This is a genomic window from Streptomyces sp. NPDC126497, assembly GCF_040302425.1.
In the GTDB taxonomy this organism is placed as follows: Bacteria; Actinomycetota; Actinomycetes; order Streptomycetales; family Streptomycetaceae; genus Streptomyces.
In genome coordinates this window covers 1-49,312 of record NZ_JBEORT010000045.1, presented here as the reverse complement: position 1 = coordinate 49,312, position 49,312 = coordinate 1, and the positions used below count along the sequence as shown (strand labels likewise).

Genomic DNA, 49,312 nt, shown 5'->3' with positions numbered 1-49,312 from the left:
GCCGACGGCCGGAGCGGCGACGGCCCCTGGGGCGCCGGCACCGGCGGCCCGGGCGGCGAGCCCCCGGGTGCCCGCCCCGTTGGTCCGGCTCACCAGGCGGTCCACGGCCGCCGTACCCGAGCTGTAACCGGTCCACGCGGCCTGCTCGGGCACGGCGGCCCCTCTCCGGGGCGTCCCGTAGAGCACCTGCTCCAGGCCGGAGACCAGGCGGCGCACGTCCACCTGGGGACGTACCACGAGACGCAGGAAGCGGCTGGAGGAGCCGATCTTGTTGCCGCACTCGCGGACCAGGATCCGGTGCTCGGTGAGCATCCGGTCCCGGACCACGGTGCCCTCGGCGCCCACGGGGAGGCGCACGAAGAGAAAGTTGCCCTGGGACGGGTAGACCGTCAGTCCGGGCAGCGAGGAGAGCCGGCCGGACATGTCCATCCGGTCGCGGCGCACCTGGTGCAGGCTGCGGGCGTACTCGGCGCCGTGCTCCTTCAGCATGAACACCACGTGCTCGGCGAAGGAGTTGAGGTTCCACTTGGGGAGCATCGCGCGCACCTTCCCCGCGAGCGCGGGGTTGGCGACCAGGTAGCCGAAGCGGACACCGTGCAGGCCGAAGTTCTTGCCGAGGCTGCGCAGCACGATGACGTTGGGGCGCAGCATCGCCTCCTGCGCCACGCTCGGCTCGTTCTCCGCGTCGGCGAACTCCAGGAAGGACTCGTCGATCACCACCAGGTCCAGGTCGGCCATGGCGTCCATGAACTGCACGACCGCGTGCTTGTGCAGGAAGCCGCCGTCGGGGTTGTTGGGGTTGCAGACCACCGCCACCCGGGTGCCCCTGGCCCGGACGAACTCCGCGTACTGCGCCAGGTCGAGGGCGAAGCCGCCGGCCTCCTGGAGGGGGAACATGTCGACCCGTTTGCCGGTCTCCATGGGCTGGTCGGTCCAGCGGCCGAAGGTGGGGACGGGGACGGCGAGGGACTCACGGACCAGGAGGTGGTCGATCCAGGTGATCAGCTCCGTGGAGCCGTTGCCCATCGCCACGCACTGCGGCGGCAGTCGGAGCAGACCGCACAGTTCGGCGGTGATGGTGTCGGCGCTGCTCGGGTAGTACGTGATGATGTCGCGCAGCCGGCCCGCCAGCTCCTCGAACATGGCGGGGGTGGGGAAGTACGGGTTGCAGGGGATGCAGAAGTCCACCGGGCCGGCCCCGTCGCCCTCCCGCGTCAGCGCCGCCATCGACGGGCTGTGCGCCGCGGTGCTGCGGAACAACGAGGTGACGTTGTCGGCCATGGGTCCTCCGTGTGCGACGGACCCGTCGGGGAGGGGGCCGGGCCCGTCATGCCTGGGTGGCCCGCGCGGGGGAGCACGGGCCACCCGGGAGTACGGAGCGGGGCGCGCCGCCGTTCAGCCGATGTGAGGAAGATGTGACGGCGGCGCTTCCCCGGGACTCATGCCCCGAACGAGTGGACCGTCGTCGTCCGGTACGTCTGCCCCGGCCGCAGCACGGTCGACGGGAACGACGGCTGGTTCGGCGCGTCCGGGAAGTGCTGGGTCTCCAGGCACAGCCCGTCGCCCTGCCGGTAGACCCGGCCGCCGGAGCCGACCAGGGTGCCGTCGAGGAAGTTGCCGGAGTAGAACTGCAGGCCCGGCTCGTTCGTCGCGATCCGCAGGGTGCGGCCGGAGGACGGGTCGCGCAGGGTGGCGACGTGTTCGGGACGGCGGGTGATGCCCTTGTCGAGCACCCAGTTGTGGTCGAAGCCCTGCCCGTACAGCACCTGCTGGTGAGCGGTGCGGATGTCCCGGCCGATCGGCTTGGCCCGGCGGAAGTCGAAGGGGGTGGCCGCGACCCGGGCCAGTTCGCCCGTGGGGATCAGCCCCGAGTCGACCGGCGTGTAGCGGGAGGCGGCGATGGACAGCTCGTGGTCGTACACGGAGCCGCTGCCCTCGCCGGCGAGGTTCCAGTAGACGTGGCTGGTGAGGTTGACGACGGTGGCCTTGTCGGTGGTGGCCTCGTAGTCGATGCGCCAGTCGCCGTCGCGGGTGAGGGTGTACGTCACCTTCGCGCGCAGCGTGCCCGGGTAGCCCATCTCGCCGTCGACGCTCGTGTGGTACAGGTGCAGGCCGACGTCGGAGCCCCGGGTGAACGGCTCGACGTCCCAGACCCGCTTGTCGAAGCCCTGCGAGCCGCCGTGCAGGCTGTTCTCGCCGTCGTTGACGGAGAGCTGGTACTGCTGTCCGTCGAGGGTGAAGCGGCCCTGGTCGATGCGGTTGCCGTAGCGGCCGATCAGGGCGCCGAAGTAGGGGCTGGAGGCGACGTACTCCTCGACGGTGCCGAAGCCGAGGGAGACGTTGGCGTACCGGCCGCGGCGGTCGGGGATCTCCAGGGACTGGACGACGCCGCCGTAGGAGAGGACCTTCATCCGCGTGCCGCCGTTCTCCAGCGACCAGCTGTGGACCTTGGTGCCGTCCGCGAGCCTGCCGAAGAGCGACTTCACCGGCTTCCCCCTGCCCGGCGAGGCGTGCGCCGTCCCGCCCAGGGAGGTGGCGGCGACCCCGGTCGCCGCGGCTCCTGCGATGACCGTGCGTCTGTTCAGTTCCATCCGTGCGGCTCCCGAGAAGGAAGGGGCCCCGCCGTCCGACGGGGCCCGAGCTGACTTACGAACCGGACTTGCGCTTGTTCCACACGTCGAAGCCGACCGCCGCCAGCAGGACCAGGCCCTTGATGACCTGCTGCCAGTCGGTGCCGATGCCGACGAGGTTCATACCGTTGTTCAGCACGCCCAGGACCAGGCCGCCGATGATCGCGCCGAGGACCGTGCCGACGCCGCCGCTCATCGACGCGCCGCCGATGAACGAGGCGGCGATGGCCTCCAGCTCGAAGTTGAGGCCGGCCTTGGGAGAGGCCGCGTTGAAGCGGGCGGCGAAGACCAGACCCGCCAGGGCCGCGAGCATGCCCATGTTCAGGAAGACCAGGAAGGTGACCTTCTTGTCCCGCACGCCGGACAGCTTGGCCGCGGGCAGGTTGCCGCCGATGGCGTAGATGTGGCGGCCGATGACGGCGTTGCGCATCACGTAGCCGAAGCCGACGAGCAGCGCGCCGAGGATCAGCAGCACGATCGGGGCGCCCTTGTAGCTGGCCAGCAGCATCGTCACGACCAGGATGGCGGAGCCGAGCGCGACGAGCTTCAGCAGGAACAGCTTGGCGGGCAGGACGTCGAGGTCGAACTCCTTCTGGCGGCGGCGGTCGCGGACCTCCTGGAGGACCACGAGCGCGATCAGCGCGAAGCCGAGGAGCAGGGTGAGGTTGTGGTAGTTGGTCTCCGGGCCGACCTCCGGCATGAAGCCGTTGGCGACCGTCTGCAGACCCTTGGGGAACGGGCCGAGGGTCTGGCCCTCCAGGAAGATCTCGGTGAGACCGCGGAAGGTCAGCATGCCCGCGAGGGTCACGATGAACGACGGTATGCCGCCGTAGGCGATGAACCAGCCCTGTATCGCGCCGGCCAGCGCGCCCACGGCCAGACAGAGGATCACCGCGACCGGCCACGGCAGGTCGTTCTTCACCATGAAGACGGCGGCCATCGAGCCGACGAACGCCGTCAGCGAGCCGACCGACAGGTCGATGTGGCCCGCGATGATGACCAGCATCATGCCGATCGCGAGGATCAGGATGTAGCTGTTCTGCAGCACCAGGTTGGACACGTTGCGCGGCAGCAGCAGGTCGCCGTCGGTCCACACCGCGAAGAGCGCCACGATGAGGCCGAGGGCGATCAGCATGCCGTACTGGCGCATGTTGCGGCGCATGCCGTCCAGCATCAGCTGGAGCAGGCCGTCACCGCCGCCCGCCCCGTCCCTGCCCGGCGGCGCGGCCGCCGGGGTCTTGCCGGTGACTTCGGTGCTGCTCATCGGGATACCTCTTTGTCCTTCGTCATCTGACGCATCAGCGATTCCTGGGAGGCCTCGGCCCGCGAGAACTCACCGGTCAGCCTTCCTGCGGCCATCGTGTAGATGCGGTCGCACATGCCGAGCAGTTCGGGCAGCTCGGAGGAGATGAAGACGACCGCCTTGCCCTCGGCGGCCAGCTTGTCGATGACCGTGTAGATCTCGTACTTGGCGCCGACGTCGATGCCGCGCGTCGGCTCGTCGAGGATCAGCACATCGGGACCCGCGAAGATCCACTTGCTGAGCACGACCTTCTGCTGGTTGCCGCCGGACAGCTTGCCCACCGGCTCGAACACCGTCGGGGCCTTGATGTTCATCGACTTCCGGAAGCCCTCGGCGACCTGCCGCTCCTCGTGCTCGTCCACCACACCGCGCCGGGCGACCTTCTTCAGGGAGCTGAGCGAGATGTTGCGGTTGATGGTGTCGATGAGGTTCAGCCCGAAGTGCTTGCGGTCCTCGGTGACGTACGCGATGCCGTGCCCGACCGCCTCGGGGACGGTCCTCGTACGGATCTCCGTGCCGTCCTTGAGGACCGTGCCGGCGGCGTACCGGCCGTAGGTGCGGCCGAAGATGCTCATCGCGAGCTCGGTACGGCCCGCGCCCATCAGGCCGGCGATGCCGACGATCTCACCGCGCCGCACCTCGAGGGACACGTCGTCGACGACCTTGCGCTGCTGGTCGATCGGGTGGTGCACGGTCCAGTTGCGGATCTCCAGGGCCGGGGCGGCGCCCTCCTCCGGCTGGTGCGGGGAGCGCTCCGGGAAGCGGTGCTCCAGGTCGCGGCCGACCATGCCGGAGATGATCCGGTCCTCGCTGGTCTCCGCGGCCTTCACGTCGAGCGTCTCGATGGTCCGCCCGTCCCGCAGGATCGTCACCGAGTCGGCGACCTTGCGGATCTCGTTGAGCTTGTGGGAGATGATGATCGAGGTGATGCCCTGTTCCTTCAACTCCAGGATCAGATCGAGGAGCTTGTCGCTGTCCTCGTCGTTCAGGGCCGCGGTCGGCTCATCGAGGATGAGCAGCTTCACCTTCTTCGAGAGCGCCTTCGCGATCTCCACCAGCTGCTGCTTGCCCACGCCGATGTCGGCGACGCGGGTGTCCGGGTGGTCGGACAGACCGACCCGGCGCAGCAGTTCGGTGGCGTGCTTGAGGGTGGCGTTCCAGTTGATGAACCCGCGTGTGGCGTGCTCATTGCCGAGGAAGATGTTCTCGGCGAGGGAGAGGAACGGCGACAGCGCCAGTTCCTGGTGGATGATGACGATGCCGCGCTGCTCGCTGGCCCGGATGTCCTTGAACTCGCAGGGCTCCCCCTCGAAGAGGATGTCCCCCTCGTAGCTGCCGTGCGGGTGGACGCCGGAGAGGACCTTCATGAGGGTCGACTTGCCGGCGCCGTTCTCACCGCAGATGGCGTGGACCTCGCCCTTGCGGACGGTCAGTGTGACGTCCGACAGCGCCTTGACGCCGGGAAAGGTCTTGACGATCGAGCGCATTTCCAGGACGGGTCCCGCCATGGTCGTGCCTTCCAATCCTTGAAGGGGCCCGGTTACTTGAGCTGGTCCTCGGTGTAGTAGCCGCCGTCGACCAGGACCTGCTTGTAGTTGGACTTGTCGACGCTGACCGGCTGCAGCAGGTAGGCGGGGACGACCTTGGAGCCGTTGTCGTACGACTTGGTGTCGTTGACCTCGGGCTTCTTGTCGTCCAGGACCGCGTCGACCATGTTCGCGGCGACCTTGGCGAGCTCGCGCAGGTCCTTGAAGACGGTCTGGGTCTGCTGTCCCGAGATGATCGACTTCAGCGAGGCGACCTCGGCGTCCTGGCCGGTGACGACGGGCATGGCCTTGCTGCCGGAGCCGTAGCCGTCCGACTTCAGGGCGGACAGGATGCCGATGGAGATGCCGTCGTAGGGCGAGAGCACCGCGTCGACCCGGGCGTTGCGGTAGCTGGAGGTGAGCAGGTCGTCCATGCGCTTCTGCGCGGTGCCGCCGTCCCAGCGCAGCGTGGTGACCTGGTTGAGGTCGGTCTGCTTGGAGCGGACGACCAGCTGGCCCTTGTCCATGTACGGCTTCAGGACGTTCATCGCGCCCTGGAAGAAGTACCGGGTGTTGTTGTCGTCGTTGGAGCCGGCGAACAGCTCGATGTTGAAGGGGCCCTTCTTGCCGGCCTTCAGCCCCAGCTTGTCGACGATGTAGCCGCCCTGCAGCTCGCCGACCTTCTCGTTGTCGAAGGAGGCGTAGTAGTCGACGTTCTCCGTGCCGAGGATCAGCCGGTCGTAGGAGACGACCGGGATGTCGGCGTCCTTGGCCTGCTGCAGGACGTTGCCCAGGGACTTGTTGTCGATCGCCGCCACGATCAGGGCGTCCACACCCTGCGTGATCATGTTCTCGATCTGGGAGACCTGCTGGTCCGGGTCGTCCTCGCCGAAGACCAGCTTGGTCTTGAACCCCTTGGCCTTCAGCTCCTTCTCGACGTTGGCGCCGTCGGCGATCCAGCGCTCGGAGGACTTGGTCGGCATCGCGATGCCGACGGTGGCTCCCTGCGCGCCGCCCTTCTCCTCCTCGCTGCCGCCCTCGCTGTTCTGGCCGCAGGCGGTCAGGGTGAGGGCGAGGGTGGCGGCCGAGGCGACGGCGGCGAGTGCGGCTCTGCGGTTACGCATGGTCATCATCCTTGATGTGGGTGCGGGGTCGGTCCGGACGGGCGAGGCGCTTCCGGGAGGCGGAGTCGGGCGACCGGGAAAGAGGTGTGTGCGATTGTGCGCGGCTGTGTCTACTTCTGTGAAGCCGAGTTTCCGGAACGTTATGACGGAATTTCGAACCGGCTCAGATCGCCCGGAAGCCGCGAACCGAGCGGCGCCATGTCGCCGTCCGCGCCGTGCCGGGCCAGCAGGTCCAGGGCCAGCCGGCCGCGCCGCACGCGCTCCTTCGCGGTCGCCAGGGTCAGCTCCCGCATGTGGTGTCCGTACGGATAGATCCCGGGCGCCTTGGACAGGCCGAACTTCAGGTACAGCGGGGCGCCGCGCCGGATGAGTTCGGCGACCTCGTACATCCGCACGTAGCCGCCGAGGTCGTCGGGGGCCTCGATGTACATGTCCATCGGTGTGGCCGAAACCCGCCGTATCTCGGTGAGGTGGTCGAGCGTCAGGTCACTGGGCACGTTGATCGAGTCGGCGCCGAGGTGCTCGTAGACCGCGAAGGAGGCCGGGTTGACCGGTCCGACGAGCGCCGAGAGCTTCAGCGTGGTGTCGGCGGGCAGCAGCCCGGCCGCGCGCGCCCGGTGCAGCGTCCACAGCACGCCCTCGTCGGCCACGAGCAGGCACTTCACGCCCAGTTCCGTGGCGCGCACGGCGTCCTCGACACAGCCGGCCACCGCGTCGTGGCCCCGGGCGCGCAGCCCGCCGCCGCCCGAGTCGGTACGGGTGGAACCGCCGATGTCCCAGGTGCCGCGCGGACCGGTGAACAGGCAGAGCTCGATGTCGCGCTCCGCGGTGGCCTCGGCCATCTCGGTGATCTCGGCGTCGGTCAGCATCCAGACGCCGCTGCCCTGACTGATCCGGTGGATCGGCACATCGAGGCGCGAGGCCTCCTTCAGGACCACGGCCAGCGCCTCCGGACCCTCGCAGGAGGGGATCTCGGTGCGCCAGCGGCCGCCGCCGGGGAAGGCGTGCGGCGAGGCGTCGGCGGGGTCGAGGGCGGGTGCGCTCAGGCCGAGCGCGGCGAGGATCTGCTCACCGGGTCTGCGGGGAGCCGTGGCGGAAGCGTCGGTCACAGGGGGTCCTTTGGTTCGATATGTCGGACGAGGTTCGCGGCCCGGGGTGCGGGTCGGGCGGGAAGGGGGCCGGGCGTACGCCGGTACGGGGGCCGTCAGGTCGCCCCCGTACCGGCGTACCGTCTAGGGACGCAACAGGACCTTGCCCACCTTCGGATCGCCGGACCCCACCAGCTCGATGGCCCGCGGGAACTCGGCCAGCGGCAGCTCGTGGCTCACCAGCGGCAGCGGATCGAGCAGCCCCGCGGCGAACACCCGCACGGTGTGCGCCCAGGCGTCCGGCGGCGCGCCGAAGACGGTGTGCACCTCCAGCTGCCGCACGACCAGGTCCGTGGGGTCGAGCCCGTCGGCGCCCGGCGCCGGGATGCCGGTGAGGACCAGCCGCCCGCCGCGCCGCAGCAGCGAGGCCGCGATGCGGGCCGCGTCCGCGGACCCGGCGGTCTCGATCACCACGTCGAAGTCGTCCGGGAGCGCCCGGTCCTTGGTGCGGAAGTCGGTGGCCCCGTACTGCCGGGACAGCGCCTCGCGGTCGTCCCGGGAGCCCACCACCAGCAGCTCGGAGGGGGAGCCGGCGCGCAGGAACTGCACGGCGAACATCCCCAGGGTGCCGGTGCCGACCACCGCGACCCGCTCGCCGGGCACGGCGTTCGCCTTCAGCGCGGCGGCGGCGATGCAGGCGGCCGGCTCGAGCAGCGCGGCGGCGCTCAGGTCGGCGTCGTCCGGGAGGACGTGCAGCAGCCGGGCCGGGAGGGTCAGCGTGGCGGCCATGGCGCCCGGCCGGGTGAACCCGGTCTCCTCGTAACCCGCCGAGCACAGCGTCGTCTCGCCGGCGTGACAGCGGTCGCAGACCTGGCAGTTGCGGAAGCCCTCGCCGACCACCTTGCGGCCGACCAGTGATTCCGGCACCCCCGCGCCCACCCGCTCCACGGTCCCGGACCACTCGTGGCCCGGGGTGAGCGGGTACCGCACGTACCCCTCGGGCCGGTTGCCCTGGTACACCTCGCGGTCACTGCCGCAGATGCCCGAGGCGTGGACCCGGACCAGGGCCTCGCCCGCACCGGGTTCGCGCGGCTCGTGCGGGACCAGGCGGTGCTCGCCGGGACCCTCGATGACGACCTGGGTGCTCATCGCGTCCCTCCCGGGCGGTCCGCGGTCACTTGGTGCCCTTGGGCTTGCGCTGTTCCCAGCCCTCGGCCCACAGGTCGAACCGGGCCTGCTGCTGCGGGAACTCGGCCGCCGCGTCGACGTCCAGCTCCACGCCGAGGCCGGGGGCGTCGGACAGGTGGAAGCAGCCGTCCTCCGGGTTCACCTGGGGCGCGCCCTTGACGACCTTCTTGATCTCCGCGTCCGCGAAGTCGTTGAAGTGCTCGAGGATCTTGAAGTTCGGCGAGGTGAAGCCGACCTGGAGGGACGCGGCGGTCAGCACGGGGCCGCCGACGTTGTGCGGGGCGACCAGCATGTAGTGGGTCTCGGCGGTCGCGGCGAGCTTGCGGGTCTCCCAGATGCCGCCGATGTGGCCGACGTCCGGCTGGATGATGTCGACCGCCTGGCTCTCGAAGAGCTCGCGGAACTCGATGCGGTCGTGGATGCGTTCGCCGGTGGCGAGGGGCATGTCGACCTTCGCGGCGACCTTCTCCAGCGCCTTGAGGTTCTCCGGCGGGACCGGCTCCTCCAGCCAGGCCGGCTTGAACGGCGCCAGCTCGTGCGCGAGGCGCACGGCGGTGGCGGGGGAGAAGCGGCCGTGCATCTCCAGCATCAGCTCGGCGTCCGGGCCGATGGCGTCGCGGACCGCCTCGATCAGGGAGACCGCGTACAGCGTCTGCCGGTGGTCGAGTTCGAAGTGGCCGGTGCCGAAGGGGTCGATCTTGAGCGCCCGGTAACCGCGCTCCATCACCGCCCGCGCGGCCTTGTGGTACGCCTCCGGGGTGCGCTCGGTGGTGTACCAGCCGTTGGCGTAGGCCTTGACCTTGTCGGTGACCTTGCCGCCGAGCAGCTGCCAGACGGGCACGCCGAGGGCCTTGCCCTTGATGTCCCAGCAGGCCATCTCGACGACGGCGATGCCGGACATCACGATCTCGCCGGCGCGGCCGTAGTCGCCGTACTTCATCCGGCGGACCAGGTCCTCGACAGCGAACGGGTCGGAGCCGAGAATGTGGTTGACCTCGGCCTCCTTCAGGTAACCCAGGAGGGCGTCGGTGTGGCCCAGCATCCGGGTCTCGCCGACTCCGGTGATGCCCTCGTCGGTGTGCACCTGGACGTACGTCAGGTTGCGCCACGGCGTCCCGACCACGTGTGTGCTGATTCCGGTGATGCGCACGGCAGTTAGCCCCTCGCTGTGGTGGTGGACCTTGTCCTTCGGTGTGCAGAGTTCGACGCGTTCGATATTTCGGCACACGTTCGAAATGCTGGCGTGACAGTAAGGACGGGGTGGCGCGAGTGTCAATGGGTCGCGCGCACAACGGTTTCGACAGTTTCGAAACCATTGGGCAATGGTCCGCACCAAACCTTCACAGCAAGCCCTATGAAGCGGGCCCGGACGGAACCTAACCTTCCCGCGTCATGGACTTTTGCCACCCGTGCCGACGGCACCTCAACGGCGCCCTGGCCTGCCCCGGCTGCGGCACGCCCGCCGAGACGCTCCGCGCCGGGCGGCAGGGGCCCGCGGCGTCCCCGGGGCACGGGGACGAGGCGCACGGGACCGCGGAGGCCGCCCGGACCGCGGAGGACTCCGGGGAGCGCGACGACGGGGAGGCCCGGGACGACGGCCCGCGCGGACGCCGCGCGGACCGGCGCCGGGGGCGGTGGCCGGAACCGGGGCCCGAACCGGACGGGGCCCCCGCGGCGGGGGAGAGCCGCCGGGACCGCAAGGCGGCGGCACACCGCCGCCGGCGCAACCGCACGCTGCTGATCGCGGCCGGATTCGTCCTCGCGGCGGGCGGACTGAGCCTCGCGGAACTCGGCCTGGACGCGCCCGGCTCGAAGCCGGAGCCGGCGGCGGCCGGGGAGGAGTCGCCCGACGGCGGCTCGACGGAGGTGGTGTCCTCGGGCCCGGCGGGCGGCGGCGGCGCGGGCGCCGCGGCGCCCGGAACGTCGCCCGGTGCGAAGCCTTCCGGCTCCCCGTCCGCCTCCGGCTCCCCGGAGGCGGAGGAGTCGGAGAAACCGGAGAAGCCGGAGGGGGCGGAGGAGGAGAAGGCGGAGGAGGACGTGTCGTCCGCGCCCGCGACCCCGTCCACGGCCGACCCGACGACGGCTCCGCCGCCGGCGGCCTCGACGGAGCCGGAGACCCCGGAGCCGGACCCGGCCACGGAGGAGCCCGAGCCGGAACCCGAGCCCACGAAGACCTGCGACCGGTTCCTGTGGTGGTGCACCTGACCCGGCCGGACGCCCCCGTCCCTCAGTCCGCGTCCAGCATCCTCCGCAGCGCGTCCCGCAGCGCCACCCGCTCCGCCTCCGAGAGCCCCGCCAGCGGCTCGCGCGCGAACCGCAGCGACTCCCGCAGGCTCCGCGCCACCCGCCGGCCCTCGGCCGTCGCCGCCGCCAGCTTCACCCGCCGGTCCGCCGGATCGGGCCGCCGCTCCGCCAGCCCCCGCGCCTCCAGCCGGTCGACGATCCCGGTGACGTTCGACGGCTCGCACTTCAGCCGCTGCGCCAGCTTCCGCATCGGCAGCGGCTCCAGGGAGAGGAGACTGAGCAGCTTCGCCTGGGCACCCGTGAGGGCGTGACCGGCGGCGGCTTCCTCGTACTCCTCGTGGTAGCGGGCCACCACCGAGCCGATGAGTTCGACGACCTCCAGGGTGAGGGCGTCGGGACGGCGCGAGGCGGCATCGGGTGTGGCCATGCCCTCCAGGGTACCCGTTTGCTTGACATACTGAAATATTCAGCCGCATGGTTGTTTCAGGTAATGAACTATCCGAGGAAAGGTGCCCGGCCATGACCACCCCCACACTCCCCACCACCGGCCGCGAGTGGCATCTGCTCAGCCGCCCCGTCGGCTGGCCGAAGCCCGAGGACTTCGCCCTCGTCGAGGCGGAGGTCCCCGCCCCGGCCGGGGGACAGGTGCTCGTACGGAACAAGTACCTCTCCGTCGACCCGTACATGCGCGGCCGGATGAGTGCCGCGAAGTCCTACGTCGCCCCCTTCGAGCTGGGCAAGGTCATGCAGGGCGGCGCCGTCGGCGAGGTGGTCGCCTCGAACGCCGAGGGGATCGCCGTCGGCGACCACGTCCTGCACTTCCTCGGCTGGCGCGAGTACGCCGTCGTGGACGCGAAGAACGCCGTCACGGTGGACCCGCAGGCGGCGCCCCTGTCGGCGTACCTGGGCGTGCTGGGCATGACCGGCCTCACCGCCTACGCCGGCCTGCTGCGCACCGCCGCCTTCAAGGAGGGCGACTCCGTCTTCGTCTCCGGTGCCGCGGGCGCCGTCGGCAGCCAGGTCGGGCAGATCGCGAAGCTCAAGGGCGCCTCGCGGGTGATCGGCTCGGCCGGCTCCGACGAGAAGGTGAAGCTGCTCGTCGAGGAGTACGGCTTCGACGCCGCCTTCAACTACAAGAGCGGCCCCGTGAGCGAGCAGCTGCGCGCCGCCGCCCCGGACGGCGTCGACGTCTACTTCGACAACGTCGGCGGCGACCACCTGGAGGCCGCCATCGGCTCCCTCAACCGGGACGGCCGGATCGCCGTCTGCGGGATGATCTCGGTCTACAACAACACCGAGCCCGCCCCCGGCCCGCGCAACCTCGCCCGGCTGATCCAGACCCGCGGCCGCATCGAGGGCTTCCTCGTCGGTGACCACTACGACCTCCAGCCGCAGTTCGTCCGGGAGGTCGGCCCCTGGGTCCGCTCGGGCGAGCTGAAGTACCGCGAGACGGTCGTCGAGGGCATCGAGAACAACCTCGAGGCGTTCCTCGGCGTCCTGCGCGGCGACAACACCGGGAAGATGATCGTCAAGCTCTGACCCGGCCGTGACGCCGTCCGCCGGCGGTCGTTGCACACGACGGGGCCGCACCCTTGGACGTGGGGTGCGGCCCTCGCCCGTGCCGGGGGAGGGCGCCCCGATAAGGTCTTCCCATGCGCGATCTTGGGGTGGGTCTCCGGTATCTCCTGAAGGGCCAGCGGTGGGTGGCCCGGCACGGCAGGCAGTTCGGGTTCGGGCTGCTGCCGGGGCTGATCACCCTCGTCCTGTACGCCGCCGCCCTGGTCGCGCTCGCGCTCTGGGGAGAGGACTTCGTCACCTGGGCGACCCCGTTCGCCGACGACTGGTCCAGCCCCTGGGCCGGGCTGTTCCGCGGCTTCCTCACCGCCGTGCTGTTCGCGCTCGGCCTGCTGCTGTCCGTGCTCACCTTCACCGCGGTGACCCTGCTCATCGGGCAGCCGTTCTACGAGAACCTCTCCGAGAAGGTCGACCGGGACGTCTCGCCCGACGGCACCGCGCCCGAGTCGGGGCTGCCGCTGTGGCGGGAGCTGTGGGTCTCGGCCCGCGACAGCCTCCGCATCGTCGTACGGGCCCTGGTGTGGGGCGTGCTGCTGTTCGCGCTCGGGTTCGTCCCGGTGGTGGGGCAGACCGTCGTACCGGTGATCGGGTTCTTCGTCACCGGGTTCTTCCTCACCGAGGAGCTCACCGCCGTCGCGCTCCAGCGGCGCGGGGTGGAACTGCGGGAGCGGCTCGCCCTCCTGAGGTCCCGCAAGACCCTCGTCTGGGGCTTCGGCACACCCCTGGGCCTGGCGTTCCTGGTCCCGTTCGTCGCCGTCTTCCTGATGCCCGGCGCGGTCGCCGGCGCCACGCTGATGGCGCGCGACCTGCTCGGCGAGGAGACCTCCGGGGAGGACGCCGGGAAGCCCGGGAAGGAAGAGGACGTCCCCTCGTGACCGAGGTGCTCGCGGTCGCCGTCATCACCGTCCTGGCCGTGATCGCCCCGGGCGCCGACTTCGCCCTGGTGGTGCGCAACAGCTACCTCCACGGCCGCCGCACCGGCCTGCTCGGCGCACTCGGCGTCGCCGTCGGCGTCCTGGTGCACGTCACCTACACGATGCTCGGCGTCGGACTGCTGATCGCCTCCTCCGCCTTCCTGTTCACGGTCGTCAAACTGGTCGGCGCGGCCTACCTCGTGTACATCGGCGTCCGCACCTTCCGCACCCGCGGCGAGGTCACCGTCGACCTGGGGGACAGCACGGGACTGACCCCGTTCGCGGCGCTGCGCACCGGCTTCCTGACCAACGTCCTCAACCCGAAGACGACCCTGTTCGTCGTCTCGACCTTCGCGCAGGCCGTCGGCCCCGGCACCCCGGTCCTGACGCAGGCGGGCTACGGCCTGTTCATGTCGCTGGCCCACCTGCTGTGGTTCGGCGCCGTCGCGGTGTTCTTCTCCCACGACCGGATGCGCACCCTGATGCTGCGCGGCCAGAAGGTCCTCAACAAGGTCATCGGCTCCGTCCTGGCCGGCCTCGGCGTCGGCCTCGCGTTCGCCCCGTCGCACTGACCGCCGCGGTCACCGCCGGCCGCGCCCGCCCGACGGCGTCCGGCCGGTTCCGCCGGCCGCGGCGGGGTCCGGCCCGAAACAGATGTGAAAGGTTCGTACGGGATTGAAGCGGGCAGCCTGATGGAGGGGCCGCGGGATCACCACAGGGGTTACCGTCGGTCCGGTGGGCCCCCCATGAGCAGCCCCGGTCCGGGACCCTGACCCCGGACCGGGGCTTATGGGCGCGCGGCGACCGGCCCTACCGCACGCCGAAGCCGTACACCGTCGTGGAGCGGAACACCTCGCCCGGCCTCAGGACCGTGCTCGGGAACTCCGGGCGGTTCGGGGAGTCGGGGAAGTGCTGGGTCTCCAGCGCGATGCCGTCGCCGGGGGCGAAGGGCTCCCCGATGTGGTCCGCGGTGTACAGCTGCATCCCGGGCTCGGTGGTCGCCACCGTCAGCACCCGGCCCGACGTCGGGTCGTACAGCTCGGCGACCTCCTCGGGGGCCGCCGTCACCCCCTTGTCGAGGACGAAGTTGTCGTCGTAGCCGGTGCCGGCCTCGCGGGCCTCGCGGAAGTCGAAGCGGGTGCCGGCGACGTCGGCGAGCTCACCGCTCGGGATCAGGTCCGCGTCGGACGGGGTGTGGCGGGAGGCCGCCAGCCGCAGCTCGTGCCCGGCCGCGCTGCCCGAGCCGGACAGGTTCCAGTACGAGTGGTTCGTCAGGTTCACGTGCGTCGGCGCGTCCGTCACCGCCTCGTACGCGATCCCCAGCGCGCCCCGCTCGTCCAGCGTGTACGTCACCGAGACCTCAAGACGCCCCGGGAAGCCCTCCTCGCCGTCCTCGGCGACCAGGGACAGCCGCAGACCGTGCTCGACCGGGGCGACGTCCCACACGCGCTTGTCGAAGCCCCGCTCACCGCCGTGCAGCGAGTTCGGCCCGTCGTTCGCCGCCAGCGTGTGGTCGCGCCCGTCCAGGGAGAAGCGGGCGCCCGCGATCCGGTTGGCGTACCGGCCGATCAGGGCGCCCAGGAAGGGCTCCGGATGGCGGAGGTAGCCGTCCAGGTCGGGGAATCCCAGTACCACGCTCCCGGTCCGTCCGTCCCGGTCCGGCACCTCGACGTCCTGCACGATCCCGCCGTAGGACAGGATCCGTACCCGTACGCCCGCCCGTTCCAGGGTCCAGCGGTGCACCGGTGTGCCGTCGGGAAGTGTGCCGAAGAGTTCGTTCATGTGCGGAACAATAAGTCACGGCCGCTTCGCCGTGACCGTCCGGTAGGCGATCTCGGCGAGCTCGGCCTGCCCCTCGACGCTGGGATGGAACCAGTCCCAGCGGCTCAGCTCGGCGGTGCCGAAGCGGTACGCGTGCACCGCGCCGCCGTCGAAGCGGCAGCGGCGGTCCTTCGCGCAGACCTCCTCCAGCACCTCGTTGTAGTCCTCCACCCGCTCGCGCACCGTCTCGCGCCGCAGCGTCGCCGCGGCGTCCAGGGAATCCGCGTCACCCAGCATCGACGGGCAGATGCCCAGCTTCCACACCTGCCTGCCCAGCGGATTGGTCCGGCCCTGCGACCAGAGCCGCTTCAGGTCCGGCACGCTCGCCACGTACACCTGCGCCGTGGGCAGCGCCTCGCGCAGCGTGCGCATGGCCTCCTGGAAGTCGGCCCGGAAGTCCTCCACCGGCGTCATCGCCGCCGTGGTCTCCCGGCAGGCGTCGTTCGCCCCGGCCATCACCGCCACCAGCTCCGGGCCCCGTCGCACCGCCCGCGCCATCTGCCCCGGCAGGTCCGCCATCCGGGCCCCGGTCACCGCGTGGTTCCAGGCCCGCTCGGCCGCGCCCGCCCGCCCCAGCAGCCGGACGGCGAGACTGTCCACCTGCTCGTCGGCGCCCGTCGCCCACGACACCTCGGGACAGTCCGTCAGCACCGCGCACGCGTCGAAGCCGCGCGTGATGGAGTCCCCCACGGCGGCGACCGACTCCGGACTGGTGTCCCACACGGGCGTCGGCCTCGGGGACGGCCGCTCCTTCCGCGCCGCCGTGCCCGACGGGGCGGCGGAGTCACCGCCGACGGCGTCGCAGCCGGCCACGCCCAGCACCGCGGCCGTCACCGCGGCCAGCACGGCCCGTGCACGGCGTCCGCGCCCCCGCGTCGCCCGCTCCATCCCTCGCCTCCCCGCGCACCGTGATCCGTCCGTCCCCCACCCATGACAACGCACGGGAGTTCCCGCCCCCACCCGTACAGGCGTCCTGCCGGGTGAATGACGCACGTTTCCCGGCACCGGGACCGACGGTACGTCACACTCCTTGCCCCGTCGCACGGTAGCCTCGCCATCAACGTGGTCCGACCGGGCCGCGCCCGTTCCAAGACGACCCGCTCAGCCCGGAGGTTCCGGTGACGACCCGTGGAGTTCTGTACGTGCACTCCGCGCCGCGCGCGTTGTGCCCGCACGTCGAGTGGGCCGTCGCCGGGGTGCTCGGCACGCGCGTCAGCCTGGACTGGATCCGCCAGCCCGCCGCCCCCGGCACCTGGCGCTCCGAGTTCTCCTGGAAGGGCCGGGCGGGCACCGCCTCCCAACTCGCCTCCGCGCTGCGCGGCTGGCAGATGCTGCGCTTCGAGGTCACCGCCGAGCCCTGCCCCACCGCCGAGGGCGAGCGCTACAGCTGCACCCCCGACCTGGGCATCTTCCACGCCGTCACCGGCATCCACGGCGACATCCTCATCCCCGAGGACCGCCTCCGCGCCGCCCTGGTCCGCTCCCGGACCGAGGAGACCGACCTCGAGTCGGAGATCGCCAAACTCCTCGGCAAGCCCTGGGACGACGAACTCGAACCCTTCCGCTACGCGGGAGAGGGCGCCCCGGTCCGCTGGCTCCACCAGGTGGTCTGAGAAACACCCCGGGACGCGGCGCCCCTTGAAAGGGGCGCGGGGCTGTGCCGGTATGCGGCTTTGCCGCGCGGGCGCGCTCAACCCCCTCGAGGGGCGCGGGGGACTGCGCGACAAGCCACAACGATCCCGCACCCGACCGACCTCCCCCTCCCCCCGGGGCGGAGGGGCGGAGCCCCTCGAGGACGGGACGGGTAGGGGCGGCGGGGGCGAAAACCTCCCGGCACGCCCTCACGGCGCCGCACGGCAAAGGGCCCCCACCCCGCAGAGGGGTGAGGGCCCTTCAGACCACCGGCGCCCGTCACACGGACCGGAACGCCAGCACCACGTTGTGCCCACCGAACCCGAACGAGTCGTTCAACGCGGCGATCCGCCCGTCCACGGGCAGCTTCCGCGCCTCGCCGCGCACGACGTCCGCGGCCGCCTCGGCCTCCGGGTCCAGGTTCTCCACGTTGATCGTCGGCGGAGCCACCCGGTGGTACAGCGCCAGCACGGTGGCCACCGACTCCACCCCGCCCGCGCCGCCCAGCAGGTGCCCGGTCATCGACTTCGTCGCGGAGACCGCGAAGTGGTCCGCGTCGTCCCCGAACACCTTCCGCAGCGCCTTCAGTTCCGCGATGTCACCGGCCGGCGTGGACGTGGCGTGCGCGTTGACGTGCACGATCTCCGCCGGGTCCAGGTCCGTCCGCTCCAGCAGGTTCTGCAGGGCGTGCGAGATGCCGCGCCCCTCCGGCTCCGGCTGCACGATGTCGTGCGCGTCGGCCGAGATGCCCTGGCCGACCGCCTCCGCGTACACCCGGGCGCCCCGCGCGGCGGCGTGCTCGGCGGACTCCAGGACGACGACGCCCGCGCCCTCGCCCATGACGAAGCCGTCACGGGCCACGTCGTAGGGGCGCGAGGCGCCCTCGGGGTCGTCGTTGTTCTTGGACATCGCCATCATGTTGCCGAACGCGGCGATCGGCAGCGGGTGGATCGCCGCCTCCGTGCCGCCCGCGACGACGACGTCGGCACGGCCGGTGCGGATCATCTCGATGGCGTAGCCGATGGCCTCGGCGCCCGACGCGCACGCGGAGACCGGGGTGTGCACACCGGCGCGGGCGTTCACCGCGAGACCCACGTTCGCGGACGGGCTGTTCGGCATCAGCATGGGGACGGTGTGCGGGGAGACGCGGCGTACGCCCTTCTCCTTCAGCACGTCGTGCTGGTCCAGCAGGGTCGTCACACCGCCGATGCCGGACGCGATCACCGCGCCCAGCCGGTCGGGGTCGACGCTCGGGTCCTCGCCGGCCTTGGCTTCGAAGCCGGCGTCGGCCCACGCCTCCTTGGCGGCGATCAGCGCGAACTGCGCCGAACGGTCCAGGCGGCGGGCCTGCGGCCGGGGGATGACCTCGGTGGGCTCCACGGCCGCCCGGGCCGCGATGCGGACCGCCTGCTCGGCGGCCCACTCCTCCGTGAGGAGCTTGACGCCGGAACGTCCGGCGACCAGGCCCTCCCAGGTCGAGGCTGCGTCGCCACCCAGCGGTGTGGTTGCGCCGATACCGGTGACGACCACGGTGCGATTGGTCGGGCTCATCGGAATTCTCTCTCCAACGGATCTACGAGGATTCGTACGGCGCCACCGCCGGGTGGCGGGGCCGGGACCCCCGGCCCCCGGGCCTTCCGTCCGTACGGAAGGCCCGGCAGGGCTCAGGCCTGGTGCTTGAGGATGTAGTCGGTCGCGTCGCCGACCGTCTTGAGGTTCTTGACGTCGTCGTCCGGGATCTTGACGTCGAAGCGCTCCTCGGCGGCGACGACGACCTCGACCATGGACAGCGAGTCGACGTCCAGGTCGTCGGTGAAGGACTTGTCCAGCTGGACGTCCTCAACCGGGATGCCGGCGATCTCGTTGACGATCTCCGCGAGACCGGCGACGATCTCTTCCTGAGTGGCGGCCATGGTGGCGCTCCTTCGTTCTGGTTCCAGAGGGTGTGACGGTGGTTCCTCGCGTACCGGACACATGATCCGGCACGGAGTGCCTAGGGGAGGGTAACGACCGTAGCGGCGTAGACGAGACCCGCCCCGAAGCCGATGACGAGCGCGGTGTCGCCGCTCTTCGCCTCGCCGGTCGCCAGGAGCCGCTCCATCGCGAGCGGGATCGAGGCGGCCGAGGTGTTGCCGGTGGTGCGGATGTCACGGGCGACCATGACGTGCTCCGGCAGTTTCAGGGTCTTCACCATCGAGTCGATGATCCGCACGTTGGCCTGGTGCGGGATGAAGACGTCCAGGTCGTCCGCGGTGATCCCGGCCGCGTCCAGCGCCTGCTGGGCGACCTTCGCCATCTCGAACACGGCCCAGCGGAACACCGCCTGGCCCTCCTGCGTGATCGCGGGGAACTTCTCGACGGTCCCGTCGCGGTAGTCCGACCACGGCACGGTCTGCTTGATGGTCTCGGACTTGTCGCCCTCCGAGCCCCACACGGTCGGGCCGATCGCGGGCTCCCGGGAGGGGCCGACGACCACCGCGCCCGCGCCGTCGCCGAACAGGAAGGCCGTGGCCCGGTCCTCCAGGTCGGTCAGGTCGCTCAGCCGCTCCACGCCGATGACCAGGACGTACTCCGCCGAGCCCTCGACGACCATGCCCTTGGCCAGCGTCAGCCCGTAGCCGAAGCCGGCGCAGCCCGCGGAGATGTCGAAGGCGGCGGCCCTGTCCGTGCCCAGCTTGTCGGCGATCTCGGTGGCGACGGCCGGGGTCTGGCTGAAGTGCGAGACGGTCGACACGACGACGGCGCCGATCTGCGAGGCGTCGATCCCGGCGTCCGCGATCGCCTTCCCGGAGGCCTCGATCGACATCGCCGCGACGGTCTCCTCGGGGGACGCCCAGTGGCGGGTCTCGATGCCGGAGCGCGAGCGGATCCACTCGTCGGACGAATCGATCGTCTCGAGGATCACCTCGTTCGGCACGACCCGGGTGGGCCGGTACCCGCCCACGCCGAGGATGCGCGCGTACGGGGCGCCCTTGCTGGGCTTGATCTTCGCCATGCGGGTGGGCTCCTTAGGGCGGTCAGGCGGTGTGCTCGGCGACGAGCTCACGGGCCGCGTCGAGGTCGGCGGGGGTCTTCAGGGCCAGCGTCCTGACGCCGGGCAGGGCGCGCTTGGCGAGGCCGGTGAGGGTGCCGCCGGGGCAGACCTCCAGGAGCGCGGTGACGCCGAGCTCCTTGAAGGTCTCCATGCACAGGTCCCAGCGGACCGGGTTGGCGACCTGGCCGACCAGGCGCTTCAGCACTTCGGTGCCGGAGGCGACCGTCGCGCCGTCCCTGTTCGACACGTAGGTGAACCTCGGGTCGCCCGGGGTCAGCGCCTCGGCGGCCCTCGCCAGCGCGTCCACGGCGGGACCCATGTGGTGGGTGTGGAAGGCGCCGGCCACCTTGAGCGCGACGACCCGGCGCACGCCCTCGGGCTTGTCCGCCTCCAGCGCGGCGAGCTGCTCCGCGGTGCCGGCCGCGACGATCTGGCCCGCGCCGTTGATGTTCGCCGGGGTCAGGCCCAGCCTCTCCAGGTGCGCCACGGTCGTGTCGGGGTCGCCGCCGAGCAGCGCGGCCATGCCGGTCTCGGTGACCGCGGCGGCGTCGGCCATCGCCAGACCCCGCTTGCGGACCAGGGAGAGCGCGGCGGTGTCGTCGAGGACACCCGCGATGGCCGCGGCGGTGATCTCGCCGACGCTGTGCCCGGCGACGGCCCCCGGACGGCCCGCCGCGTCGGCGGCGGACGGGTCGACACCGAGTGCCGTGGCGGACAGCAGCCCGGCCGCGACCAGCAGCGGCTGGGCGACGGCCGTGTCGCGGATGGCGTCCGCGTCGGCCTTCGTGCCGTAGTGGGCGAGGTCGAGGCCGAGGGCGTCGGACCACGCGGCGACGCGGTCCGCGGCGCCGGGGAGTTCGAGCCATTCAGTCAGGAAGCCGGGCGTCTGGGAGCCCTGGCCGGGAGCGACGAGTACGAGCACTCTCACACTCTCTCTTGGGGACGGCCACGGCCGCCCGTGAGGACAAGGACGAAGAACAGCAGGGGCTTTTGTGGAGACCTGACAAAATGCTAGGGCTGAGGATCGCCGACGGCCAGACGTCCCAGGATCAGCGCGATCCGCAGCGTGAACGCAGAGCGTACATCGGAGGGTGACCATCCGGTGACGTCAGTCACACGTCGAAGCCGGTAACGCACGGTGTTGGGGTGAACGAACAGCATCCGCGCCGCGCCCTCGAGGCTGCTCGCCTGCTCCAGATAGACGCTGAGCGTCTCCAGCAGCGCGGCCCCCGCCTCCTCCAGCGGTCTGTAGATCTCCTCCACCAACTGCTCGCGGGCGGAGGGGTCTCCGGCGATCGCGCGCTCCGGCAGCAGATCGTCGGCCAGGACCGGGCGCGGGGCGTCCTGCCAGGCGGAACACGCCTTGAGGCCCGCCGCGGCGGCCTGTGCGGACCGGGTCGCGGCCAGCAGGTCGGGCACCACCGGGCCGGCGACGACCGGCCCCGCCGCGTACGGCCCGATCAGCGACCTGGCGACGCCCAGCGGATTGTCGCTGCCGCCCGCGATCACCACGAGCCGGTTCCCGAGCACCCCGGTCAGCACCTGGAGCTTGGCGTGCCGGGCGGCCCGCCGGATGGCCTCCACGGTCAGTTCGGAGTCCCCGTCGGGGGCGGTGCCCAGCACCACGCACACGTGGTCGGGCGAGTTCCAGCCCAGGGCGGCGGCCCGCGACACGGCGCCCTCGTCCGCCTCGCCGCTGAGCACCGCGTTCACCACGAGGGACTCCAGCCGGGCGTCCCAGGCACCCCGTGCCTCCGCGGCCTGGGCGTACACCTGGGCCGTGGCGAAGGCGATCTCCCGCGCGTACACCAGCAGCGCCTCGCGCAGCACGCTCTCGTCGCCGGGCGCCGCCACCTCGTCGATGGCGGACTCCATGACCTCGATGGTGGTGCGCACCATCTCCACGGTCTGCCGCAGCGTGATGGCCCGGGTCAGCTCGCGCGGCGCGGTGCCGAAGACGTCGGTGGAGATGGCCTGCGGGGCGTCCGGGCGCCGGAACCACTCGGTGAAGGCGGCGATGCCCGCCTGGGCGACCAGACCGATCCAGGAACGGTTCTCCGGGGGCATGGCCCGGTACCAGGACAGCGTCTCGTCCATCCGTGCGATCGCCTGCGCGGCGAGACTGCCGGACGACTTCTCCAGCCGCTTCAGCGTCGCGGTGTGCGGATGGGCGGGGCGCGCCGCGGCTCGGTGGGTACGGGTTTCGGGTTCGGGCACGGGGACAAGACTGCCTTATCGGTACGGCCGTGCGTGTCGCCGGGTCTACGGTGGACCGCGTGATGGACGTACGGCGCGCGCACGAGCGCTACCGGGGCGGCGATCGGGCGGCCGGGATCGAGACCCGCCACGCCTTCTCCTTCGGCCCCCACTACGACCCGGACAACCTCCGCTTCGGCGCGGTGGTCGCCTGCAACGAGGAGCGCCTCGCCCCCGGCGCCGGCTTCGACGAGCACCCGCACAGCCACACCGAGATCGTGACCTGGGTGGTGGAGGGCGAGCTGACCCACCGCGACTCCACGGGCCGGGAGACGGTGGTCCGCCCCGGCGACCTCCAGCGCCTGAGCGCCGCCTCCGGCGTCCGCCACGTGGAGCGCAACGCCGGCGACCGGCCGCTGACCTTCCTCCAGATGTGGCTGGCCCCGCTGGAGCCCGGCGGCGACCCCGCCTACGAGGTCGTCCGCGGCATGGCCGACTCCACCCCGTACGCCCTTCCCCAGGCGGGCGCGATGCTCCACGTACGCCGGCTCGCGGCGGGGGAGCGGACCGCCGTCCCCGACGCCGCGCACGTGTACGTCCACGTGGTGCGCGGCGGTGTCCGCCTGGACGGCGAGGACCTGGGCCCGGGCGACGCGGCCCGCCTCACGGACCCGGAGGGCGTCGAGGCGGTCGCCGCGACCGCGCCGGCGGAGCTGCTGCTGTGGGAGATGCGGGCCCGCTGAGCCGCCCGCGGCGGTCCGCGCTCCGGCGCCGGCGCGCGTTCACCGAATTTTTCGCGGGAGTTTCGAACGTACCGTTGTCGATCTGCGTCTTACCCCCCGCAGACCGCTCAGGGGGCCGGCGGTCGGCACGGCAAGGCAGGACAAGGCCCGCTCCGGATCCGTCCGTTGGGAGAGATGTATGAAGTCGTGGCGTTCTCGTATCGCCGCTGCCGCGATCGGCACCGCGCTGGTCGCCGTTCCGCTGACCGCGGCCCCGGCGTCCGCCGCCGGCACCAATCCCTGGGGCTACGTGGAGATCTCCGGCTGGAGGAACAAACTCGCGTGCGTGGATGACGGGCAGTACGCCCTCGCCCACGGGTACGTGAACTACTACTGCGACTGGGACGACCCGTACTGGGTCCTGTGGGCCCTCCCCGCGTAGGACCGGCCGCCGACGGGCGGGTGACCGGCACGGGGAGCCGGAGCCGGCCGGTGGCCGTGGGGCCGCCGGCCGGTGCGCGGGGCTCAGCCGCGCAGGTCCGCCAGCACCGCGTCGGTGAACGGCGGCCACGCCTCGACCGCCCAGGGGCCGAAGGCACGGTCCGTCAGGGCCACGCAGGCCGCGCCCGCGTCGGGGTCGATCCACAGGAACGTGCCCGACTGGCCGAAGTGGCCGAAGGCGCGCGGCGAGGACGAGGCGCCCGTCCAGTGCGGGGACTTGGAGTCACGGATCTCGAGGCCCAGGCCCCAGTCGTTGGGGTTCTGGTGGCCGTACCCCGGCAGGACGCCCTTGGTGCCGGGGTACTGGACCGTCATCGCCGCGGCGACCGTGCGCGGGTCGAGGAGGCGCGGCGCCTGCACCTCGGCGGCGAAGCGCAGCAGGTCGTCCACGGTGGAGACGGCGTCCTTCGCGGGGGAGCCCTCCAACGAGGTCCCGGTCATCCCCAGCGGCTCCAGCACCGCCTGCCGCAGGTACTCCGCGAACGGGATCTCCGTCGCCTTCTCGACGTGGTCGCCCAGCTGCTCGAACCCGGCGTTGGAGTACAGCCGCCGCTCGCCCGGCGCCGAGGTCGCCCTGTGCTCGTCGAAGGCCAGCCCCGAGGTGTGCGCGAGCAGGTGCCGGACCGTCGAGCCCTCCGGGCCGGCCGGCTCGTCCAGTTCGATCGCGCCCTCCTCGTACGCCACGAGCACCGCGTACGCCGCCAGCGGCTTGGTGACCGAGGCCAGCGGGAAGCGGTGCCCGGTGGGGCCGTGCGTGCCCAGGACGGTGCCGTCCGCCCGTACGACACCCGCCGCGGCGGTGGGAACCGGCCAGTTCTCGATCAGCGCGAGGCTCTTCAGCGACATGCCGTCGAGCCTAAGCGCTCAGAGCATCAGCTCCAGCAAGGGGTCCGGCTTGATCTTGAAGCCCAGGGAGACGTACAGCGGTTCGGCCTGCGAGGAGGCGGTGAGGCGGACCCGCCGGGCGCCGCGCTCGCGGAACCACTCCAGCAGCGCCTCCATGCAGGCGCGCGCGTACCCGCGGCGGCGCGTCTCCGGGTCGGTGGCGACGCTGAAGACGTAGCCGTCGGTGCCGCGCGGGTTGTGCGCGCCGCCGATGCGGTACTCCAGCGAGCCGGCCACCAGCGCCGCCAGCGCGCCCGGCCGCTCCGGGTGGTCCACGACGAACGCCGCGAAGGCGCCGTCCGGCTCGGACAGCCTGTCGCGCAGCACGGGCAGCGACTCGGCGTGCCAGGCCGTGGACGGGTCGGACCGGGCCATGGAGTCGATCATCACCTGGCGCAGGCGCAGCACTTCCCCCGCGTCCTCGGGCGTCGCCCGGCGTACAGAGGTCATGGCCGCACAATAATCGGCCACCCGCCGCCTCGTCCCGTCCTTTCCCGCGGCGTCGCTTGCCTGGAGCGCACTCCAGCGTTCTAGCGTGGGGGCCATGACGGTGACGGAGACGGAGACGACGGGGGCCGGCGCCGACGCCTGCGCCGGACCCCCGCAGGGGAACCGCCGGCCGGACGGCGAGGACCGGTACACGATCAGCGAGGTGGTCGCCCTCACCGGGCTGACGGCGCACACCCTGCGCTGGTACGAGCGCATCGGGCTGATGCCGCACATCGACCGCTCCCACACCGGGCAGCGGCGCTACAGCAACCGCGACCTCGACTGGCTCGCCCTCGTCGGCAAGCTCCGGCTGACCGGGATGCCGGTCGCGGACATGGTGCGGTACGCGGAACTGGTCCGCGCGGGCGATCACACCTACACCGAGCGCTTCGAACTGCTCCGGCGGACCCGCGAGGACGTACTGTCCCGGATCGCCGAACTCCAGGGCACGCTCGCCGTGCTCGACCGGAAGATCGGTTTCTACGCGGACGCCGGGCGCGCCCTGGCGTCGGAGAGGACACGATGACCGACATCGACAGGATCGGCACCGCCGCGCTGGGCGAGGGCGGCCCCCTGGTGGGCGTGCAGGGCCTCGGCTGCATGGGCATGAGCTTCGCCTACGGCCCCGCGGACGCGGACGCCTCGCGGGCCACCCTGGAGCGGGCCCTGGAACTCGGCGTCACGCTCTACGACACGGCGGACGCGTACGGCGCGGGCGACAACGAGCGGTTCCTCGCCCCGTTCTTCAAGGCCCACCGGGACGAGGTGGTCGTCGCCACCAAGTTCGCCCTGTCGATCCCGCCGGACGACCCGACCCGGCGGATCATCCGCAACGACGCGCCGTACATCCGCGAGGCCGTCGAGGCGAGCCTGAAGCGCCTGGACGTCGACGTGATCGACCTCTACTACATGCACCGGCGCGATGTGGACGTGCCGATCGAGGAGACCGTCGGCGTCATGGCCGAGCTGGTGCGCGAGGGCAAGGTCAAGCAGCTGGGCCTGAGCGAGGTCACGGCCGGCGAACTGCGCGCCGCGCACGGGGTGCACCCGATCGCCGCCGTGCAGTCGGAGTGGTCGTTGTTCAGCCGGGACATCGAGGCGAAGGTCGTACCGGCCGCGCGTGAACTGGGCGTGACCCTGGTCCCGTACTCCCCGCTCGGCCGCGGCTTCCTGACCGGCTCCTTCGCCGACGCCGACCAGGACCTGACGGCCGACGACTTCCGCCGTCAGATGCCCCGCTTCACGGGCGCCAACGCGGCGGCCAACGCGGCGCTGCTGGAACCGGTCCGCTCGGTGGCCGAGGCCCACGACGCCACCCCGGGGCAGATCGCCCTGGCCTGGGTCCACCAGCAGGCGGAGGTCCACCGCCTCCCGGTCGTCCCCATCCCGGGCACCCGCAGGCCGGCCCGGGTGGAGGAGAACACGGCGGCGACGCACATCACCCTGACGCGGGAGGAACTGGCCCTGCTGGAGCCCATCGCCGAGAAGGTGGCGGGCACCCGCTACAAGGACATGGCGTTCACCTCTGCCGGACGGGAGTGAAACGCGCCCCGAGGGGGCGCGGGGAACTGCGCGACCGGCCACAGCAGGCCCAAGGCCGAAACACAACCGCACCCGGCAGACGCTAGAGCTCCGCGAGCAACTCCGCCTTCTTCGAGGAGAACTCCTCGTCCGTCACCAGCCCCGCCTGATGCAACTCCCCGAGATGCCGGATCCGCTCGGCGATGTCCGCGGGGTCACGGCGCGCCCGCGCCGTGGACATCGCCGGCACCGGCTCGCAGTTGCGCACCGCCGCCAGCACCGCCGCCGCGAACGGCAGCGACTCGTGCACCGGGCCGTACCCCAGCCCGAACACCACCGCCGCCGGGTCCTGGTCGGCCTGCGCCGGCGGAGCCCCCGCGTCCCTGCGCAGCAACCGCAGGTGTCCCTCGAACACCTCCGGCGACCGCCACTCCACCCCGCTCAGCTCACCCAGCGGGAAACGCTGGTCGCCGGCCTTCCACTTCGCCGACGACGCACCCGTCCAGAACCACCGGAAGGACACCGCCGTGCCGTCGAAGGTCGCCTTCCCGTCGTACGCCTTGAACTGCAGCGGCGCCTCGGGGGCGGCCACCAGATGGCGTTCGGCGGGCCCGGACTCGGTGAGCCGGTCGCGCAGTTCGTCGGCGTAGTACTCGGCGAGCGTCTCGCGCTCGGCGGGCAGCACCAGCCGGTAGGGGTCGCTGCTCTCCTTCAGCTGCCCGGCGGCGGCCTCCATCAGCGGATCGGCTCCGGGCCGGGGTTCGAGACGCAGGACCACGGTCCCGCGCTTCCCGGGCGCGAGGGTCACCCCCTCGATCGCCTCCAGCGGAACACGCCGCTCCCCGAGGGCCTGGAACAGCTTGGGCGTGCGAATCCCCCGCTCGTACCGGATGAGCACGGATTCGGACTCGAACTCCCAGGCAGCATGAAATCCGGCCAGTACGTCACCCATGCGGCTCATCGTATGCGGCACGAGCTTCTCCGTCCCCTCCCCGCGCATACCGCAGTATCTCCGCCTCTACGCGCGTCCGGTAGTGGTCGTACCGGACAAACCTGTCCGGCAGAGGTCGTCCCCGCCCGCGCAGGACACCGAGTGGTATGCGCCAACACCGATCCCGGCGAAGTTCCGCAGGCTGTCCGTACCCGGTGCGAAGTACCCGGCGTGCCCCTTCGCCTCCCGCGCCGACAACACCCGGGCGCCGAACTCCGCCGCCACCGGGTCGGCCCCGTGCCCCAGACCGCCGAGCTCCAGGTACGGCACGTCCTGGATCCAGTCGTCGGCGTCCCGCATCGCCCACACCCGGGCGGTGGTGCGCAGCCGGGACGCGTCCTCGGCCCGCATGCCGGGGCTGCCGGCCACCGCGATGTCGGCCACCCGCTCCGGCAGCCGGTGCGCGGCGACGCCGCACACCACGGAGCCGTAGCTGTGGCAGAACAGCGAGACCGGGGCGATCCCGGGCAGTCCGCGCACCAGCGCGTCCAGCCGCAGCGCGCCGTCCTCGGCGCGCATCGCCGTGGCCGCGTCCATGCCGAGTCCACTGGGGGCGGTGTAGTCGGCCCAGGCGATCACGGCGGTACGGATCGAGGGGGCGGCGCGGCGCTCGGCCGCGTACAGGGACTTCGCCATGCCGACGGGGGCCGAGTGCGCGCGGTGCGCGCGCTGGAAGGTGAGCAGGTCGGTGTCGACGCCGGGGACGACGACCGAGATCCGCTCGGCCCCGCGCAGGTCGCCGAAGACCTCGGCGACCCGGCCGGGCCCCGACGGGTCGAAGGCGAGGATGCGCCGGCCGGGGCGCGTCAGCGCCTCGAAGCGGTCCATCCGGAGCGCCGCCTGCCGCTGGCCCGAGGGCGTGAGGCGCGCGTCGCGCACGCGCTCGCGTTCGACCTCGCGGGCCTGCCCCAGCGCGATGCGGTTGGCGCGGTAGCGCAGCTGGACCGGCGCCCCGTTCATGTTGCCGACCGCGAGCGGATAGCGGCGGACGAGAGTCGCGCGCTGCCCCTCGGTGAGGGAGGCGAAGAACCGGGCCAGCCGTGCGGGCGCCGACTGCGGGTCCGGCAGCCGGTGTCCGGCCATCCGGCCGTGCTCCCACGCGTTCAGCGACGCCTGGAGCGGGACGGGATGGCGCTGGTGGCGCAGCGCCGTCCAGCCCGTGGTCGCCAGCATCACGAAGACGACGGCGAGCGCGAGCAGCGCACGCCGGACGTCCGGTTGCGGGGAGGTGTCGAAGGAAGTCACTGGAAGGACACACTAGGAGAACGGGAGTGTCTCGCGTGAGCCAAGTGACCGGGATCACGTTTCGTTGTGCCGATCCGGGGATGGATCCGTACGCCAGTTCTCCGCGAGCGCCGGTCCCACCTGGTCCAGACAGGTCGTCATCAGGTCCCGCATGGCCGCCGCGCCGAGATCGTCCCCGGCGGACCAGCGCCGCTCCGCCACCCGGATCACCCCGCCGAACGCGGCCACCAGGACCCTCGGCCGGGGATCGGCCTCCACGTCGAGTCCCTCGCGTTCGGCGATGATGCGCGCCAGCTCCTCCTCCAGCTCCGTCGCGCGGCGCAGGTGGGCGGCGAGCAGGGCGGGCGTCGACTCGATCACCCGGTAGACGCGCATGTGCAGGTCCAGGGGGACGAACCGCTCGACGGCCTCGCTGATGCCGTCCCAGCTGTCCAGCAGGGCCCGGCGCAGCACCTCCAGCGGCGCCTCGCCCGGCGGGCGTCTGCGCGCGGCCTCGACGACGTGCGACTCCGCAAGCCGGGGGACGAAGAAGGCCACTTCCTCCTTGCTGGCGAAGTAGCGGAAGAAGGTGCGCTGCGAGACGTCGACGGCCGCGGCGATGTCGTCCACGGTCGTCCCCTCGTACCCGCGCGCGGCGAACAGCTCCAGCGCGGCCCGGACCAGCGCGTCCCGGGTGCGCCGCTTCTTGAGCTGCCGCAGGCCCGGCCGCGGCGGCGCGCCCGCGACGGTCCCGGCCGTCTCCATCGCTCCTCCTCGCACTGTCCCCCCGGTTCAGGCTATACGCGCATGTCGCGTCAGTGACCGAATGGTGAATTGGTTTGTCAATTGTCAGCGGCTGTCATTAGTGTCGAAGGTATGACTAGTCAGACCACCATCGACGCGACGGGGCCGGGGGACGGTACGCCGGGCGCCCCGTCGGGCAGGGCCCCGGACAAGGGACTGCGCGGACATCCCTGGTTCACCCTCATCACCGTCGCCGTGGGCGTCATGATGGTGGCCCTCGACGGCACCATCGTGGCCATCGCCAACCCGGCCATCGGCGACGATCTGGGCGCCTCGCTGTCGGAGCTCCAGTGGATCACCAACGCCTACTTCCTCGCCCTCGCGGTCTGCCTGATCACCGCGGGCAAGCTCGGTGACCGCTTCGGCCACCGCCAGACCTTCCTCATCGGCGTCGTCGGCTTCGCCGCCGCGTCGGGGGCCATCGGGCTGTCCGACAGCATCGCACTGGTCGTCACCTTCCGCGTGTTCCAGGGCCTGTTCGGCGCGCTGCTGATGCCGGCCGCGCTGGGCCTGCTGCGGGCCACGTTCCCGGCCGAGAAGCTCAACATGGCGATCGGCATCTGGGGCATGGTCATCGGCGCCTCCACCGCGGGCGGCCCGATCCTCGGAGGCGTCCTCGTCGAGCACGTCAACTGGCAGTCGGTGTTCTTCATCAACGTGCCGGTCGGCGTCCTCGCCCTGGTGCTCGGCGTGTGGATCCTGCTCGACCACCGCGCGCGGAACGCGCCGCGCTCGTTCGACCTGCTCGGCATAGCCCTGCTGTCGGCCGCGATGTTCTGCCTCGTCTGGGCCCTGATCAAGGCTCCGGAGTGGGGCTGGGGCGACGGCAGGACCTGGGGGTTCATCGCCGCCTCGGTGATCGGCTTCCTGCTGTTCGCGTTCTGGGAGACCAAGGTCCGGGAGCCGCTGGTCCCGCTGGCGCTGTTCCGCTCCGTCCCGCTGTCCGCGGGTGTCGTGCTGATGGTCCTGATGGCCATCGCCTTCATGGGCGGCCTGTTCTTCGTCACCTTCTACCTGCAGAACGTGCACGGCATGAGCCCGGTCGACGCCGGTCTGCACCTGCTGCCGCTCACCGGCATGATGATCGTCGGCTCGCCGCTGGCCGGAGCGATGATCACCAAGGTGGGCCCGCGCATCCCGCTCGCCGCCGGCATGGTGTTCACCGCGCTGGCCATGTACGGCATGTCGACGCTGGAGACGGACACCGGCAGCGCCGCGATGTCGCTCTGGTTCGCCCTGCTGGGCTTCGGCCTCGCCCCCGTCATGGTCGGCGCCACCGAGGTCATCGTCGGCAACGCGCCGCTCGAGCTCTCCGGTGTCGCCGGTGGCCTCCAGCAGGCCGCCATGCAGATCGGCGGCAGCCTCGGCACGGCCGTGCTCGGCGCCGTGATGGCCTCCAAGGTGGACAGCGACCTCGAGGGCAACTGGGCGGAGGCCGGGCTCCCGCCGCTCACCCCGGAACAGGCCGGCCAGGCCTCCGAGGCCGTGCAGGTGGGGGTGGCCCCGGTGGCGAAGGGCACCCCGCCGGAGATCGCCGCGAAGATCACCGACGTCGCCCACGACACCTTCATCTCCGGCATGAGCCTGGCGTCCCTGGTCGCCGCCGGAGTCGCCGCCGCGGCGGTGCTGGTCGCCCTCCTCACCAAGCGCGGTGAGAACGCGGAGGCGGGCGCGGGCGTCGGCCACATCTGACGGGCCGTCGGCCGGGCCCGCCCGGTGTGCGCGCCGCCGGAGGGGAGCGGCGCGCACGCGGAGCGGGCCCCACCGCGTCGGTACGGCGTGAATTCACCGCCGGGGCGGGGGTACCCGCCCTGTCAACCCACCCTCAGAGGGAGTTGACGATGGCGAGCTTCGGGCACGGTACGCGCAGGCACCCCCGCACACGTGGCCGGACGTGGTCACGGTCCGGGCCGGATCGCGCGACGCTCGGGATCATCGGAGCCATCTGCGCGGTCGCCGGTTTCTTCGTGCTGGGGATCGTCCTCGGCCCGGTGGCGATCGTCTGCGGCTGGCTCGCCCTGGGCCGCAGCTGGACGGGGTCCTCCCGCTCGGTGCCGGCCCTGATCGCCTTGGTCCTGGGCGCCATCGACACGCTCCTGGCCGTCGTCTGGCTGGCGGGAGCGACCACGTCGGGCTACTCGATGTTCTGACGTCACGTCACCTGGGCGGGCCCCCGGCGCGATGCCGGGGGCCCGCCCACGGGCGCGGGGCCCTACGCGTCGCCTCCCGCCGCCCCCGGGTCCGCCGCGGCCACGTCCAGCAACTGGTACCGGTCGATCGCCTGCTTCAGCACCGACCGGTCGAGGTGCCCCTCGCGCGCCAGTTCCGTCAGCACCGCCACCACGATCGACTGCGCGTCGATGTGGAAGAACCGCCGGGCCGCCCCGCGGGTGTCCGCGAACCCGAACCCGTCGGCGCCCAGCGACTGGTACGTCCCGGGCACCCAGCGCGCGATCTGGTCCGGCACCGACCGCATCCAGTCGGACACCGCCACCACCGGGCCCTGCGCCGCCGCGAGCTTCCGCGTCACGTACGGCGTCCGCTGCTCCTCCTCCGGGTGCAGCAGGTTGTGCCGCTCGCAGTCCACGGCCTCGCGCCGCAGCTCGTTCCAGGAGGTCGCCGACCAGACGTCCGCCCTGACGTTCCACTCCTCGGCGAGGATCCGCTGCGCCTCGATCGCCCACGGCACCGCGACCCCGGAGGCCAGGATCTGCGCCGGGAGCGAACCCGCCGTGCCCTCGCTGAAGCGGTAGAGGCCCTTGACGATGCCCTCCGCGTCGACGTTCCCGGGCTCGGCGGGGTGCTGGATCGGCTCGTTGTAGACGGTGAGGTAGTAGAAGACGTCCTCGCCGTGCGGGTGCCGCTCGTCGGAGCCGTACATCCGGCGCAGCCCGTCCCGCACGATGTGCGCGATCTCGTAGCCGAACGCCGGGTCGTAGGCGACGCACGCCGGGTTCGTCGACGCCAGCAGCTGCGAGTGGCCGTCCGCGTGCTGGAGACCCTCACCGGTCAGCGTCGTGCGCCCTGCGGTCGCGCCCAGGACGAAGCCGCGCGCCAGCTGGTCGGCCATCTGCCAGAACTGGTCGCCGGTGCGCTGGAAACCGAACATCGAGTAGAAGACGTAGACCGGGATGAGCGGCTCGCCGTGCGTGGCGTAGGCGGAGCCCGCGGCGATCAGCGAGGCCGTGCAGCCGGCCTCCGAGATGCCGTCGTGCAGCATCTGTCCGTCCGGCGCCTCCTTGTAGGCGAGCAGCAGCTCCCGGTCCACGGACTCGTACTGCTGCCCGAGCGGGTTGTAGATCTTCGCGCTCGGGAAGAACGAGTCCATGCCGAACGTGCGGTACTCGTCCGGCGCGATCAGCACGAACCGCTTGCCGATCTCCTTGTCCCGCATGAGGTCCTTGAGGAGCCGGACGAAGGCCATGGTCGTCGCGATGGACTGCTGACCGGAACCCTTCTTCACGGTCGCGTACGTCTTTTCCTCGGGCAGTCGCAGCGGCTTCGACCGCACCACCCGCGTCGGCACGTACCCGCCGAGCGACCTGCGGCGGTCGTGCATGTACTGCATCTCCTCGGTGTCCGGGCCCGGGTGGTAGTAGGGCGGCAGACCGGACTCGAGGTCCTTGTCCGGGATCGGCAGGTGCAGCCGGTCCCGGAAGTGCTTGAGGTCGGTGACCGTCAGCTTCTTCATCTGGTGCGTGGCGTTGCGGCCCTCGAAGTTCGGACCCAGCGTCCAGCCCTTGACCGTCTTCGCGAGGATCACCGTCGGCTGGCCCTTGTGCTCGACCGCCGCCTTGTAGGCCGCGTAGATCTTGCGGTGGTCGTGGCCGCCGCGCCCCAGGTGCAGGATCTGGTCGTCGGTCATGCCCTCGACCATCGCGCGCAGCCGGTGGTCGTCGCCGAAGAAGTGCTCGCGGATGTACGCGCCGGACTCGGTGGCGTACGTCTGGAACTGCCCGTCCGGCGTGGTGTTCATCTTGTTGACCAGCACGCCGTCGCGGTCCTGGGCGAGCAGCGGGTCCCAGGTGCGGTCCCAGACCAGCTTGATCACGTTCCAGCCGGCGCCCCGGAAGACCGACTCCAGCTCCTGGATGATCTTGCCGTTGCCGCGCACCGGTCCGTCGAGCCGCTGCAGGTTGCAGTTGACGACGAAGGTGAGGTTGTCGAGGCCCTCGCGCGCGGCGATGCTCAGCTGGCCCAGCGACTCCGGCTCGTCCATCTCGCCGTCGCCGAGGAACGCCCACACGTGCGAGCGCGAGGTGTCCGCGATGCCGCGCGCGTGCATGTAGCGGTTCATCCGCGCCTGGTAGATCGCGCCGATCGGGCCGAGCCCCATCGACACGGTCGGGAACTCCCAGAAGTCCGGCATCGACCTCGGGTGCGGGTACGACGACAGCGTGTAGGGGGCCTTCGACTTCTCCTGGCGGAAGCCGTCCAGGTGCCGCTCGCTCAGCCGGTCCAGCAGGTACGCGCGGGCGTAGATGCCCGGCGAGGCGTGCCCCTGGAAGAAGACCTGGTCGCCGCCGTCGCCCTGGTCCTTGCCGCGGAAGAAGTGGTTGAAGCCCACGTCGTACAGTGACGCGGAGGAGGCGAAGGTGGCGATGTGGCCGCCGACCCCGATGCCCGGACGCTGCGCCCGGGAGACCATCACCGCGGCGTTCCAGCGGGTCGCGTTGAGGATCCTGCGCTCGATCTCCTCGTTGCCCGGGAAGAACGGCTCGGCGCGGGTCGGGATCGTGTTGACGTAGTCCGTGCTGCGCATCTCGGGCACGGCCACGCGCCTGGCGCGGGCCCGTTCGATCAGCCGCAGCATCAGATAGCGGGCCCGCTCCCGGCCGCGCTCGTCGACCGCGGCGTCGAGGGAGTCGAGCCACTCCTGGGTTTCCTCGGGGTCGAAGTCAGGAACCTGACTCGGAAGGCCGCCAATGATGATCGGGTTGCGATCGGATGCGGAAGCCACGCTGTTCCTTACCTGTCGGAGGGCCGTGAGACGGGCCGCCGTGTCGCCGGGTACGGCCCGGATTGCGCCGATCCCCATGGTCCACCTCGGGGCCGTCGGCGTCATCTCCACCGGGAGGTAATCCGGGGGCGCGACCAGTACGGTGGGTGTGGGGCTCGTCCATGCGAGTCTTCGTACACGTAGACGGTTCCCAAAGGGCCAAACGGGGCACAAGGGTGTGGCGTACGTCACTTCGGGCCATGAGGGTGTGCCTGGAGTTGCGGTGAACCGGCCAGGATCGTCACCGTTTCGGCGGTCCGTACGGCCGGGTACTTGCGCGATCCGTCCCGCCCGTGTGGACTACGGCCAATGCTTCGCGCACGCGCGTGGCTGAGATATTTCCAAGACATGATCAGGAGGCAACCCGTGAGCGCGACCGCGGACCACGCGGAGGAGCGGACGAACCCTGCCGCCAGGCTGGGGTTCCAGCCCGGGCAGGTGGTCCAGGAGATCGGCTACGACGACGACGTCGACCAGGAGCTCCGCGAGGCCATTGAGGGCGTCATCGAGAGCGACCTCGTCGATGAGGACTACGACGACGTGGCTGACGCCGTTGTGCTGTGGTTCCGCGACGACGACGGCGACCTGACGGATGCGCTGGTGGATGCCACCACGTACATCGAGGAGGGCGGGGCGATCCTGCTCCTCACGCCGAAGACCGGCCGCTCGGGCTACGTGGAGCCGAGCGACATCTCGGAGGCCGCCACCACGGCGGGCCTGACGGCGGCCAAGAGCGTCAGCGTCGGCAAGGACTGGAGCGGCAGCCGGCTGGCGACCCCGAAGGCGGCCAAGTCCAAGCGGTGAACCACCCCGGACGGGCCGGCCGCCTCGTGCGTCGGCCCGTCCGCCGGCCTGTCCGCCCCCTGCGTAGGGTGGTCGGAGCGAACCGCTCCGAAGGGACGAACACGACGATGGCGATCCAGGTCGGCGACAAGGCCCCCGACTTCGAACTCAAGGACAACCACGGCGCCACCGTGAGGCTGTCCGACTTCCGCGGGCGGAAGAACGTGGTGGTGCTCTTCTACCCGTTCGCCTTCACCGGCGTGTGCACCGGCGAGCTGTGCGAGGTCCGCGACCGGCTGCCGCAGTTCTCCGAACGCGACACCCAGGTGCTCGCCGTCTCCAACGACTCCATCCACACCCTGCGCGTCTTCGCCGAGCAGGAGGGCCTGGAGTACCCCCTGCTGAGCGACTTCTGGCCGCACGGCGACGTCTCGCGGGCGTACGGCGTCTTCGACGAGGCCAAGGGGTGCGCCGTGCGCGGGACGTTCATCGTCGACAAGGAGGGCGTCGTGCGCTGGACCGTCGTCAACGCCCTGCCGGACGCGCGCGACCTGAACGAGTACGTCGAGGCGCTCGACACCCTGTGATTCTTCGGTCGTCTGGCCTGCGGCGGCCGGGAACCCGTCACTAGGATCGATTCGTTGATCCGACATCCGAGCACCACGGGGCACCCCGCCCCAGGACACCAATGGAGGACTCGTGGGAGTCAGCCTCAGCAAGGGCGGCAACGTATCGCTGACCAAGGAGGCGCCGGGCCTGACCGCGGTCATCGTCGGTCTGGGGTGGGACATCCGCACCACGACCGGGACCGACTTCGACCTCGACGCCAGCGCGCTGCTGCTGAACAGCAGCGGCAAGGTCGCCAGCGACGCGCACTTCATCTTCTTCAACAACCTGAAGAGCCCGGACGGCTCGGTGGAACACACCGGCGACAACCTCACCGGTGAGGGCGAGGGCGACGACGAGCAGATCAAGGTCGACCTCGCCGCGGTCCCCGCCGACATCGAGAAGATCGTCTTCCCGGTCTCCATCTACGACGCCGAGAACCGCCAGCAGTCCTTCGGCCAGGTGCGCAACGCGTTCATCCGCGTCGTCAACCAGGCCGGCGAGGCCGAGATCGCCCGTTACGACCTCAGCGAGGACGCGTCCACCGAGACCGCGATGGTCTTCGGCGAGCTGTACCGGCACGGTGCCGAGTGGAAGTTCCGCGCCATCGGCCAGGGCTACGCCTCCGGCCTGCGCGGCATCGCACAGGACTTCGGCGTGAACGTCTGAGGCGTTCACGCTCCGGGCGGCCACGCCCGAGCCCGGTCGCCCGCGCGGCGACATCGTCCGGCGCCGCACGGTTTACGTGCGGCGCCGGACGCGCAGGACCACCTTGAGAGACATCACCCGGAGGGGGACCAGCATCATGGGCGTCACGCTTGCCAAAGGGGGAAACGTCTCCCTGTCCAAGGCCGCACCGAACCTCACCCAGGTGATGGTCGGGCTCGGCTGGGACGCGCGCTCCACCACCGGAGCCGACTTCGACCTGGACGCCAGCGCGCTGATGTGCAGCGGCGGCCGGGTCATGGGGGACGAGTGGTTCGTCTTCTACAACCAGCTCACGAGCCCGGACGGCTCGGTGGAGCACACCGGCGACAACCTCACCGGTGAGGGCGAGGGGGACGACGAGTCGCTGCTGGTCGACCTCTCCAAGGTGCCGGACCGGTGCGACAGGATCGTCTTTCCGGTCTCCATCCACATGGCCGACGAGCGCGGTCAGGCCTTCGGTCAGGTCAGCAACGCCTTCATCCGTGTGGTGAACCAGGCCGACGGCCAGGAACTCGCCCGTTACGACCTGAGCGAGGACGCGTCCACCGAGACCGCGATGATCTTCGGCGAACTCTACCGCTACCGGGACGAGTGGAAGTTCCGTGCGGTGGGACAGGGGTACGCGTCGGGATTGCGGGGCATCGCTCTAGACTTCGGAGTCAACGTTTCGTAAAGCCGATCACGGCAGCGGGGGAGACCCGTTCATACACCTGGGGTAGCCAGTGGTTCTGAAAACCTTCGGCTGGTCGTTCGCGGTCACCGCGCTCGGCCTGGTCGCGGCGGTTCTCTTCGGGGGGTGGACCGCCTTCGGCATCGTGGCGATCCTCTCCATCCTGGAGATCTCGCTGTCCTTCGACAACGCGGTGGTCAACGCCGGAATCCTGAAGAAGATGAACGCCTTCTGGCAGAAGATCTTCCTCACCATCGGCATCCTGATCGCCGTCTTCGGCATGCGGCTGGTCTTCCCCGTCGTGATCGTCGCGATCAGCGCCCAGCTCGGGCCGATCGAGGCGGTCGACCTCGCGCTCAGCGACAAGGACCGTTACCAGGAGCTCGTCACCGACGCCCACCCGGCGATCGCCGCGTTCGGTGGCATGTTCCTGCTGATGATCTTCCTGGACTTCATCTTCGAGGACCGCGACATCAAGTGGCTGACCTGGCTGGAGCGCCCGCTGGCCAAGCTGGGCAAGGTCGACATGCTGTCGGTCTGCATCGCGCTGATCATCCTGCTGATCTCCGCCATGACCTTCGCCACCCACGCCCACCAGCACGGCGGCGCGCACGTGGACAAGGCGGAGACGGTCCTGCTGGCGGGCATCGCCGGTCTGATCACCTACATGATCGTGGGCGGCCTGTCCGGCTACTTCGAGGACAAGCTCGAAGAGGAGGAGGAGCGCGAGCACGAGGCCGAGGAGCAGGCCGAGCGCGAGGGCAAGCCCCGCTCGGCGGTCGCGCTGGCCGGCAAGGCCGCGTTCTTCATGTTCCTCTACCTGGAGGTGCTGGACGCGTCCTTCTCCTTCGACGGCGTGATCGGCGCCTTCGCCATCACCAACGACATCGTCCTGATGGCCCTCGGCCTGGGCATCGGCGCCATGTACGTGCGGTCCCTGACCGTCTACCTGGTCCGCCAGGGCACCCTGGACGACTACGTCTACCTCGAGCACGGCGCGCACTACGCGATCGGCGCCCTGTCCCTGATCCTGCTGGTCACCATCCGGTACGAGATCAACGAGATCATCACCGGTCTCATCGGCGTCGTCCTGATCGGCGCCTCCTTCTGGTCCTCCGTGCGCCGCAACAAGCGGCTCGCCGAGGCCGAGGGGAACGCCGGACGGAAGACCGAGGTCTCCTCCGGGGTGTGACGGCCTCCCGGACGAGGAACGCTCTCGACGGGGCGGCCACCGAGGACCACTCCCCGGTGGCCGCCCCGTCGGCCGTCCGGGAGTCCGGCGGCCCGGGCGGGGACCGACGACTGGACGTGGGGCGGGAATGGATTTCCTGGACGGACTGCGGCGCGGACGCAACAGCGCCTTCGACTCGGGCGGCGCGGCCGGCAATGCCGTCGAGCTGACCAAACGGAACGGTCAGGTGTCCCTGACCAAGCAGGGCGCGGCCACCGGCCACCTGCGGATCAACCTCAGCTGGCGGATGCGGACCTCCGACTTCGGCGGCTCCCGGCGGGAGAGCCTGCTGCGCCACCCCTTGAGGGCGCTCAAACCGCCGGAGGTCGTCGGCCACAGCCAGTCCATGGTCAACGTCGACCTCGACCTCGGCTGCCTGTACGAGCTGCAGGACGGCACCAAGGGCGTGGTCCAGCCCCTCGGCGGCCTCCTCGGCGACGTCAACGCCCCGCCGTACGTCAAGCTCAGCGGGGACGACCGGTTCGGGTCGGGCTCGGGCGAGACCATGTACGTCAACCTGGACCACCGCGAGAACATCAAGCGCCTGCTGGTCTTCGCCTACATCTACGACCAGACGCCCGCGTTCGACCGCACGCACGCCATGGTCACGCTCTACCCCAGCAGCGGCCCGCGGATCGAGATCGGACTCGACGAACGCCACCCCCAGGCCCGCTCCTGCGCGGTGGTGATGATCGAGAACGTCAAGAACGAGATCATCGTCCGCCGCGAGGTGAAGTTCGTCTACGGGTTCCAGGGGGAGCTGGACCGCCTGTACGGGTGGGGGCTGCAGTGGGGCAGGGGCTACAAGACCAAGGCGGAACGCTGAGCGGCCCTCGGCTCCCTACCGCCCGATGAACTGCGGCCCCTGCGGCGGAAGCCGGAAGTCCGGGTCGGGGGAGGCGGCGGCCGGCTGCGGGAAGCCGTAGCCGGCCGGAGCCCCCGGGGCGGCCGTGGCGGGCGCCGGCGGATAGCCGTAGGCCGGCTGCGCGGCCGCGGGCTGCCGCGGTGGATAGCCGTACCCGGGCTGCGCGGGCACCCCCGCCGGCTGCGCGGGCACCCCCGCCGGCTGCTCGGGCGGCAGCGGCCGGGACACCTCGGGCGCCGGCGGGACGAGGGGGGCCTGCGGCTGCGTCAGGGCCTCGGACGAGGTCCGGTCGGCGGCGGGGACGTGCGCCGTCGGGGGCGGCAGCTGGACGACGTCGGTGGCGTCGGGCTCCGGCGCGGCCTCCGACTCGTCCACCGAGATGCCGAAGTCGGTCGCCAGGCCCCTCAGCCCGTTCGAATAGCCCTCGCCGAGCGCCCGGAACTTCCAGCCCTCACCGCGCCGGTACAGCTCACCGCAGATCAGCGCGGTCTCCTGGCCGGTCTCCGGCCTGACGTCGAAGTACGCCAGCGCGTCCCCGTCGGCGGCCTGCGCGTCGTACAGCAGGACGCGCAGGTCCCGTACGCGGTCGAAGGCGACGCCGTCCGCCGACGCGACGAGCAGGATCCGGCTGACGGCGGGCTCGACACCGGCGAGGTCTGTCTGGATCGTGTCGGTCAGGCCCTCGGCGCCACGCTTCTTGCCGAGCCGCCACACCTTCCCGGCCGGGTGCCGCGGCTGGTTGTAGAACACGAAGTCCTCGTCGGAGCGCACACGGCCGTCGGGACCGAGGAGCAGCGCGGAGGCGTCGACGTCCGGCACCCCCTGCCCGGGCGACCAGCGCAGTACGGCGCGTACCGTGGTGGCCTCGAGAGGGACGTTCGACCCCTTGAGCATCGCGTGCGTCATACGGTCATCCTGCCTTCTCCGTCCTGGTCACGACAATGCGGGGCGGGGGCGACACAGCGGGGTCACCCGAAGTTCACGCCCCGCGGGAACCACCGACATGGATCCCTACGTACTATTACCGGCCACCTTTTTACCTTTCAGTGACCCCAGAGAGGCCACAGGGGAGTTCAATGCGTCATTTCGGGCACATCGCCCCTGCGGTGCGGAAACGTCTCTTCTACCGGGAGCCCGCCGAGTTCACCCGGGATTCCCCGGCCCGGCTGCTCTCCGCGGCCCTCGGGGCGACGCTCTACAGCCCCGCGACCCGGCCCCGGCTCGCCGACGACGTCGTCAAGCAGGGCGGAAACGGCGTGGTCTCCATGGTGCTGTGCCTGGAGGACTCCATCGACGACGCCGACGTGACGGCCGGCGAGGAGAACCTCGTGCGCCAGTTCGCGGACCTGGCCGGGCGGCCCGGGGCGGACCTGCCACTGCTGTTCATCCGGGTCCGTACCCCCGAGCAGATACCCGATCTCGTCCGCCGCCTCGGCCCCGCCGCCCCGCTGCTGTCCGGCTTCGTCCTGCCGAAGTTCACCGCGGAACGCGGCCTGCCGTTCCTGGAGGCGATGGCCGGCGCCGAGGCGGGGAGCGGACACCGGCTGTTCGCCATGCCGGTGCTGGAGTCCCCCGAACTGCTCTACCGCGAGTCCCGCGTCGAGACCCTCGAGGGCATCTTCCGCGCCGTCGACAAGTACCGCGACCGGGTGCTCGCGCTGCGCCTCGGTGTGACCGACTTCTGCTCCTCCTACGGGCTGCGCCGGGACCCCGACATGACGGCGTACGACATCCAGGTCGTCGCCTCCGTCATCTCCGACGTGGTGAACATGCTGGCCCGCGCCGACGGCACCGGGTTCACCGTGACCGGACCGGTCTGGGAGTACTTCCGGGTCCAGGAACGCATGTTCAAACCGCTCCTGCGGCAGAGCCCCTTCCACGAGGTGAAGGCCGTGGCGCTGCGCCAGAAGCTGATCGAACACGCCATGGACGGCCTGCTGCGCGAGATCTCCCTCGACCGGGCCAACGGCCTGCTGGGCAAGACCTGCATCCACCCCTCCCACGTGCTCCCCGTGCACGCGCTGTCCGTGGTCAGCCACGAGGAGTTCAGCGACGCCCAGGACATCCTCCGGCCGGAACGCGGCGGCGGGGGTGTGCTCAGGTCGGCCTACACCAACAAGATGAACGAGGTGAAACCCCACCGGGCCTGGGCCGAGCGGACCCTGCTGCGCGCCGAGGCCTTCGGTGTGGCGAACGAGGACATCGGCTTCGTGGAACTGCTCGCGGCGGGCCTGGCGGAGTGACCGGGAGGGAGAGCGCGGTGAACGAGGGGATGCACCACCCGGTGCGTCACGGAGGACGGGCCGGCGGGGGCGTCTGGTCCGGCAGCTGGGTCACGGAGCGGCTCGGCGTCGAGCTGGGCGGGGACGAGGACCTGCCCGAACTGCTGGGGCTGGCGCTGCGCCGCAACCCCAAGCGGGCCCACCTGCTCGTGTCCAACGTCCTCGGCAAGCACGTCCCCCAGTCGCCGTCCGTCGTGCACGGCCACGGCGTCCGGCTCGGCCGCCGGGTGCGCGAGCTGCTGGGCGACTCGGCGCAGGACACGGTGGTCCTCGGCTACGCCGAGACCGCGACCGGTCTCGGTCACTCCGTCGCCGACGGTCTGGGCGTCGCCCCCTACCTGCACTCCACGCGCCGCCCGGTCGCGGGGACCGCCGCCGCCGGGGGCTTCGAGGAGTCCCACTCCCACGCCACGTCCCACCTGCTGCTCCCGGAGGATCCGCGGCTGCTGGCCGGGGACGGTCCGCTGGTCCTGGTCGACGACGAGTTCTCCACCGGGAACACGGTGCTCAACACCGTCCGGGACCTCCACGCGCGGTATCCGCGGGGGCGGTACGTGATCGTCGCCCTCGTCGACATGCGGTCGCGCGCGGACGCCGGGCGGCTGGACGCGTTCGCCCGGGAGATCGGGGCGCGCATCGACCTGGTGACGACCGCCTCGGGCACGGTGCGGTTGCCGGACGGCGTCCTGGAGAGAGGACAGTCCCTGGTGGCGCGGTACGAGAGCGCCGCGGGGGGCGGCGGGTCGGCCCCGGCGCGGCCGGACGGCGAGCTCGCCACGCGAGTGGAGCTGGGCTGGCCGGACGGCCTCCCCGACGGGGGACGCCACGGCTTCACCCCCGCGCACCGGGCCCGCCTGGAGGGCGCGCTCCCCGCCATGGCGGCCCGCCTCGCGCGGGCGCTCCCCGACGACGCGCGCCGCGTCCTCGTCCTCGGCTTCGAGGAGCTGATGTACGCGCCCCTGCGCCTCGCCGGCGAGCTGGAGCGGACGACCGGCGCCGAGGTGCGCTTCTCCACCACCACCCGCTCGCCCGTCCTCGCCGTCGACGACCCCGGCTACGCGATACGCACCCGCCTGGTCTTCCCCGCCCACGACGACCCCGCCGACGGCCCCGGCGACCGCTACGCCTACAACGTCGCCGGCGGTGGTTTCGACGCCGTCGTCGCCGTCGTCGACTCGGTCGCCGACACCCCGGCACTGCACGCGCCGGACGGACTGCTCGCCCGGCTCGCCGCGCACACCCCGCGGGTCCTGCTCGCGGTCGTGCCGTCCTACGTGCCCGCCCCGCAGAACGTCCCGCGGAGGACCCCCCGGGACGCCCGACCGGACGCCCCCGAAAGGCCCGCCACCATGCTGCCCGAGCCCCTCAGAGGCCCCGCCTTCTCCTCGTACGCGCCCGAGGAGGTCGGCTGGCTGCTCCAGGACCTCTCGGACGTGACGCTGGAGGCGCCGACCGAGGAGCGCGAGGAGGCCATCCAGAGCGGCGGCGCCCACTACGCGGAGTCGCTGCCCGTGGAGTACCAGCCGAGCGAGCGGTACCAGGAGCTGTTCCACGCGGCCCTGGACGAGTCGGCGGCCCGGATCGCCCGCGCGGTGGGCGTGGTCACCGAGACCGTCCTCGCCGAACGGTCCCCCCGCCCGGTGCTCGTCTCCCTGGCCCGCGCGGGCACCCCCGTGGGCATCCTGATGCGCCGCTGGGCCCGGCACCGCCACCGGCTCGACCTCCCGCACTACGCCGTCTCCATCGTCCGCGGCCGGGGCATCGACGCCAACGCGCTGCGCTGGCTGGCCGCCCACCACGACCCCCGGGACGTGGTCTTCGTCGACGGCTGGACCGGGAAGGGCGCCATCACCCGCGAACTCGCCCAGGCCATCCAGGAGTTCGAGAAGACCGAGGACGTCACCGGCTTCGACCCGGAGATCGCGGTCCTGGCCGACCCCGGCTCCTGCGTCCGCACCTACGGCACCCGCGAGGACTACCTGATCCCCTCCGCCTGCCTCAACTCCACGGTGTCCGGCCTGATCTCGCGCACCGTGCTCCGCGCCGACCTGGTCGGCCCGCACGACTTCCACGGCGCCAAGTTCTACCGCGAACTGGCCGGCGCGGACCTCTCGACGGTCTTCCTGGACGCCGTCTCCGCCCGCTTCCCGGAGGTCGCCGACGCGGCCTGCGCCCAGGCCGCGGACCTGCTCTCCGCCGACCGCACCCCCACCTGGGAGGGCTGGGCGGCGGTCGAACGCATCAGTGAGGAGTACGGCATCCACGACGTGAACCTCGTCAAGCCCGGCGTCGGCGAGACCACCCGGGTGCTGCTGCGCCGGGTCCCCTGGAAGGTGCTGGCCCGGGCCGGGGCCGGCCGCGACCTCGAACACGTCCGCCTGCTCGCCGGGCAGCGGGGCGTGCCCGTCGAGGAGGTCGCGGAACTCCCGTACACCTGCGTGGGGTTGATCCACCCCAGATACACGCGGGGCGCGACCGGCGCCGACGGCAGGGCGGTGACCCGCTGATGCCCGTCATCGTCGCCAGCGACCTCGACCGCACCCTCATCTACTCCTCCGCCGCCCTCGCCCTGACCATGCCGGACGCACGGGCGCCGAGGCTGCTGTGCGTGGAGGTCCACGAGGGCAAGCCCCTGTCCTACCTGACCGAGACGGCGGCCCGGCTCCTCACCGACCTCGGCGACGAGGCCGTGTTCGTCCCCACGACGACCCGCACCCGCAAGCAGTACCAGCGCATCAGCCTCCCCGGCCCGCAGCCCACCTACGCGATCTGCGCCAACGGCGGCCACCTCCTCGTCGACGGCGTGTCCGACCGGGACTGGCACGCCCGGGTGCTCGCCCGCCTCGCCGACGAGTGCGCCCCGCTGTCCGAGGTGCAGGACCACCTGCTGCGGACCGCCGACCCGGTCTGGGTGCGCAAGCACCGGGTCGCCGAGGACCTCTTCGCCTACCTGGTCGTCGAGCGGGAACTGCTGCGCGAGGAGTGGGTGAAGGAACTCGGGGAGTGGGCGGAGAACCGCGGCTGGACGGTCTCCCTGCAGGGCCGCAAGATCTACGCCGTGCCGGGGCCGCTCACCAAGAGCGCGGCCGTGCACGAGGTCGCCCGCCGCACCGGCGCCGACCTGACCCTCGCCGCCGGCGACTCCCTCCTCGACGCCGACCTGCTCCTCGCCGCGGACCGGGGCTGGCGTCCCGGTCACGGAGAACTCGCCGACGCCGACTGGACGGCCCCCGCGGTCAGGGCCCTCCCCGAGCGGGGCGTCCTGGCCGGCGAGCGCATCCTGCGCGAGTTCCTGCGGACGGTGCGCTCGCCCCGGTGAGACCGTGCGGCCGGGCGTCAGCGGCGGCGCCGCGGGCCCGTCGTGCCGGCGGAGCCGTACCCGTCGGCGGGTGCGTTCTCCCCGGCGCGGCCGCCGACGGGGCGCGTGCGGTCCGCGCCCGCCCGTCCGTCCCGCCGCCGGCGGCCGTCACCCGAGCGCAGCAGCCGCAGGACCACGAACGCCGCCAGGGCCAGCACGGCCGCGCCGAGGACCACCTTCGAGTACGCCGAGACGACGGCCGACACCTGCTCCCAGTTGTCCCCGAGCACGTACCCCGCGAGCACGAACGCGGTGTTCCAGATCGCGCTGCCCAGCGTGGTCAGGCCCAGGAACAGCGGCAGCCGCATGCGCTCCACGCCGGCCGGCACGGAGACGAGGCTGCGGAAGACCGGGATCATCCGGCCGAAGAACACCGCCTTGCTCCCGTGCCGCAGGAACCACGCCTCCGTCCTCTCGACGTCCGCGGCCTTCACCAGCGGCAGCCGTCCCGCCAGCGCCAGCGTCCGGTCCCGGCCGAGCAGCGCGCCCACCCCGTACAGCGCGAGCGCGCCGATCACCGAGCCGGCGGTGGTCCACAGCAGCACGGCGAGCAGGCTCATCCGCCCACTGCTCGCGGCGAACCCCGCCAGGGGCAGGATCACCTCGCTGGGGATGGGAGGGAAGAGGTTCTCCAGTGCGATGGCGAGGCCGGCCCCGGGGGCGCCCAGGGCGTCCATGAGGTCGTTGACCCACTGTGGTCCGGCGCCGCCGTCCCCGGCCGCCGTGATCGTGTGCGCTGTGCCGGCTCTCATGCCCTCACGCTAGGAACGCGAAGCTGAAGGGAGCCTGAAGCGGGCCCGTCAGCCGCAGCAGCCGCCACCGCAGCAGCCGCCACCGCCGCCACCCGCGGACGGAGCGGGGGCCGCGGCGGAGGCGGTACCGCCCACCGCGACCGTCGAGAGGAGCTTGACCGTGTCGTCGTGGCCCGCCGGGCAGGCCGCGGGCGCGGAGGACTCCGCCATGGGGCGGCTCAGTTCGAAGGTGTCGCCGCAGGTCCGGCAGCGGTACTCGTAGCGAGGCATGGGCACAGGTTAACCGGCGCGGCCGGTGCCGGGCCGGTCAAGGGGCGGCGGCGCCGCGTTCCTCCCGGATCAGGGCCACCACACGGCCCACCGCCGCCCGTACCTCCTCCGTCTCCGTCAGGAAGTGCCAGTAGTCGGGATGGCGGCCCTCCAGTCCGGCGACGGCCCGCTCCAGCCGGGCCACGGCGTCGTCCAGGGGGCGGGCGTGGCGCGGGTCGGGGGTGTGGCGGCCGGCCATGGCCAGGCGCTGGGCGTCCCGGACGGCGAAGCGGGTGCGTTCGATCTCCTGCCCGGGGTCCTTCTGCACGGCGTTCAGCCGGCGCAGCCGGTCACCGGCGGCCGACACCGCCTCGTCGGTCGTGTTCAGCAGCGCCCGCGCGGTCGACAGCAGGGCGGTCGCGTCCGCCCAGCGCTGCTCCTCGCGGGCCGTCCGGGCCTCGGCGAGCCTCGCCTCCGCCCGGCCCACGTTCTCGGCGGCCATCTCGGGGACGTGCTGCAGATCCTGCCAGCAGGCGGCGGTGAAGCGCCGGCGCAGTTCGCTGAGGACCGGTTCGACCTGTTCGGAGCGGGTGGTGAGGGCCTGGGCGCGGGTGCGCAGGGAGACCAGCCGGTGGTCGATCTCGGCCGCCCGTTCCGGCAGCCGCTCGGCCTCCGCGCGGACCGCCTCGGCCTCGCGCGTGACGCGTTCGGCCCGCTCCAGGGTCTGCGGCACGCCGTGCTGCCCCGCGCCCTGGTTCAGCCTGGTCAGTTCCGGGGAGAGCGCGGCGAGCCGGGCGGCGAGGTCGTCGGCCCTCAGGCCCGACGCCCGCGCGGTGTCGAGGGCGTTCGAGGCGGCGAGCAGCGCCTGCCGGGCGCGTTCGACGGCGGGAGCGAGCCGGGCCAGCTGGGTCTCGGCCTTGTTCAGGAGCGGGCCGAGCCCGTCGGCGAACCGGTCCAGCTCCTGCCTGACCCGGTCGAGTTCGTCCTTGGCGGCGGTCAGCCGGGCGCGGGCCCGGGAGGCGGCCGAGGCCTCCAGGTCGTCGCGGTCCAGGTCATGGGCGTCGACGGCGCCGATGTACCGGTGGCTGGCCTCGTCGATGCGCCGGCCGAGCGCCTCGAAGTCGGCGACGGCACGGCGGGCGGCGGGGGAGGCGTCGACGGCGGTGATCGTCTCGATGGAGATCCGCAGGTCGCGCTGGGCGGTGTCGAGTTCGTAGAAGGCGGCCGCCGCCGCGTCCTTGGCGGCCTGCGCCTCGGCCCGCTGGTTCTCCGCCCGCCCGCCGAACCAGCGCCGCGTCCCGCCCCCGGCGAACGCCGCGGACAGCGCCGGCGCCACGGCCAGCGGCAGCGCCACGAGGGCGAGCACGTCCCGCAGCGCGCCGGGGATCCCGCGGGCACCCGGCCGTGGCGGGAGGGGGGGTGCGGCACGACGCACGCGCGGCACGCGCGGTTCCGACGGCGAGTACGGCTGCGCTGGTGTCGCCGTCACATCCCTCTCCCGTACTGTCGTTCGCCCGGCCCGATGTCATTCTCCCACCGGTGGAGGACGAAGACACGGGCCGTTCAGTTCGCCGTGCGGACGGTGAGCCTGCCGTCGCCGGTGCGGGCGGTCACCACGTGGGGGCTGGAGCCGTCGCGGGGCACGGAGACGTCCTCGGCGCCGTCGCCGGTCCCGGTGTCCACGCGGTAGGAGGCCCGCGGCAGGTCGACCGTCAGGGAACCGTCGCCGCTGCGGGAGTCCACCAGGTCCGGCACGGCGCCGAGTTGGAGGTGGATCGAGCCGTCGCCGCTGCGGGCGCGCACCGTGCGCGAGGAGACCTCCGCGCGTACGGATCCGTCGCCGGTGCGCAGTTCGAGCGGCCCGGTGGAGTCCGTGACGTGGACCGAGCCGTCCGTCGTCCGGATGCTCAGCGCGTCGCGGAAGCCCCGCGCCCGCACGCTGCCGTCCCCCTCCTCCACCTTCACGGAGACCCCGCGGGGCACCTCGACGCGGTGCTTGGTGGAGCAGTCCGCGACGAGCCCCGAGCACTTCTCCCGCAGCACCAGCCGGTCGCCGTCCATGGACCAGGTGACCTCCGGGTCCGAGCCGACGGCGACGGTGCCCTGGAACCACCGGGTGACCTCGACCTCGCCCGGGGCGCTCTCGTCCGAGGCGACGATCTCGAGGGCGGACTCCTCGGAGTCGACGACGAGGGTGTCGCCGGGCAGGACGAAGGAGCGGCGGTCGGGATCGGCGTCGTCTGCGGCCGACGCCCCGCAGCCGCTCAGGCCCGCGACGAGCACCGCGGCGGCCCCGGCGAGGGCGAGGGCACGCGCCCGCGCGGTACGGGCGCCGGGAGCGGAACCGGCGGTGCGGGCGGTACGGATCGTGCGGGTCATGGCGGTCTCCCCTGGGACGGACGGCGGCGCCCACCGGTGGTGTCCGGGCGCTCCTCGACCGTACGGACCGGGGGTCCGCCGGGGGATCCGGACGGCCGGTGGATCCGGGGTGGGGACATCCCCCGGTGATCCCCGGCAGGGGCGTGCCGGACCGCCGCCGCGGCCATGTAGGCTGTCGACTCGACCTGGGCGCACGGCCCGGGCCTCGGGTGCGTAGCTCAGGGGTAGAGCGCCTGCCTTACAAGCAGGATGTCGGCGGTTCGAAACCGTCCGCGCCCACCGGGACACAGGGCCTCCGGAGTCGCTCCGGGGGCCCTCGTCGTCTCGTCTCCCCGGTCCTCCCGCCCGTCCTACGAGGGTTCCTCCGCGTCCTCGTGGACGTGCTTCAGCCGGGAGCGGGCGTGCACGCGGTCGGCGCCGGTGAGTCCGTCCCAGTAGCGGTGGGTGCTGACGAACACCGCGAGCTCGTGCTCCCGTCGTCTCAGCTTCTCCACCTCGGTCTGTTCGTCGGCGGTCCAGCCGGGTGAGGCGGGGCGCTCGACCTTGCGCCAGCCGTTGTCGTCGCTGAAGCCGTCGAGGGGCTCGACCGACCAGGGGAGTCGCTTCAGCAGGACCGACAACTCGGCCCGGACCTGCTGGAGTTCCTCCTGACCGGCGAGGAGGTCGCTCGGAAAGTCATAGGTCGTAGCCACGTGCTGATGATACGCCTGTTCGATTTTGGGTGGCGAGTCACCGGGCGGGCGCGTCAGACTGGGGACATGTGCCGGAGCATCAGGACCCTGCGCCCGCCCGTACAGCCCGAGGAGGCCACGGAGGAGGAGATCCGGGCCGCCGCCCTGCAGTACGTGAGGAAGGTGTCCGGCTTCCGCGCGCCGGCCGCCCACAACCGCGAGGTGTTCGAACGGGCGGTGGACGCGATCGCCGCGGCGACGGCCGAGCTGCTGGACGGGCTGGAGGTGCGCGGGGGCGCCGCGCGGCGGGCGGGGGCGTAGCGCCCCCGGGCGCCGCGGCACCCCGC

49 protein-coding genes and 1 tRNA gene are annotated in these 49,312 nt (G+C 71.9%); 22 read left to right on the top strand and 28 right to left on the bottom strand.

Translation table 11 applies throughout. The features are described 5' to 3' along the window. The 8 genes from ABTY20_RS19985 to ABTY20_RS19950 form a co-directional block, all read right to left on the bottom strand. On the bottom strand, nt 1-1,281 hold a 1,281-nt coding region (locus ABTY20_RS19985), incomplete at its 3' end, for a pyridoxal phosphate-dependent aminotransferase (RefSeq protein WP_351998341.1). Nucleotides 1,282-1,439: 158 nt separating this feature from the next. Further along, nucleotides 1,440-2,591: an aldose epimerase family protein gene (locus ABTY20_RS19980; protein ID WP_351998340.1), complete on the bottom strand. Its 1,152-nt coding sequence runs from the start codon at nt 2,589-2,591 to the stop codon at nt 1,440-1,442. 55 nt (nt 2,592-2,646) lie between these two features. Beyond that, the gene (gene mmsB / locus ABTY20_RS19975; protein ID WP_351998339.1) at nt 2,647-3,894 is read right to left on the bottom strand and encodes a multiple monosaccharide ABC transporter permease; all 1,248 of its coding nucleotides are present in this window, start codon (nt 3,892-3,894) and stop codon (nt 2,647-2,649) included. Next, on the bottom strand, nt 3,891-5,441 hold the full coding sequence (gene mmsA / locus ABTY20_RS19970) for a multiple monosaccharide ABC transporter ATP-binding protein (protein ID WP_351998338.1): 1,551 nt from the start codon (nt 5,439-5,441) through the stop codon (nt 3,891-3,893). The genes mmsB and mmsA overlap by 4 nt, the downstream gene beginning before the upstream one ends. Nucleotides 5,442-5,473: 32 nt before the next feature. Then, entirely contained in the window at nt 5,474-6,583 is a 1,110-nt protein-coding gene (gene chvE / locus ABTY20_RS19965; RefSeq protein WP_351998337.1) for a multiple monosaccharide ABC transporter substrate-binding protein, read from the bottom strand. A 140-nt stretch (nt 6,584-6,723) separates the two neighbouring features. After that, a complete protein-coding gene (locus ABTY20_RS19960; RefSeq protein WP_351998336.1) occupies nt 6,724-7,692 on the bottom strand; it encodes a hypothetical protein in 969 nt (322 codons plus the stop codon). 123 nt (nt 7,693-7,815) lie between these two features. Further along, nucleotides 7,816-8,820 carry a zinc-dependent alcohol dehydrogenase gene (locus ABTY20_RS19955; protein WP_351998335.1) on the bottom strand — a complete coding sequence of 335 codons (1,005 nt, stop codon included), beginning with the start codon at nt 8,818-8,820 and terminating at the stop codon, nt 7,816-7,818. A 25-nt stretch (nt 8,821-8,845) separates the two neighbouring features. Further along, on the bottom strand, nt 8,846-10,009 hold the full coding sequence (locus ABTY20_RS19950) for a mandelate racemase/muconate lactonizing enzyme family protein (protein ID WP_351998344.1): 1,164 nt from the start codon (nt 10,007-10,009) through the stop codon (nt 8,846-8,848). Nucleotides 10,010-10,251: 242 nt separating this feature from the next. Between ABTY20_RS19950 and ABTY20_RS19945 the strand changes: the two genes are divergently transcribed. Beyond that, complete coding sequence (locus tag ABTY20_RS19945; RefSeq protein WP_351998334.1) at nt 10,252-11,064, top strand: SCO2400 family protein; 813 nt, start codon at nt 10,252-10,254, stop codon at nt 11,062-11,064. A gap of 22 nt (nt 11,065-11,086) precedes the next feature. On the opposite strand, the gene ABTY20_RS19940 is transcribed toward ABTY20_RS19945, so the two are convergent. Then, entirely contained in the window at nt 11,087-11,530 is a 444-nt protein-coding gene (locus tag ABTY20_RS19940; RefSeq protein ID WP_351998333.1) for a MarR family winged helix-turn-helix transcriptional regulator, read from the bottom strand. Between the two features lie 92 nt (nt 11,531-11,622). On the opposite strand from ABTY20_RS19940, the gene ABTY20_RS19935 reads away from it, so the two are divergent. The 3 genes from ABTY20_RS19935 (at nt 11,623) to ABTY20_RS19925 (ending at nt 14,164) form a co-directional block, all read left to right on the top strand. Beyond that, nucleotides 11,623-12,642: an NADP-dependent oxidoreductase gene (locus ABTY20_RS19935; RefSeq protein WP_351998332.1), complete on the top strand. Its 1,020-nt coding sequence runs from the start codon at nt 11,623-11,625 to the stop codon at nt 12,640-12,642. A 113-nt stretch (nt 12,643-12,755) separates the two neighbouring features. Beyond that, nucleotides 12,756-13,553: an EI24 domain-containing protein gene (locus ABTY20_RS19930; protein WP_351998331.1), complete on the top strand. Its 798-nt coding sequence runs from the start codon at nt 12,756-12,758 to the stop codon at nt 13,551-13,553. Further along, entirely contained in the window at nt 13,550-14,164 is a 615-nt protein-coding gene (locus tag ABTY20_RS19925; protein WP_351998330.1) for a LysE family translocator, read from the top strand. The genes ABTY20_RS19930 and ABTY20_RS19925 overlap by 4 nt, the downstream gene beginning before the upstream one ends. 238 nt (nt 14,165-14,402) lie before the next feature. Here ABTY20_RS19925 and ABTY20_RS19920 read toward each other — a convergent pair whose 3' ends face one another. Then, complete coding sequence (locus tag ABTY20_RS19920; RefSeq protein ID WP_351998329.1) at nt 14,403-15,374, bottom strand: aldose epimerase family protein; 972 nt, start codon at nt 15,372-15,374, stop codon at nt 14,403-14,405. Nucleotides 15,375-15,389: 15 nt separating this feature from the next. After that, on the bottom strand, nt 15,390-16,301 hold the full coding sequence (locus ABTY20_RS19915; RefSeq protein ID WP_351998328.1) for an SGNH/GDSL hydrolase family protein: 912 nt from the start codon (nt 16,299-16,301) through the stop codon (nt 15,390-15,392). Nucleotides 16,302-16,531: 230 nt separating this feature from the next. Between ABTY20_RS19915 and ABTY20_RS19910 the strand changes: the two genes are divergently transcribed. Further along, nucleotides 16,532-17,026 carry a DUF3145 domain-containing protein gene (locus tag ABTY20_RS19910; protein ID WP_351998327.1) on the top strand — a complete coding sequence of 165 codons (495 nt, stop codon included), beginning with the start codon at nt 16,532-16,534 and terminating at the stop codon, nt 17,024-17,026. A gap of 298 nt (nt 17,027-17,324) precedes the next feature. Here ABTY20_RS19910 and fabF read toward each other — a convergent pair whose 3' ends face one another. From fabF to fasR, 5 genes are all read right to left on the bottom strand, one after another. Next, nucleotides 17,325-18,596, bottom strand: coding sequence for a beta-ketoacyl-ACP synthase II (fabF, locus tag ABTY20_RS19905; RefSeq protein ID WP_351998326.1), 1,272 nt, complete (start codon nt 18,594-18,596; stop codon nt 17,325-17,327). 113 nt (nt 18,597-18,709) lie between these two features. Continuing rightward, on the bottom strand, nt 18,710-18,958 hold the full coding sequence (locus ABTY20_RS19900; protein ID WP_004931691.1) for an acyl carrier protein: 249 nt from the start codon (nt 18,956-18,958) through the stop codon (nt 18,710-18,712). A gap of 80 nt (nt 18,959-19,038) precedes the next feature. Further along, on the bottom strand, nt 19,039-20,040 hold the full coding sequence (locus ABTY20_RS19895; RefSeq protein WP_351998325.1) for a ketoacyl-ACP synthase III: 1,002 nt from the start codon (nt 20,038-20,040) through the stop codon (nt 19,039-19,041). Between the two features lie 22 nt (nt 20,041-20,062). Further along, nucleotides 20,063-21,001 carry an ACP S-malonyltransferase gene (locus ABTY20_RS19890; protein ID WP_351998324.1) on the bottom strand — a complete coding sequence of 313 codons (939 nt, stop codon included), beginning with the start codon at nt 20,999-21,001 and terminating at the stop codon, nt 20,063-20,065. Between the two features lie 89 nt (nt 21,002-21,090). After that, on the bottom strand, nt 21,091-22,296 hold the full coding sequence (gene fasR, locus ABTY20_RS19885; RefSeq protein WP_351998323.1) for a fatty acid biosynthesis transcriptional regulator FasR: 1,206 nt from the start codon (nt 22,294-22,296) through the stop codon (nt 21,091-21,093). A gap of 62 nt (nt 22,297-22,358) precedes the next feature. Between fasR and ABTY20_RS19880 the strand changes: the two genes are divergently transcribed. Beyond that, the gene (locus tag ABTY20_RS19880) at nt 22,359-23,018 is read left to right on the top strand and encodes a pirin family protein (protein WP_351998343.1); all 660 of its coding nucleotides are present in this window, start codon (nt 22,359-22,361) and stop codon (nt 23,016-23,018) included. Between the two features lie 178 nt (nt 23,019-23,196). After that, nucleotides 23,197-23,439 (top strand): hypothetical protein, encoded by a 243-nt coding sequence (locus ABTY20_RS19875; protein ID WP_351998322.1) that lies wholly within the window; start codon nt 23,197-23,199, stop codon nt 23,437-23,439. Between the two features lie 83 nt (nt 23,440-23,522). Here the strand turns inward: ABTY20_RS19875 and ABTY20_RS19870 are convergent, their stop codons facing one another. Together ABTY20_RS19870 and ABTY20_RS19865 are read right to left on the bottom strand one after the other, a co-directional pair. Continuing rightward, complete coding sequence (locus tag ABTY20_RS19870) at nt 23,523-24,344, bottom strand: serine hydrolase domain-containing protein (protein ID WP_351998321.1); 822 nt, start codon at nt 24,342-24,344, stop codon at nt 23,523-23,525. Nucleotides 24,345-24,362: 18 nt separating this feature from the next. Continuing rightward, on the bottom strand, nt 24,363-24,833 hold the full coding sequence (locus tag ABTY20_RS19865; RefSeq protein WP_351998320.1) for a GNAT family N-acetyltransferase: 471 nt from the start codon (nt 24,831-24,833) through the stop codon (nt 24,363-24,365). 100 nt (nt 24,834-24,933) lie between these two features. Here ABTY20_RS19865 and ABTY20_RS19860 point away from each other — a divergent pair, with 100 nt between their 5' ends. Next, the gene (locus ABTY20_RS19860; protein ID WP_502991845.1) at nt 24,934-25,398 is read left to right on the top strand and encodes a MerR family transcriptional regulator; all 465 of its coding nucleotides are present in this window, start codon (nt 24,934-24,936) and stop codon (nt 25,396-25,398) included. Next, nucleotides 25,395-26,414: an aldo/keto reductase gene (locus ABTY20_RS19855; protein ID WP_351998318.1), complete on the top strand. Its 1,020-nt coding sequence runs from the start codon at nt 25,395-25,397 to the stop codon at nt 26,412-26,414. Before ABTY20_RS19860 ends, ABTY20_RS19855 begins: the two co-directional genes overlap by 4 nt. Before the next feature lie 82 nt (nt 26,415-26,496). Here ABTY20_RS19855 and ABTY20_RS19850 read toward each other — a convergent pair whose 3' ends face one another. The 3 genes from ABTY20_RS19850 to ABTY20_RS19840 all read right to left on the bottom strand — a co-directional run bounded on the left by ABTY20_RS19850 (nt 26,497) and on the right by ABTY20_RS19840 (nt 29,373). Then, nucleotides 26,497-27,345, bottom strand: a complete 849-nt coding sequence (locus ABTY20_RS19850; RefSeq protein WP_351998317.1) for a DUF4429 domain-containing protein — start codon at nt 27,343-27,345, stop codon at nt 26,497-26,499. Nucleotides 27,346-27,411: 66 nt separating this feature from the next. Next, nucleotides 27,412-28,629 (bottom strand): alpha/beta hydrolase, encoded by a 1,218-nt coding sequence (locus ABTY20_RS19845; protein ID WP_351998316.1) that lies wholly within the window; start codon nt 28,627-28,629, stop codon nt 27,412-27,414. 54 nt (nt 28,630-28,683) lie between these two features. Beyond that, the gene (locus ABTY20_RS19840) at nt 28,684-29,373 is read right to left on the bottom strand and encodes a TetR family transcriptional regulator (protein WP_351998315.1); all 690 of its coding nucleotides are present in this window, start codon (nt 29,371-29,373) and stop codon (nt 28,684-28,686) included. A gap of 111 nt (nt 29,374-29,484) precedes the next feature. On the opposite strand from ABTY20_RS19840, the gene ABTY20_RS19835 reads away from it, so the two are divergent. Together ABTY20_RS19835 and ABTY20_RS19830 are read left to right on the top strand one after the other, a co-directional pair. Continuing rightward, entirely contained in the window at nt 29,485-31,104 is a 1,620-nt protein-coding gene (locus tag ABTY20_RS19835) for an MFS transporter (protein WP_351998314.1), read from the top strand. Between the two features lie 149 nt (nt 31,105-31,253). Beyond that, entirely contained in the window at nt 31,254-31,562 is a 309-nt protein-coding gene (locus ABTY20_RS19830; protein ID WP_351998313.1) for a small hydrophobic protein, read from the top strand. Between the two features lie 62 nt (nt 31,563-31,624). On the opposite strand, the gene aceE is transcribed toward ABTY20_RS19830, so the two are convergent. Further along, entirely contained in the window at nt 31,625-34,372 is a 2,748-nt protein-coding gene (gene aceE / locus ABTY20_RS19825; RefSeq protein WP_351998312.1) for a pyruvate dehydrogenase (acetyl-transferring), homodimeric type, read from the bottom strand. 405 nt (nt 34,373-34,777) lie between these two features. Here aceE and ABTY20_RS19820 point away from each other — a divergent pair, with 405 nt between their 5' ends. The 6 genes from ABTY20_RS19820 (at nt 34,778) to ABTY20_RS19795 (ending at nt 39,235) form a co-directional block, all read left to right on the top strand. Further along, nucleotides 34,778-35,215, top strand: coding sequence for a DUF3052 domain-containing protein (locus tag ABTY20_RS19820; RefSeq protein ID WP_030218400.1), 438 nt, complete (start codon nt 34,778-34,780; stop codon nt 35,213-35,215). A gap of 107 nt (nt 35,216-35,322) precedes the next feature. Further along, nucleotides 35,323-35,781 (top strand): peroxiredoxin, encoded by a 459-nt coding sequence (locus ABTY20_RS19815; protein WP_351998311.1) that lies wholly within the window; start codon nt 35,323-35,325, stop codon nt 35,779-35,781. Between the two features lie 112 nt (nt 35,782-35,893). Then, nucleotides 35,894-36,469, top strand: coding sequence for a calcium homeostasis/redox stress adaptation protein (locus ABTY20_RS19810; RefSeq protein WP_351998310.1), 576 nt, complete (start codon nt 35,894-35,896; stop codon nt 36,467-36,469). 136 nt (nt 36,470-36,605) lie between these two features. Next, complete coding sequence (locus tag ABTY20_RS19805; protein ID WP_351998309.1) at nt 36,606-37,181, top strand: TerD family protein; 576 nt, start codon at nt 36,606-36,608, stop codon at nt 37,179-37,181. A 49-nt stretch (nt 37,182-37,230) separates the two neighbouring features. Continuing rightward, the gene (locus tag ABTY20_RS19800; RefSeq protein ID WP_351998308.1) at nt 37,231-38,370 is read left to right on the top strand and encodes a DUF475 domain-containing protein; all 1,140 of its coding nucleotides are present in this window, start codon (nt 37,231-37,233) and stop codon (nt 38,368-38,370) included. Nucleotides 38,371-38,497: 127 nt separating this feature from the next. After that, nucleotides 38,498-39,235, top strand: coding sequence for a TerD family protein (locus tag ABTY20_RS19795; protein ID WP_351998307.1), 738 nt, complete (start codon nt 38,498-38,500; stop codon nt 39,233-39,235). A gap of 15 nt (nt 39,236-39,250) precedes the next feature. Here the strand turns inward: ABTY20_RS19795 and ABTY20_RS19790 are convergent, their stop codons facing one another. Continuing rightward, complete coding sequence (locus tag ABTY20_RS19790) at nt 39,251-40,180, bottom strand: TerD family protein (protein ID WP_351998306.1); 930 nt, start codon at nt 40,178-40,180, stop codon at nt 39,251-39,253. 170 nt (nt 40,181-40,350) lie between these two features. Between ABTY20_RS19790 and ABTY20_RS19785 the strand changes: the two genes are divergently transcribed. From ABTY20_RS19785 to ABTY20_RS19775, 3 genes are read left to right on the top strand one after another with little or no spacing between them, the layout of a single operon-like run. Then, entirely contained in the window at nt 40,351-41,517 is a 1,167-nt protein-coding gene (locus ABTY20_RS19785; protein ID WP_351998305.1) for an HpcH/HpaI aldolase/citrate lyase family protein, read from the top strand. Between the two features lie 29 nt (nt 41,518-41,546). Continuing rightward, complete coding sequence (locus ABTY20_RS19780; protein WP_351998342.1) at nt 41,547-44,063, top strand: phosphoribosyltransferase; 2,517 nt, start codon at nt 41,547-41,549, stop codon at nt 44,061-44,063. Next, nucleotides 44,063-44,875: an HAD family hydrolase gene (locus ABTY20_RS19775; RefSeq protein WP_351998304.1), complete on the top strand. Its 813-nt coding sequence runs from the start codon at nt 44,063-44,065 to the stop codon at nt 44,873-44,875. The genes ABTY20_RS19780 and ABTY20_RS19775 overlap by 1 nt, the downstream gene beginning before the upstream one ends. A gap of 17 nt (nt 44,876-44,892) precedes the next feature. Here the strand turns inward: ABTY20_RS19775 and ABTY20_RS19770 are convergent, their stop codons facing one another. The 4 genes from ABTY20_RS19770 to ABTY20_RS19755 all read right to left on the bottom strand — a co-directional run bounded on the left by ABTY20_RS19770 (nt 44,893) and on the right by ABTY20_RS19755 (nt 48,294). Continuing rightward, the gene (locus ABTY20_RS19770) at nt 44,893-45,666 is read right to left on the bottom strand and encodes a DedA family protein (RefSeq protein ID WP_351998303.1); all 774 of its coding nucleotides are present in this window, start codon (nt 45,664-45,666) and stop codon (nt 44,893-44,895) included. A gap of 48 nt (nt 45,667-45,714) precedes the next feature. After that, a complete protein-coding gene (locus ABTY20_RS19765) occupies nt 45,715-45,936 on the bottom strand; it encodes an FmdB family zinc ribbon protein (protein WP_030817855.1) in 222 nt (73 codons plus the stop codon). A 37-nt stretch (nt 45,937-45,973) separates the two neighbouring features. Next, nucleotides 45,974-47,404: a hypothetical protein gene (locus tag ABTY20_RS19760; RefSeq protein ID WP_351998302.1), complete on the bottom strand. Its 1,431-nt coding sequence runs from the start codon at nt 47,402-47,404 to the stop codon at nt 45,974-45,976. 74 nt (nt 47,405-47,478) lie between these two features. Then, nucleotides 47,479-48,294: a DUF4097 family beta strand repeat-containing protein gene (locus ABTY20_RS19755; protein ID WP_351998301.1), complete on the bottom strand. Its 816-nt coding sequence runs from the start codon at nt 48,292-48,294 to the stop codon at nt 47,479-47,481. Nucleotides 48,295-48,501: 207 nt separating this feature from the next. Here ABTY20_RS19755 and ABTY20_RS19750 point away from each other — a divergent pair. After that, nucleotides 48,502-48,573 (top strand) — tRNA-Val (locus tag ABTY20_RS19750). 71 nt (nt 48,574-48,644) lie between these two features. Here ABTY20_RS19750 and ABTY20_RS19745 read toward each other — a convergent pair. Beyond that, the gene (locus ABTY20_RS19745) at nt 48,645-48,986 is read right to left on the bottom strand and encodes a DUF8825 domain-containing protein (protein WP_351998300.1); all 342 of its coding nucleotides are present in this window, start codon (nt 48,984-48,986) and stop codon (nt 48,645-48,647) included. 66 nt (nt 48,987-49,052) lie between these two features. Between ABTY20_RS19745 and ABTY20_RS19740 the strand changes: the two genes are divergently transcribed. Further along, entirely contained in the window at nt 49,053-49,286 is a 234-nt protein-coding gene (locus tag ABTY20_RS19740) for a DUF2277 domain-containing protein (protein WP_351998299.1), read from the top strand. The last annotated feature ends 26 nt before the right edge of the window (nt 49,287-49,312 follow it).

What these genes read in the sequence shown, in the direction of transcription:
- mmsB (WP_351998339.1), bottom strand. Translation starts at nt 3,894, where the DNA reads ATGAGCAGCACCGAAGTCACCGGCAAGACCCCGGCGGCCGCGCCGCCG.
- ABTY20_RS19835 (WP_351998314.1), top strand. Translation starts at nt 29,485, where the DNA reads ATGACTAGTCAGACCACCATCGACGCGACGGGGCCGGGGGACGGTACG.
- ABTY20_RS19830 (WP_351998313.1), top strand. Translation starts at nt 31,254, where the DNA reads ATGGCGAGCTTCGGGCACGGTACGCGCAGGCACCCCCGCACACGTGGC.
- ABTY20_RS19855 (WP_351998318.1), top strand. Translation starts at nt 25,395, where the DNA reads ATGACCGACATCGACAGGATCGGCACCGCCGCGCTGGGCGAGGGCGGC.
- ABTY20_RS19915 (WP_351998328.1), bottom strand. Translation starts at nt 16,301, where the DNA reads ATGGAGCGGGCGACGCGGGGGCGCGGACGCCGTGCACGGGCCGTGCTG.
- ABTY20_RS19955 (WP_351998335.1), bottom strand. Translation starts at nt 8,820, where the DNA reads ATGAGCACCCAGGTCGTCATCGAGGGTCCCGGCGAGCACCGCCTGGTC.
- ABTY20_RS19930 (WP_351998331.1), top strand. Translation starts at nt 12,756, where the DNA reads ATGCGCGATCTTGGGGTGGGTCTCCGGTATCTCCTGAAGGGCCAGCGG.
- ABTY20_RS19940 (WP_351998333.1), bottom strand. Translation starts at nt 11,530, where the DNA reads ATGGCCACACCCGATGCCGCCTCGCGCCGTCCCGACGCCCTCACCCTG.
- fabF (WP_351998326.1), bottom strand. Translation starts at nt 18,596, where the DNA reads ATGAGCCCGACCAATCGCACCGTGGTCGTCACCGGTATCGGCGCAACC.
- ABTY20_RS19815 (WP_351998311.1), top strand. Translation starts at nt 35,323, where the DNA reads ATGGCGATCCAGGTCGGCGACAAGGCCCCCGACTTCGAACTCAAGGAC.
- ABTY20_RS19980 (WP_351998340.1), bottom strand. Translation starts at nt 2,591, where the DNA reads ATGGAACTGAACAGACGCACGGTCATCGCAGGAGCCGCGGCGACCGGG.
- ABTY20_RS19850 (WP_351998317.1), bottom strand. Translation starts at nt 27,345, where the DNA reads ATGGGTGACGTACTGGCCGGATTTCATGCTGCCTGGGAGTTCGAGTCC.
- mmsA (WP_351998338.1), bottom strand. Translation starts at nt 5,441, where the DNA reads ATGGCGGGACCCGTCCTGGAAATGCGCTCGATCGTCAAGACCTTTCCC.
- ABTY20_RS19765 (WP_030817855.1), bottom strand. Translation starts at nt 45,936, where the DNA reads ATGCCTCGCTACGAGTACCGCTGCCGGACCTGCGGCGACACCTTCGAA.
- ABTY20_RS19785 (WP_351998305.1), top strand. Translation starts at nt 40,351, where the DNA reads ATGCGTCATTTCGGGCACATCGCCCCTGCGGTGCGGAAACGTCTCTTC.
- chvE (WP_351998337.1), bottom strand. Translation starts at nt 6,583, where the DNA reads ATGCGTAACCGCAGAGCCGCACTCGCCGCCGTCGCCTCGGCCGCCACC.
- ABTY20_RS19870 (WP_351998321.1), bottom strand. Translation starts at nt 24,344, where the DNA reads ATGTCGCTGAAGAGCCTCGCGCTGATCGAGAACTGGCCGGTTCCCACC.
- ABTY20_RS19780 (WP_351998342.1), top strand. Translation starts at nt 41,547, where the DNA reads ATGCACCACCCGGTGCGTCACGGAGGACGGGCCGGCGGGGGCGTCTGG.
- ABTY20_RS19935 (WP_351998332.1), top strand. Translation starts at nt 11,623, where the DNA reads ATGACCACCCCCACACTCCCCACCACCGGCCGCGAGTGGCATCTGCTC.
- ABTY20_RS19920 (WP_351998329.1), bottom strand. Translation starts at nt 15,374, where the DNA reads ATGAACGAACTCTTCGGCACACTTCCCGACGGCACACCGGTGCACCGC.
- ABTY20_RS19795 (WP_351998307.1), top strand. Translation starts at nt 38,498, where the DNA reads ATGGATTTCCTGGACGGACTGCGGCGCGGACGCAACAGCGCCTTCGAC.
- ABTY20_RS19900 (WP_004931691.1), bottom strand. Translation starts at nt 18,958, where the DNA reads ATGGCCGCCACTCAGGAAGAGATCGTCGCCGGTCTCGCGGAGATCGTC.
- ABTY20_RS19865 (WP_351998320.1), bottom strand. Translation starts at nt 24,833, where the DNA reads ATGACCTCTGTACGCCGGGCGACGCCCGAGGACGCGGGGGAAGTGCTG.
- ABTY20_RS19945 (WP_351998334.1), top strand. Translation starts at nt 10,252, where the DNA reads ATGGACTTTTGCCACCCGTGCCGACGGCACCTCAACGGCGCCCTGGCC.
- ABTY20_RS19840 (WP_351998315.1), bottom strand. Translation starts at nt 29,373, where the DNA reads ATGGAGACGGCCGGGACCGTCGCGGGCGCGCCGCCGCGGCCGGGCCTG.
- ABTY20_RS19740 (WP_351998299.1), top strand. Translation starts at nt 49,053, where the DNA reads ATGTGCCGGAGCATCAGGACCCTGCGCCCGCCCGTACAGCCCGAGGAG.
- ABTY20_RS19770 (WP_351998303.1), bottom strand. Translation starts at nt 45,666, where the DNA reads ATGAGAGCCGGCACAGCGCACACGATCACGGCGGCCGGGGACGGCGGC.
- ABTY20_RS19895 (WP_351998325.1), bottom strand. Translation starts at nt 20,040, where the DNA reads ATGGCGAAGATCAAGCCCAGCAAGGGCGCCCCGTACGCGCGCATCCTC.
- ABTY20_RS19755 (WP_351998301.1), bottom strand. Translation starts at nt 48,294, where the DNA reads ATGACCCGCACGATCCGTACCGCCCGCACCGCCGGTTCCGCTCCCGGC.
- ABTY20_RS19805 (WP_351998309.1), top strand. Translation starts at nt 36,606, where the DNA reads ATGGGCGTCACGCTTGCCAAAGGGGGAAACGTCTCCCTGTCCAAGGCC.
- ABTY20_RS19875 (WP_351998322.1), top strand. Translation starts at nt 23,197, where the DNA reads ATGAAGTCGTGGCGTTCTCGTATCGCCGCTGCCGCGATCGGCACCGCG.
- ABTY20_RS19790 (WP_351998306.1), bottom strand. Translation starts at nt 40,180, where the DNA reads ATGACGCACGCGATGCTCAAGGGGTCGAACGTCCCTCTCGAGGCCACC.
- ABTY20_RS19880 (WP_351998343.1), top strand. Translation starts at nt 22,359, where the DNA reads ATGGACGTACGGCGCGCGCACGAGCGCTACCGGGGCGGCGATCGGGCG.
- ABTY20_RS19775 (WP_351998304.1), top strand. Translation starts at nt 44,063, where the DNA reads ATGCCCGTCATCGTCGCCAGCGACCTCGACCGCACCCTCATCTACTCC.